Source organism: Paraburkholderia sp. GAS206C (assembly GCF_050435645.1).
GTDB classification, from domain to species: domain Bacteria; phylum Pseudomonadota; class Gammaproteobacteria; order Burkholderiales; family Burkholderiaceae; genus Paraburkholderia; species Paraburkholderia phenazinium_B.
The window spans coordinates 1-57,671 of record NZ_JBNDKR010000007.1; the positions used below are offsets into that span (position 1 = coordinate 1).

Genomic DNA, 57,671 nt, shown 5'->3' on the forward strand with positions numbered 1-57,671 from the left:
CCCTGCTCGTTGCCGAGCAGGTCAGTGTTCTACGTGGGTCAATATTCGATGCAAATTACTGCGCGGGGTGGGTCAGGATTCCGTGCAAATCAACAAAATCAGCGCAAACTTGCCGTAGGGGCCGGTGTTCGTCCAGCCTGTGGCGACTAGATAATCCTGCACCTGTTTCCAAGTCACATCTTGGAGATGTTGGACGAGGGGTTCGCGGATCATACCGGTTTCCGTTCGCTTGCCAACGTGATGAGGTGTAACAAAGCCGCGGTGTCTAGGCGCTGAGAGAGCGGTATATCAACCGTCACCGTTTTCTTTTTTCCGATGTTCGCGACCGGTTTGATGTCCGTCCAGTAGCACGTATTGTGCAAGCGCATGTGTTGATCGTGATGCTCAATCCAGTCCGTCGGATCGTCCGGGACAAGAAGAACGATCAAGTATCGCGGAATGGTCAGACGATCATCCCGCAGGTCCTCGTAGTTCTTGCGGGGAAGCGGAAATTTGATGACGCCGTTCAATACCACCTTCCGCGATGTGCATTTCAACTGCAAACGGATCTTCGGAAACCGGTTGACGGTCGCCGTTGGGCACGAGCCATCGACGTCAAGGTCGATGCTTTGGTTATCGACCCGCATAATCCCCGTGTTTAAGCCCGCCTGCGTTGCGATCGCGTGGACGTAGGCTACGTTGAACTGCTCTTTTTGATTGGTGATAAACATCCGGCACCGGCCCCCGCCTCAATCGGGCGCTGCAGTTCCGCCCCTTTTTGATTTTCAATGATTGTAGCGAAGAAACATCGAGCCGTGCGCAGGCCGCCGATCAATTGTCTGGCGCGGTCGTCGACTTGCCGGATCGCATGGCCCAACGAAGGGCCGCTGCCAGTGGTCAAGCCGACGTTCAGATGTTTGCGCAAGGGTGTGGCTGAGCGTCAGCAGTTGGCCGACTAGCGCCTGATTCAGTCGCCCGAAATCGACGGCGGATTCAACCGGTCGATGCAACAGATCGTCGAATCGCTGTAAACCATACTGTACCGTAATCGTGACATGCCCTGTCCGGGCACCCCATGTTTAAGGTAGGCTGAGATTCGAAAGCATTGGTGGAAAGCGCAGCAAGTATCTGATTAATAAAGAATTTAAATCAACCAGTCCCAGTCTCTTAATCCGTATCCGAGTGTTCCAGTATTCACGCCCACCAAGAATTCAGAAGGTTTCCGCGCGATCAGAACCCTTTTTCAGCTTGGCTGATGCCGGCAAGGTTGACTCGTACGGTCGCTGCGGTCTCGGTAACGTCGAGAAGGGATTTCTACCAATCACCAACGCGACGTCGAAAGTTGGATTAGCGCCACAAATTTGCCACACGCGACGTGCAAAAATCTGCGCCAGAATGCAAAACAACGCACTACATCGCAAGACGTAGTGCGTTGCTTTCAAAGCGATTCTTGGTGGAGAGGAAGGGGATCGAACCCTCGACCTTCGCATTGCGAAAGCGAACAAGTCGACATTTATTCGAATTTATTCAAGTTGATCGATTTACTCAACCCACTGTTTTTAAATGAATTTCTCAAAAACCACCTTTGCTCGATATTGATCGACATACCTTAATTACCCCATAATCGGGTTACATGGCGGTTACATGGAATCGCCAGCCTACGAATAAGGGGGTTAGGTGGCTAAGGTGAACTTCACTGCGGCTCGCGTAGAGGCGCATCGCTGCGAGCAGGGTAAGTCTCAGTCGTTTCTCTGGGATAGCAAGACTCCAGGACTCGGTTTGCGAGCTACAACCGGCGGAGCCAAGTCTTACATTTTCCAAGGGAAGATCCACGGTTCGAGCGTGCGGATCACGATCGGCGATCCAAAGAGTTGGACCATCGATAAGGCTCAGGAGCGCGCGCGTAGTCTCCAGACGCTCATTGACGGCGGCGTCGATCCTCGCGAACAAGAAGCGGAGAAGAAAGCCGCGCACGAAGCTCGGCAGGCAGCGAAGCGTCGTCAGGATGTGATGGTCAGCGAAGCCTGGGAGCATTACCTAGAGCATTTGCGGACAAAGATCTCGCCCAAAACGAAAAAGCCGCGCTCAGACAGATACATCCTCGACCATGTCAACCTTTCATCTCTTGGCGGAGGTATTGCCAAACGCGGCGGCAAAGAAAAAGTTCGCGGCCCATTGGCTCCGCTCATGTCGCGCAAGTTGACCGAGATCACGGCAACATCCATGTCCGAGTGGCTTGAGGCCGAGATACCCCGGGGACCGACGAATGCCGGTCATGCCTTCGGTCTTTTTAAGGCATTCATTCGGTGGTGCGACACTCATGAGACTTACGCGGGCATCATCCCACCGGACGCCTACGCTTCGCCGAAGGTAAAAGGCATTCTTCCCCGAAGCGTCGCGAAGGATGATTGCCTGCAACGCGAGCAACTGTCTGTATGGTTCAGCGCTGTGCGTGGTATCGCCAATCCGGTCATCAGCGCATACCTGCAAGGCCTGCTGATCACGGGAGCCCGTCGGGAAGAACTGGCCGCTTTGCGCTGGGAGGATGTGGACTTCCGGTGGCGGAGCCTGACGATGAACGACAAAGTTGAAGGCACTGGCGGCCGCACTATTCCGCTCACTCCGTACCTAGCCAGCCTTTTGATAAACCTTCAACGCGCGAACGAAACACCGCCCGCCAGGCGCCATATCGCGCGACTCGCGGAAAGAGGTGAGAAGTGGGAACCGTCCGAGTGGGTTTTCGCCAGCAAGACTGCGGCAGACGGAAAAATTGCGGAGCCGCGTCACGCGCATAACCGGGCGCTGGCGCCGACAGGTTTGCCGCATATCTCCCTCCACGGTCTGCGCCGATCATTTGGCACCCTCTCCGAGTGGGTTGAGGTTCCTGTCGGCGTCGTTGCTCAAATCCAGGGGCATAAGCCGTCGGCAATCGCCGAGAAGCATTATCGACGCCGCCCTCTCGATCTGCTCCGGATGTGGCACGACAAAATCGAAGCGTGGATGTTGGAGCAGGCGAAGATCAATCAAGTTTGAGCCCTGATGCGTGCAACCGCTCGCCTGTTCGCCTCGCGGCCGACAGCATAGGAAACCGATCGCGCCGTCAGATGGAATCTGGGACGCGCGCAAGTGTCGTCACCTATCACGCCACGTTGAGCGTCTCTACGGCGAACCCGCCCCCTATGCCGCGGTTTCGACGATCAAGCGAATAGGAATGCGCATCCGCAAATGGGATGCGTTTTTTGCACCGCACCAACTGCGGGATCGAACTCCCGACCACGATACAGATAACCGTCATCCGAACGGGAAGACCGAGATGCCCCCAAATGTGCCCCCACGCTTGGCCCCCTGCAAGGCATACGCGTTCCGCCCTATCCGCTGCCCCAAGCATTACCTTTTCGATGTCGCGCATGTACGACGCACGTCATCGGCCCTGCCCGCTGCGCGCGATCTCGAAAAAATGGACTCGGCGAGCTACGATTGGCAATTATCGTCATACGGAAGACTGCCCCCCGGACGCTCTTACTCGGGAGGGTAGCTACCGGTCACGCTCGGGGATCTGACAGCAGTGCATCGACTGTACGGGTTTTTTTCGTGGTCCCGATTGTACAGAGGCAGGCCCGCCAACGTAGGAACGAGGTTTCTAACATGAAAGGAAATGGTCCGCAACGCGGCACTTGGAGTCAACCGTCCCCGAGGGCGGAAATGTTCGCCGAGCTCGAAGCCCTTGATACAGCGGCCCGGGCCCAGCGATTATCGATCGGCCACGACAAAAAGGGACATATCGATGACGAAGTCGTTGTCACGGCAATGCTCAAGACGTGGTATGCGGGTCGCCAGGACGCAAATACCTACGCAAGCGAAGTCCTGCGCCGCGTGACCAAGCAGGTCAGAGCACATGTGCGGAAGAATCCGGGCTGGCAAAGCCTAGGGGGCGGCTCGAAAGCGGCGACCGAAGATTTTTGCCAGTCTATCGTGTTGCACATACTGGGAGATACCGCAGTGCCGTGCCATGCGGAGCAGGCTTTCGGCAACTACGTGTATCGCCGGTGTCTTGACGAGGCGGCAAAGCTATACGCAAAAAAACATAGCGCGGGCGTGTCACTCGATGACGAAGACGAAACCATCGAGGTGGTGACGCAGGATACTGATCCTGATGACTTGCCCGCGATGCAGAAGTCGCCCGAACAGGTTCTGATCGACATCGAGGAATACTTGGCTGATCAGCAAGCGCTGGAGAACATCCGCCGCATCGTGCAGGACGACCTGCCGGAAAAGCCCAAGCTGGCTTTTACTTTCCGCTTCTTTGGGGACATGAAGATTGAATCCAAGAAGAGCGATGAGGTAACCGTCACCAGCCTGATGGGGGTCACGGAAAAGACCGCGACTAAATACATCAATGAAGCCATCAAAATCATCAAGCAGAGGTTGAGCAATGACTAACACCAAACGCACTGCAAGTCTGGACGAGGTTCTCGCCGACTACGCGAACGCATCGCCGGAATTCGATGCAAAGGTGCTGCGGACGTTCGTTGAGCAGTACCCGGAGCATGCTGGGGCACTGCAGCGCTACGCGCAGGTCCAGCTTACCTCCGTGCCCGCAACTGCCGACGAAGTGGAAAACGAACCGTTATCGGACGAAGAAATGTTGCCCCTACAAAGCAAGTTGTTGCAGCGTATGCAGCAGTTACGGGGCGCTCCGTCCGCGTCGGACCTCCAGCAAGCTTCGAGCAAGCTAGCCTCCATTTCTGGAGAAAAGGCTACGCAAGCCGCCGCGGCTGCCGTCTTTGGATCGTCTGAGCACGGTGAGGATTTGCTGCTTCTGTCAATCACGGAGTCAGCATCCGGGGCACAGCACGTCCCCGATTGGTTCTATGAGGAGCTGGGATCACATCTAAGTCTGTCGGCAACGGTTATCCAAGCAAGCCTTGGCTCTCGACTACAACCTACAGGCTTACAGCGATTCAGCACAAGAGGAAAGCCAGCCGAATCTCCTCCCGTTACATGGGAGCAGGCGGTTGAGGACTGCATTACCGATGATGCAGTTAAGAGAGCAATATTAGAGCGATTCAGTCGATCATAAGCTCTTGCTACGGAGCCTACGAAGTGAATCCATTCGAATCGTCGCGTATCGAGGCGACCAAGCTTCGAGATGAATTGAAAGCTAAGGGCGTCGACCTCCACCAAAGCGGATATCAGCTTGTTGAGGCGACCTGCAAAGCGCTGGACGTAACTCTTAAAAAAGTCAAACCATCGATCTCGCTCTTGAAGGGTGCTGATGCAACGATCAATGTCGCAAGGAAGTGGGCACTCGTGCGAAATGACGTGTCCGACGAGGTCAAGGCCTTTCTGGTCGCACATGAGCTCGGACATCTTCGCCTACATCCAACGACAGCCGGCACGGTGGAGGTCACGCAAAGCGCATTGACCGGCGACGCCGAGACGAACGGTGCCAAAGAAGTGGAAAGCTATGGCGCGCGCGAACGGGAAGAGCTACAGGCAAACGTATTCGCCCGCGAGTTCCTGTTGCCACGAGATTTCGCTCGATCTTCATTCCTAGATGATAGACAAGGCGCGACGGCCTTGGCCCAACAGCGCGGTCTTCCCGTAGAACTCGTTCGACTCCAGCTCTACGACGCAGTTTTGTTGCCGCGTGTATCAGTATCGGCAAAAACGTTCAAGCTGCCCGATAGACCTACCAAGGCGCAGGAACCAGCAGTTAATAGCGATGCCACGACGACTTTAGTGGAAGCCGGCCCCGGTACAGGCAAGACAACGACACTTCTGCTACGTTTGCGCCGCTTGATCAAACAAGGCGTATCGCCCGACAACATTGTCATTCTGACGTTCTCGAACAAAGCGGCTCGAGAGCTCGTCGAGCGCGCTCGCGCCGGCAACATTCCTGGGGCCGACCGCGTCTGGATCGGCACTTTTCACGCGTTCGGGTTGGAGTTCCTCCGCAAATTTGGCAACCTGCATGGGCTGGAATCTCGCTTTCCGGTGTTGGATAAGCTCGCGACCCTGGCGATGTTGGAGACCGACGTCCCAAGCGTCGACCTTGAAACGTTCGATCCACTCTCCAATCCGTCCCCATGGCTAGAAAATATCGTAGACACCATCCGGCGAGCCAAGGATGAGGTCTTCGACGCAGAGCAGTTTGCCGCCGCAGCGAATCTGTCCTCAAGCGGCGACGCAGAAGTTGACGGCAAACGTCGCGATGTGGCGACGATATTTTCAAGATACGAGCTACTGCTATCGCGCCGCAAGGCTGTCGACCTGACGGACCTGTTGTGTGTCTCAATCCGGCTCATGCAATCAGATGATCCGAACGTCACTCGGTTTCTCACGGGCATCCGCCACGTCATGGTCGATGAATATCAAGACGTCAACCGAGCGAGTGCTTTACTAGTCAAGGTCCTAAGTCGTGCCGCACAAACGCTTTGGGTTGTGGGTGACGCCAATCAAGCCATCTATGCATTCATGGGTGCGTCGTCGAGCAACCTCGAAAATTTTCAGGTGGATTTTCATGGTGCGGTAAGCATTCCCCTGTTGCTGAATCACCGCAGTTCTCAGGAAATTGTAGATGTCTTCGGCAAGGTTGCGAGTCGAAACCCGGCAGGCCGCCTGACAATTTCGCTCGAAGCTGAACGAGGCTACGTTGGGCACGGTCCAAGTATCGTGAGCACGACCGGCGAACGCGAACAAATAAGCGCGCTGGCTTGGCGAATCCGTGAGCTGCAAGCCCAAGATATCCCATTGGCTGAACAAGCGATCATTGTCTATAAGAACGCCACGGCGGCCGATATTGCCATGGGCCTCGAGCAGCTCGGCATCCCCGTGCTGTATCTCGGCAACATTTTTGAGCGCCAAGAGGTCAAAGATCTGATATGCCTTCTGCAGCTAGCCATAGATCCGTACGGAGTGAATCTTGTACGCGAGTGGCATTCGCCGCTGCTGGCGCTCACTAGAAGTGGCGCCGACACGATATTCGCGCAGACACGGCAACAACAGATGGGGTGGCGTGATTTTACCGGCGAAGGGCTGACCAAGCACGATGACCTTTGTTGGCAAAATCTGCGACGGCTCTGCGCTTTGCTCAAAGAAAACATGTCGCCGTGGGATGCCCTAGCCGCGGTGTTACTTGATGACGGCGAGTGGCTTAGGGAACTGGCCGGCCACTCAGGGCAAGCAGCTGCCAATGCACTAATGGCAGTCTGGCAATTCGTGCATTTCTGCCGATCGCCGGACGGTACGGGACGATGGTCCACCGTGAAAAATCTATCGCAGCGCATTCGCGATCGTATTCGGCTCGGGGAAGATCGTAGTATGCGCGCCGTTCCTCCCGAAGCTGAAGGAATGGATGCGATACGGATACTCACAGCACACGGGAGCAAAGGGCTCGAGTTTGACGCCGTTCATTTCCTATCCGTCACCAAGAGCATCTACGAAGCGCCGAAAGCTACATCAAATAAGCTCCTGCCCGACGCGGTCCTGGACAGCAACAGGACCTTAGACATCTTAAAGAATGAACGTCACAACCTGCTGTACGTAGCCGTCTCCCGCCCGAGGCTCTATCTGACGATATACGCAACGGCTGTTGAAGAGCTTCCCGAGGCGCTTAGTGGCCTGCTGCAGCCGCTAGATGGGGGATGGGAAAAACAAGTGAGCGAAAAAGTGGCTCCGCGACCCGGCCCGTCCGGGCAGGCCCTGGTGTCGCAGGAGGATTATCTACAGTTCGTCAAGTGTCCCCAACGCCATGAGATGTCGACCAGAGCGGGCCGGGCGCAGCATGGCGACCTAAAGCTGTACCAGGCCGTCGATCTAGCAACCCGCCGTGCCATGGCGGCCTTGTCGGCCGATGCTTCACTGCTGATAGAGGACAAGTGGCAGGGGGAGGTAAAAGCCGCCCTCACCCACTTCAGCCTTCATGAGCATGTCTCGGCCCAAGCCATCCGGGAGAAGGTGGAGCAGCGGGTCAAATGTGGGCGAGACCGATTGCTGGAAGGTGGTGCCACTAATGCGAAGGTGCCGATGGAGCTCGGACCGCTGCGGGTTGAACTCGCGCCCGACCAGATCTTTCAGGCGAACGGCACGCAACGTCTGCGCTTCATCAGGTCACACGAAAGCAGTTTGAAGTCCATGAAGCAACCTTTGGCTGCTTTGCTGGATGCCCACCATCAGGCGGGCGGAACGAAAATGAGCATTGAGGTGACAACGCTGTCGAACGGGGAAACCACTTCCGTCGGCACTATCAAGGCGCCGACACGCGCCAAGTACCAGACGATCGCGATAGGCTTGTGCTCGAAGCACTTCCCTGCCTCTCCGGAAAGCGAACGAACCTGTGACAACTGCGCCTACATGTTCCCCTGCAACAGACGCGTGTCAGATTGAGCTCGGGTGTTTTACGGCTTTTTTTTTTGACCCCGATTGACCTAGTGAGGCCGGCATTCGCTGGCCGACGAGAGGTCAATCATGCAAAAGCGCATCATCGTCCAGTCGGTCTTCCTCAAGGATGGCCTGGTTATTACGGTTCAAGAGAGTCTGCAGCCCGATGAGCTGAAGACGGCCATCATCGCCGCAATCCCTGCGGAACACATATCGGCGGAGCTGCAGATTTTTGACGAAGCCGACGACGACGTCGAAAGCCGCCCGTTCGCGGACAACGAAGATTTGCGACACGGGCGCGTTATGCACGTCGGCTGCTGCCGCCACGTTAATGTCGCCGTTCGGTATGCCGGTCGTGTCGCCGAACGCCACTTCCCGCCGGGCACCCGGATCGGGCGCATTAAGCGCTGGGCTGTTAACAAGTTAGGCATCAATCCGTCGGACGCCAACGAGCTGGTCTTGCAGGTGGCGGGCACGAGCATCCAGCCGACCCGCGATCAGCACGTCGGCAATTTCATCGAGCACGGGACCTGCAACGTCGTGCTCGATCTCGTGCGCTCCTACACAGTCAACGGCGACGGAAGCCTCGCGCCCGACCACGCGAGGCTGCTTGAACATCTCGAGCAAGGCCCCTTCGTGATGGGTGAGATGGGCGGCCGGTGGCGACTTATCGACATCACGTGGCCGTTCATATTCGTTGACGTCATCGCGCGGGACAAGCGGCAGTTCACGCTGCGGTTGCAGTGCGCCGGCTATCCCGGCTTGCCGACGGGCGCTTTCTGGGACGTGGCCAACGGCAGTTGGCTGCCCGCACATCGTTGGCCACGCACCGGAGCGCGTTTCGGAGCAGCCCTTCGCACCGACTGGCAAGGCGGCACGGCGCTATACATCCCTTGCGATCGCAATAGCATAACCGGGCACGAGCAATGGTTGCAGTTGCATCCAGCTTGGGCATGGGACCCCGCAGTGGGTATCGCGCGCTACCTCGAAGTCGTCTGGACCATGCTCAACGGGGATGACTATGTCGCACCCGCTGCTTGAGCTGCCGAACACGCTCTACGCTGCGCTTGTAGCTGATCTGGCGCGGTCTGGTCGCGGTGTCAAGGAGTCTGGCGCTTTCTTGCTTGGCCACGCGAACGGCACCGACCGCCGCGTGTCCTCGTACCTCATGTACGACGGCGTCGCGCCCGAAAGCAGTCGCAGGCATGCGTACGTCGCGTTCACCGCGCAGGAAATGGCGCGAGCGTGGGACCACTGCTACGCGACAGGGCTCCAAGTTGTTGCCGACGTGCACACGCACCCGAAGGGACCGGCGCAGAGCATCTCGGACCGAGCCCATCCGATCGTATCGGTAGCTGGGCATGTCGCCCTTATCGTGCCGTACTTCTCGATGCAAGACCCACGCCCAATTGACCTCGGCGTACATATCTTCGAGGGAAACAGGCGCTGGCGTTCGTTGTTTGGCAAAGAGGCGCACGACGCCATCCTTCTAACGTGAGGCAGGTATGGATTTGATCGAAACGCTCAACCGCACGATGAAGCTTGCGATGGATGATGGCCGGGTCGGCTCTTACGAAGAAGCGAAGGCGCTTTTCGAATCGTTCAAACTGCGCATTCACGTGCAGCCAGGATTTTCAGCTGTGCCGGCAGCGCAGGCGGCAGTACTCACGTTGTTGAACGCTGCTCCTAAGACGTTCCTTGGCGGCGTAGAGCTGATGGGCGCGGTGCAGGAGCAATGCACCATGGCTTGGTTCGCCGGCCAAACTCTCGGCAAGGTCGCGCAGAGTTTTGGCGCTATCGTTGCCGAAGGTTTCGATGAACGGGAAGTTTCCACTATCTATGTCGGCGATTACGAGGTGCTGCCCGCACGTAAGTTTTCGCTCGGGCTGAACTTGGAAGCTGCCGGTTTCACCCTCTCGCCCGACGGAGCTTCACTCGGCACTGCACTGGCTGCGGCACACGTCGGCGTCGCCGCCGCCGGAGCGGCGCTATCAGAGGCGTTCTTGCACGTGTATCGGAAGGCTCCACTCGCTGGCCAGCGAGACGTTCGCTGGCGCTTTCCACACGGGACATCTCATAAAACGCTTGGCAGCCTCTGGTTGGCTGGCTTGGGTCATCTTGGGCAAGCATTTCTCTGGACAGCAACGTTAGCCGGTGATCCATATCTGCCAAAGGCAGTGAAGTTATCGGATTTCGACAGCGTTTCAAATTCGAGCTTGAGTACATGCCTGCTTGTAAACCATCAGGACGTAGGACACAAGAAGGTCGACGTAATTGCCGAACGGCTTGAAGCACTCGGGGTTCAGGTCGAGCGCAACTACGAGCGCCTAGATCCAGGCGCGCGCGTCGTTCACGTGAGTCACGAACTCTTCGTTGTCGCCGTGGACAACGTTGCCTTACGACGTTCATTGGACCGCTTTATCGGAACGCGAATCCTGGAGGCAGGGATCGGGAATGGGGTTGATGCATTCACACGGATACAAGCACATGCGTTTCCAGGACCACGAAAAGCGCGCGACATCTGGGCCGACGACGATGCGGAATCGAGCCGTGCTATCGATATCTCGAAACCAGCCTACCAGTCGTTGCTTGCGCAAAACGGCGATACGTGCGGCACAACACTTTTGGCAGGCAGATCGGTGGCAACCCCGTTCGTTGGCGCATTTGCTGGAGCAATTTTGTTCCATCTCGCGCAGTATCCGAGCGCCGTCGGGCATGCATGGAGCTTCGACATCAAGAACCTTTAACGATATCGCCGCGCGCTAGCGCCACAAATCAATTTCACTGTCCATACCCTCGTCATCCGTGCAGCAAGGTAAAACATGAAAAGACCAACAAAAGAACAGCTCGAATATGTAAAAGCATTCCTCGGCGTAGTATGGATCGGCATACTCACGATCGGGGGGCTCGTCGTCGTAAGCTACTGCTGGTCGGAGGGATTCCTTCCCGATGGCATCTCATTCGGTGATGCCTTTCTTTTAGGATACGCGAGCTTCTCGTTCGCTGTGATCCTTGCAATTGGTGCGTTTTTTGGCAGCACGTGCGCGTTCTGGCTCGTCGCAGCCATTCTGTGGATTGGCAACAGGTATCGCAAGAAGCGTGGTTTGGCTGAGGCGGAGTTTCGCGATCAATTCAAAGGCAAGTTCAATCTATGCATGTCGGTGGTCGTAACGATCCCCCTAGCAGCGGTCGTTATCATGCTACCAGGGCCAATCGATATGCACTTACAAGGAACGGCAGCTTTTTTCTTCCTCCTCGGTTTCGCAGGGCTATGTTTCTTTGGCGTAAAGGCGCCGCAGCGTCAGCCGATCGGGCTTAAAGTCGCTAGTTGGATCGGCTTCTTGCTGGTGGTTGTCGCGATGATTGGGACCCGCCCTGCCTTGCTGAATATAAGCATGGGAATGGTGGGTATCAGATCTCTTCCGTCGAACCTCGTGGCGATCGGCGATCCTGAGTACGGCCAGCTTTCGCAGGTCGCAAAAATCAACAACTTGAACATCAAGTTCTGCAGGCTGCAGGAGACCCGGCAGTGGGGCACATTCGATGCTCGCGCCGTATGGAACGGCGTCGGAACCACGTCCTATGTCCGACTAATGGATGAAAATTCTAAAGGCGGCCGCACGGTACTGGTGCCGGTAAAGAAGGATGGCGTCGAGGTGCTCCGCGGTGACAACATGCGTTTTGTCTGCCGATGAGCGCGTCCGCAAAAGGCAGTGTAGGGCGCGAAACATTGTACACATACCAAGGATACGGCATGGGGCGGCGAACGCATCGCCGACGGGTAGCGACAGCAATGGTCGCGCGCTAATATGCCCAATCCTCATGCCGGACCGGCAAGCGATTCAACTCATCCCTCACCGGCCGCCACCTCGGCATGAAGCGATCCATCAACGACTGGAACCGCGCGTTGTGGGTCGGCTCGATCAGGTGCAGCAACTCATGTACGAGGATGTATTCCAGGCAATCTGACGGCTTGCGAGCCAAATCCGTATTCAGGCGGATGTTGCCCGACACCGGGTTGCAGCTTCCCCACTGCGTTTTCATGTGCTGCACGAGGACACGATGGGCTTTGACGCCCAGGAGCGGCTCCCACTTTTCCAGGAACGCCGGCACGACTGCACGAACCTGGTCCCGGTACCAAGCGTCAAGCGCTTCACGGCGGCGGCTCGCATCACTGCCAGGGCGTATGCTGAGTTCGAGCGTCGAATGGTTCAGCCGCACGGCCGGTGCCGAGTCGGCTTCCACAATCCGCAACAGGTAACGCTTTCCCCAGACATAGTGGCTCTCCCGGTCCAGATATTCACGGGCCGTCTCCCGTTCCTGCGAAAGCAGCTTGCGCTGCTGTCGCCTGATCCAATCGAGCCGTGTAATGGCATACACGCGGATGATTTCGGGTGTCATGTGCAGCGGCGCAGAAATCCGGACGCGCCCGTCCGGCGGGTACACGCTCAGATGGACGTGCTTAATGTCCTTCCTGATCAGATCGACATGAATATCCCCGAGATCGATGACCTCACCCACTTCCACGTTCAATACTCCTGCTTCTGCTCGAAGACGATAAGGAACAGCCGTTCGACCTCCCGCTCGTCCTTCAGGATTTCCCACATCGCGTGCTTGATGACGTTCTCACGCGGCACCACACCGCGCCAGTCAGCCGGACGGACACGCCTGATGGCGGCGTCCAGTTCGAGCGACAGGGCCAACGCCTGTTCCTGCGTACAGCTATTGCCAACTTTCACGTTATTGAACAACGCACGCTTGCCCGCAGTATCGAGCGTAACAGGGGTATCGTCCGACTTGCCTGCCTGCACCGCGGCCGCAAGATCGGCCATCTGTTTCAGGTATTCCTCGTACTCGATCGCTTTCTCTTTGCGCTTTTTGATGAGCTCATCGAGTAGCGCCGACATTTTTGCAAAATACGCTGGATCAGTCAGATGGTCTTTGACGATCTTGCTGCGCACGTTGTTCTCGATAGCTTCAGCGACTGACTGTCGATCCTTCATGCTGCCAAGTTTCTTCGCGATCGCATCGGCAATGCCGGTCTTCACGATGAGGTCAAGCAAACCGACGTTCTCGAAGTCGGAAATCTTGCGCGGTTCGCTGGCCGTGATGTACGTGTCCATCAGATGGCGCATGTCGGCTTCGTACGGCTTGAGATCAAGCGTCTCGCCGCTCGCCAGGCGAATCAACTCGCGCAGCTTCACATACTGATCGAGATCCTGGCGGATGATGACTTGTTGAGAAGCGCTGTAGCCTGCCTCATCCAGTTCATCAGCAATGAGCGCATAGGCACGGAGCGAGCCGACGACGCCCGTATAGAAGGCAACACGCAGCGGCTCGCGGGCCTTGAGGTCGTCGCCTATCTCAGTATTGCCGCAAAAATAATGGATGTGTTCCAGCTCGCCCTTGGGCGGCTCAACCTTCTCCACCAGCAGCGCCATCGCTTCCAGCGCCGCATCCAGACGCTCCTTACCCTTCTGGACCCGGCTCTCGAGCAGGATTTCGGGATCTGCACCACTGGCACTGTGGTCCAGCTCGGACGCATATACCGCGATGGCGTTCTCGACTTTCTTGAACAGGTCCTTGTAATCGACGATGTAGCCGAAATCCTTATCAGCGGTATCCAGCCTGTTCGTACGGCAGATGGCCTGGAACAGTCCATGATCCTGCATGGACTTGTCGATATACATATAAGTGCAGGGCGGTGCATCGAACCCGGTCAGCAGCTTGTCCACGACGATCAGCAGCTTCATGCCGGCCGGCTCGTTGATGAACCGGGCCTTGGCCTGCTCTTCGTACGTTTCGGTCTTCGACATCCCCGCCTTGGCCTGCACCTCCTTTAGCAATTCGGTGTAGGTGTTGTAGATGAACTGTTTGTCGGTCTCGGTATTTGCGCCGGTTTCTTCTAGCGTCACGTCCTTGGCTAGCGGGTTGTACGACGTAACAACCGCGCACTTTCCCTTGAACTGCGTCTTCTGGAATAGCGTGAAATACTTGCATGCCTCGTAGATGCTTGACGCCACCAGCATGGCATTGCCGCGTTCGTTGGAGAGTCGTTGCTTGGTGCTAAAATCAAAGATGATGTCCTCGACAACGCGATCCATGCGGGAGCGCGAACTGAGCACCTGCTGCATCGTGCCCCATTGCTTTTTCAGTTCGTTTTTCTGCCAGTCGTTCAGCGGTTTGGTTCTCGATTCGAACCATTTGTCGATCTTGTCCTGGGAGCCGAGCTGCTGATCAATGTCGCGCGCCTCGTAGACGAGATCAAGTACGACCCCGTCTTCCACTGCCTCGCTGAACTTGTAGGTATGAATGTAGCTGCCGAACACTTCGAGGCTGGTAGCGGCGTCGCGCTTGAGCAGCGGTGTGCCGGTGAAACCGACGAACACAGCCGACGGCATCATCGCCTTCATCACGCGGTTCAGACGCCCGCCTTGCGTGCGGTGGCATTCATCGACAAACACGAACAGATCGCCTACGGCACTCCCGGGCTGCGACTCGAGTTCCTTGATGAAGGCATCGAAGTCACCATCACCAAGTCCCTTACCGGCACCGAACTTATGCACCAACGAGCACAGTAGGCGCGGTGTCGGCTGACCTAACCGCGTCATCAGGTCACGGCCGCTATTGGTACGGTGAATCGTCTCTCCGCTGTCCTCGAATACGCGCTTGATCTGCTTGTCGAGTTCATCGCGGTCGGTAATGACGACGACACGGGCATGCGGATTGTCCTCCAGGATCCATCGAGCCAGCAGCACCATCAGGATGCTCTTGCCCGCGCCCTGGGTGTGCCAGATGATCCCGCCCTGACGTTTGCGCACGTGTTCTTGCGCGGCCTTCATGCCGAAGTACTGGTGCACGCGCGGAAGCTTCTTGACGCCGCCATCGAAAAGGACGAAGTCGTGCATCAGCTCGATGAGCCGGGCCTTGCTGCACATCCTGAACAGATACTTGTCGAGCTTGTAACCGCTGTTATCCGTCTCGTCTTCTTTCCACCGGAGAAAGAATTTTTCCGGCGTGCCGGTCGTGCCGTATTGCAGCCCTTCCGAATCGTTACCTGCAAAGATAAATTGCACGGTGCTGAAGAACCAGGCATTGAACTCGGGCTTCTGGTTGGACAGATTCTGCCGGATGCCATTACCAATGCTCACGCGGCTGTTTTTTAGCTCCAGCACACCGATGGCGATCCCGTTCACATAGAGCACAACGTCCGGGCGACGCTCGTATCCGCCCTTCAGGGTGACTTCCTCGGCAATCGCGAAATGATTGCGGGTTGGCTGCGACCAGTTGATGAGCCACACGGTCTGCGCGACCTTGTCGCCTTCAACCTTGACGGGAATACCGTAGCGAAGAAGTTGATAGACGGCTTCGTTGTTGGCGTTCAGGTCGCGCTGCGGATGGTTGGTTTCGGTCTTGAGCCGATAGATGGCCTGACTGATCTGTGCGGGCCGATAGCCGGCTTCGGTCAGGTAGGCCGTCAACGGACCTTCTTCGACGTTGTTGTTGCCGACGCGATCGGTCCAGTCGTCCAAATAGTCGTACTTCAACTGCTCGGTGAACAGCTTGATCACGCGGTTCTGCGTGGCTCTTTCTGACTTGCCGATTTCGTCGATCATGTGGGTCCCCTACACCAGTCTTGTTTTGCCCGTCATCAGTTCCTGCATCATGCCTTGCTTCAGCAGACGAGTTTTATCGCGTCGCGCTTCCAGTGCAGCCAGTTCGCCGTCCATGTCGCAGAGCACCTCGGCGATGGCCGTTTGCTCCGCAATACTTGGAAAAGGGATATCTAATCCCTTTATTAGGGTGAGATTCAATCCTCCGCGCCCACCACCGCCCGATGAAAGCCCTCTTAACTCTTCGTAGCGAGAATCCAGATTTTGATAAAGATACTCTGTCGAGAACGAAGGATTAGGGAAGATAGCCGCAATCGATTGATTTGTGCATAGCTCAACGTAGTTCATCGCTACCGTTCCACGCGTTCTGCCTTGTCCTGCCAAGCCGATCAGCACGCAACCGGGCGGGATTAACTTTGTACTGGAGTTTATGAGCCCAGCCTCTGTGATGCGTCCTTCGACTTCATGCACCCGCCTAAAATTTAGTTCACCTGAATTCATCCAACGAATATCACCACCCCAAAAATCATCCATGAGGGTGCTAGGCGTTCCACCTGCTGTGCAATCGGTGAACTCACCGACCTTCCTCACCTCCCACTCGCCTTCAAACCCCGGCAGCCGCGTCTTGCCCGTGAGCAACTGCTGCATGGCCGCCTGCTTGATGTCGCGCTTCTTGATGATCAGGGCGTCCAGGCTGGAGAGCAACGCATCGACGTCGCTCAGGGCGGTGGCGATGGCAGATTGTTCGGAAAGCGGTGGTAGCAATACAGGAATCGAGCGAACCAATGCACCGTTAAGGTTCTCTTGATTTCCAGTGTTGCTAAGCTTGCGTATTTCGTCGTACTGACTCGCAAGGTAGTGAAAAGCATACTCGCGAGAGTAGCCCTTCTTCAGGATTATTGCTGCACATGCTTGATTGGTTGCAGCCTCAAAACCTAGAACGCCAACCTTTCCACGCGTCTTTCCTTGCCCATAAAGCGCCATCAAGAGCGCACCAGCAGGCATTAATTTCGCTGCAGAGTTTTTTAGCCCTATCGAAGTAATGAATTGCTCGGATTCCGTTATTAAACGGAAATCAATTTCCGTTGTCGTGATCCATGGAATATCACCGCCCCAATAATTCGCGTTGGATCGGCTTGGTGTTCCACCCGCCGAGACAGACGACAACTCGCCCAGCTGCTTCACATCCCAATCGTCAGGAATCACACCTGCATCCGTCTGCTTGTACCCCGGCGTCATCTCCACGTCGCCCCCATCCGCAGCAAGTGGCCCGTCACCTTCTCCGACAGCGCGGTAACATCATTCACCAGCACGGGCAGCGGACTTTCATAACGCATTGCCAGTTCACGCACCCGCTGGGTCAGGGACTGCGACGCACGTTCGACCTCGGCCGAGACCGTGGCATACAGCGCAGCCAGCCACTTGCCATCGACCACCAGCGACTTGATTTCGGGCACCGTGAGCCTCGGATATTGCGCATAGGCCTTGGCATCCAGCTCGGCTTCCAGCTCACGCAGGGCCTTCTTAAGCTTCGTCTCCTTCTCCGACAGAGCCTGCCACTGCTTTAACACGGCCAGCTCATCCGCCGCATCGACGTCGTGGCCGATCTCCTTGATGCGCTCCTTCACCGCCGCCGCATTGATCTTTTCATATCCAGCAAATGCCTGATCGTCGCCACTGTGCTCTTCTTCCAGCTCGGCAAGCGCGCTACTGGCCGTCTCCAGGCCGGCGGTGGTTTCTTCGATGGCCTTCTGCTCGGCTGCGAAATATCGCGCCACGATGAGAGACTTCGGCAGCAGGTCGCACGTCCAGCCCCTGTCCTTTTCCTTACCCTTTTTGTCCGTCTCGATGATGCGATAGGTCTTGGCCACCCAGCCGTCGCTCGCCAGCAGGTAGGCATCGTCCTGCATCGTTTCCGCCCAATAGTCCATCAGGTGCTGGTACACGTCGTAGGCGTCGATCAACGGCTTGCCTTCGTAGTGGTTCAGCAGCCCATCGGCCAGCTCCACGATCAACTGCTTCGGATGGAAGCCGGGTTCCAGTGCTTTCAGCGTTTGCGCAGTGCGGACGCGCCATTGCTCGAAGTGAGCACCCATGTCTTCGATGAAGCCCGCAAACTGCGGATGCTGAAGAATCGTTGACTTGATCGCCGCCTTTTCCACCGCGAGATCGTAATAGCCCGGCGTTCTCGGCTTGAACAGGGTCTTTTTCAGTGCCGGACAGATCGCCCAATAGTCATCGAGCGCAGTCACGTCGGCATCAGGAATGCCGCCATGCAGATGGCCCTTCAGGTCCTGAATATCTTCGGCCACGCTGCTGTCGATATAGCGCGGCAGGTTCAGGTTGAAATCGTTCTTCTCGATCTCGGCCACGCTCACCATGCGCGCATAGCTCGGATCGCCTTCGTCCTGGCGGTTGAATACGTCCACGATGCGGTGGATGTCCTGCTCGCGCAGGCGATTCTTCGGGCCATCCTTGATGAAGCCCTGGCTCGCATCGATCATGAAGATGCCCTTGCGTGCCTGCGCGTCTTCCTTATCGATGACGATGATGCACGCCGGAATGCCCGTGCCGTAGAACAGGTTAGCCGGCAAGCCGATGATGCCCTTGATGTATCCGTAGCGGATGAGGTTCCTGCGGATTTCGGCCTCCGCGTTACCGCGAAACAGCACGCCGTGCGGCAGGATGCATGCCCCCTTCCCGGTGGATTTCAGGCTGCGGACAATGTGCAGCAGGTAGGCGTAGTCGCCTTGCTTGGCCGGTGGCACGCCGAACGTATCGAATCGACCGTAGGGGTCGTTAAACGGGTCGAGGCCCGTGCTCCAGCGCTTGTCAGAGAATGGCGGATTGGCCACCACGAAATCGAACGTCTTGAGCCTGTCGCCACCCCTGAACTTCGGATCGGTCAGCGTGTTACCCTGGCCGATCAGCGCCGTGGGATTGTCGTGCAGGATCATGTTCATGCGCGCGAGGCCACTGGTCGCGGAATCCTTTTCCTGACCGTACAGTGTGACTGACGTGGGCGCGGCGTCGCCGACTTTCAGCAGCAGTGAGCCCGAGCCGCACGTCGGATCGTACACAGTCGTCTCGCTGCTCGTGCGCGTGCTGCTGATCCCGATAATCTGCGCCATGATGCGGCTAACTTCCGCTGGCGTATAGAACTGGCCTTTGCTTTTGCCACTTTCGGTGGCGAAGTGGCGCATCAGGTATTCGTACGCGTCCCCAAGAATGTCATCGCCGTCAGCGCGGTTCTTCGAGAAATCGAGATCAGGGTTCTCGAACACGGCGATCAGGTCGGTTAAGCGTCTGACCATCTCCGCGCCGGTGCCGAGCTTGCCACTATCGTTGAAATCGGGCATGTCCGACAGCTTGTTGGCTGCCGCCAGCGGCCCGACGATTTTCTTGTTGATCTGGTCGCCAATATCCGGCTTGCCTTTCAAGGCCACCATGTCTGCGAAGCTGGCGCCTTCCGGGATAGTGATCGGAGCATAGCGCTGGCCGGCGTATTTATCACTGACGTACTTGATGAACAGCAGGACCAGCACGTAGTCCTTGTACTGGCTCGCGTCCATCCCTCCGCGCAACAGATCGCAGGACTCCCAGAGGGACGAGTAAAGGTCGGATTTCTTGATTGCCATAGGCTTATGTTGGAACTGGGGCGGCATCTGCCTCATGAAGCAGGCAGCGGATGGTCCGGAATTTTAAGGCATGCGGACACCGCAGCGATTGAAAACTGGCTTAGACATATATCACGCCCCCGAGTACAGCAGCTATCTGCCGCTCCGCCCGCGCAATCCCGTGCGGGCGAACCTCTGCGGGAGCCGTGATGCCTTCATACCCTTCCCCATTTGAATTTTTGATCGCCTTCACCATTGTCTTCAGCGCTGGTGCGCTCACGTCGGTCGGCCTGCGCCGATACATCGACAAGATCCGGCGGGAGGCTGCGACCGCCCATGCCTGATTTGCGCTTTTATCCCCATCCCCCCGATCCGCATAACCCGGACGACGCGTACCTGCGCGAGCACGACGCCGACGAACCGTTCGAGCAAGGTTTCGTTTCTCCGCACGGGCAGCAGAACCATGCCGGGCCCAGCGCCCAAATGGGTGCGATCCCGTCGTGCCCGAAGTGCCGGTCCGATCGTATCGAAACGCGCCATCGCGCCCGCAGGACCGGCGGAGCCGTTGGTGCATTCGCCGGCACGGCTAGCGGTATCGCATTAGCCCTGTCCGGTGCAGAAACTGGCGCAGCAGCCGGTGTACTTGCCGGACCTGCCGGTGCCGTGTGCGGTGCCATCGCAGGTGCCGTGATCGCAGGTTTGATCGGCGGCACGGCAGGCTGCGCAACCGGTTCGGTGTTCGGCGACGTGATCGATGATAAGGTGCTCGATAACTGCCGTTGCCACGCCTGCGGGCACACATTCAGCCGCCACAAAGCATCTACCTGATCCGTAGTTTTCCCCTTCAGCATTATCCCCTTCATTTTTCTCGCATCTGCTCGGCCGCGCGCCGGGCTTTATGCCGTTTACAAGGAGCTTTTCATGCATCTCGTCAACACGATGGCCTATCGAGGCGAAATCCCTTGGCATGGGCTGGGGAATCCACTCTCCCCACGCCAGCCGATCGAGGTATGGCAAAAACAAGCCGGCATGGACTGGCAGATCGAATCAGCCGATGTCCGCTTCGTCGCTGGCGGCAGCAATCTCGGCTCGATCCACGCATTTCCCGAACAGCGCGTACTGTATCGCTCGGACACCAAGGTTCCGTTGTCGGTCGTATCGTCGCGCTATCAAGTCGTCCAGCCAATGGACATACTGAATTTTTACCGCGACCTCACAGAAATTGGCGGCTTCGAGCTGGAAACTGCTGTACAGGTACCGGCTCTCGTAGTCCCTCGCATTCGGATCGTCAGAGCCCTCGCCCTCCCTCAACACGGCGTAGGTGGTGCCACCCGACTTCAGCCGGTCTATGTTTGCGCGGCGTTCGTTACGGGCCGCCTTCGCCGGCTTTTTCCAGGGCGGCGGCGCCCACACCTCGATCCGTTCGGTTCCGTCCGGATCCTTGAAGTATCGCCGCTTCCAGAGCTTCATGACGACCACGTCGTCGCCGTATGCGTCCCACGCCCACGTGCGGTTGGTCACCCGAATCCCGAGCGTGTATAGCAGGAACTCGTTGATCGTCTGTTTGCTCGCCATGCTCCTCCCGTAGGGTCCGGCAGTTATGCAGGCTTGACGGACGTCCAGAATTCACGCTGTTCTGTTGCGTCCAGATCAGTTATCGGCTGACAACGCCTGGACTTGATTCGCTCCAACCGGAGGCCCTGGTCCTGCTCGGATTGCCCGCAGGATTTACAGGGAATTTGCCGTCCTTTGTCCTGCCCTTCCCGGATTCCATTTCCGGTCAGTCACATATCACCTCCCTGAGCACGGCCGGCATAGGCCGCTCCGCCGATGCAATGACGCATCTGCGCATTCCGCCCAGGAGCATTCATGAATCCTCTTACCGTGTCCGTCATCGCAGTCGCCCTCGTACTTCTCGTGACGGTGATTGCCGTGTTGATCTTCCGGTTTCGCCGCCCTTCGACTGTGCCGCCTGCGACGCCACCGGCAGCGATGCCGGCTTCTGCTTTTGAGCCACAGCCCGCGTATCCATTCGAAGATGAGTGGGAGGCGCAGGCCCCCTATCCAGAGTACGCGCCGCATCTGCGCAGTTCGCCATCATCGACCTATCGTTCAGCGCCCGACACCCGAAGCGCCAACGACACCCATTTCCGGCAACGCGACACGTTCGCCTTCGACGATGTCGGGTCCATTGAGTCACGCGAGGCGTCACCACGCCATCAGGCAAGGGTTGCTGCCCAGCCGGACGCCGGCTATCCAGCAATCAGATCGTCCCTCACGCCTCTCCCCTCGCCATCTCCGTCAGGCGATGCTCCCATGCGTTGCCCACATTGCGGCTCCATGCATCTCGAGACACTCAACGTCGCGCGCATGGCAGGCGGCACGATTGGCAGCGTCGCGGGCGCGACGAGCGGCTTCGCGCTGGCACTCTCCGGGGCCGAGGCTGGCGCGGCAGTCGGCGCAATCGGTGGCCCCATTGGCGCGGTGTTCGGAGGGCTCACCGGCGCAGTGCTTGCCGGACTGCTCGGCAGCGCCGCCGGCAACGCGGCCGGCTCCGCAGTCGGTGCAGCCATCGACGAAAACATGCTCGACAACTACCGGTGCCTCTCATGTGGTCATGCCTTCGGCGCGCAACACGGCTGATCACCGCATTCGCTGCCATTGCCCAGTCGTTACACCGCTTTCACGTTCTTTTCACTGAGCTCAATCTGCCCGGCTGGTGCCGGGCGTTATGCCTTTTCCATCTCAAGGGAGTACCCCATGCATCTCGTTCAGTCGATGGCTTACGTCAACGAAACGCCATGGCACGGCCTAGGCAATCAGCTTGCCAGCAACCAGCCGCTCGAAGTCTGGGCACAACAGGCCGGTATGGCCTGGAAGATCGAGGAATCCGAAGTGCGCTTCGTCGCAGGTCCGACGGGCCTCGGCTCCATTCACGCGTTCCCAGAACAGAAGGTGCTGTACCGGTCGGATACCAAAGCGCCGCTGTCCGTTGTGTCGAGCCGCTATCAGGTGGTCCAGCCCGCCGAGATTCTCGAGTTCTATCGGGATCTCACCGAAGTCGGCGGATTCGAACTGGAAACGGCAGGCGTGCTCAAGGACGGCAGGAAGCTGTGGGCACTCGCCCGCACGGGACAAAGCGTGTCCCTCAAGGGTCGCGACAAGGTCAACGGCTATCTGCTGCTCGCCACGGCCTGTGATGGCACGCTCGCGACAACAGCGCAGTTCACCTCGGTGCGTGTGGTCTGCAACAACACGCTTGCCATCGCACTCGGTGACAGCACGGGTGCCGTGAAAGTGCCCCATCGTAGCCAGTTCGATGCACAGGCTGTCAAGCGCCAGCTCGGTATCGCGATCTCGTCGTGGGACGGCTTCATGGTGCGCATGAAGGCACTGTCGGAACGCAAGGTGACGGCCGAATCCGCCGACGCGTTCTTCCGGCGCGTACTGACTTACCCAACAGCCAATGCTTCGGACCGCGCGGCGGCCACAACCAACGACAGCGCGATCAGGGCCGTGCAGGCGCTGTTTTCCGGGCACGGTAAGGGAGCACATCTGCCCTCTGCAGACGGTACCGCGTGGGGGCTGCTCAACAGCGTGACCGAATTCGTTGATCACCAGCGTCGTGCCCGCAGCGATGATCACCGTCGCGATGCCGCGTGGTTCGGCCACGGCGCGACTCTCAAACAGAAGGCATGGGACGAAGCGCTGAAGCTCGTCGTCTGAATCGTCCCTGCCCTCTTCACCCAACGTCATAAGACGCCCGGTCGAGCCTGCGCTCACCGGGTGTTTTGCCGTCAGGAGGATCTCACATGACACACCTTACTGCAGACGGGCCAGGCGGCAGGCGACCTCCCGCGCTTCGGCTGGTCCCCACACAGGGCTTAAGCCGTGACGACTGGCTGGCGGTGCGCAGGACCGGCATCGGCGGCTCGGATGCGGCTGCCGCCGTAGGACTCAATCCGTACATGAGCACGCTTGAACTGTGGCTCGACAAGACCGGGCGCGATGCCGGGCTGGCGAAGCCCGACCCGCATGACACCACGGAACCCGTGTACTGGGGCACGCTGCTCGAACCCATTGTTGCTGCGGCCTACACGCAGCAGACCGGCAACCGGGTACGCAAGGTCAACGCCGTCCTCCAGCATCCCACGATTCCCTTCATGCTGGCGAATCTCGATCGCGAGATCGTCGGTGTACCGGGCGTGCAGATTCTGGAATGCAAGACCGCCGGCGAGTTCGGCGCACGGTTATGGCGCGACGGCGTGCCGGAATACGTGCAGCTTCAGGTCCAGCATCAGTTAGCTGTCACGGGCAAGCGCGCTGCCGACGTCGCCGTGCTGCTATGCGGCCAGCAACTGGCAGTGCACCGTATCGAGCGTGACGACGAACTGATCGCCCGGCTCATTCCGCTCGAAGCACAGTTCTGGCAGTACGTGACCAGCGACACGCCACCTCCTGCGGACGGTTCCGAATCTGCCGACCGCGCACTACGGCACCTGTATCCGGGCAGCGCGGGCGTGTCGGTGGACTTTACGGGCGACCCGCGCCTGTCGGCGGTCTTCTCCGATCTGGTTTCGGTCCGGGCCGAGATCGAAACGCGCACGGAGCTGGAGTCAAGGCTGAAGCAGACCATCCAGCAGGCCATGGGCGACGCATCCCGCGCGCTCTTCGAGACCGGCGAAGTCTCGTTCAAACGCAGCAAGGACTCGGACGGCGTCGATCTGAAACGGTTGCTTTCCGAACACCCCGATCTGCAGCAGCAATACGCCATCACGAAACCCGGCTCACGCCGGTTTCTCGTTTCCATCTGATTTCCATCTGACACCTGGAGAAAACAGTCATGCTCAAAGGTCTCGCCATTACGCCGCCTGTTATCGGGCGGATTTCGATTGGCCGTCTGGTCGAGAAGAACGGCAAGCGACTGCCGGAGAAGGACGACCAGTTCACTATCACCACGCAGATCCAGAATCGCGACGGCTGGATGCTGCATCCGCTCAACGAATCGTTGCGCAAGATGACCAGTGGCAAGCTGCGCTCGATTCCCGTCCGGTTCCTGTTCAACGATCCCGACCTGAACCTGCGGGCCGAGTATTCGCTGTTTGATCGTGACACGGGGCGCCCTGTCTGTGTTGGCAACGGCGAAACGTGCAAGCGCGCCGGTGAGAGCAGCATCGAGAATCAGCCGTGTCCGTCGCCGGACGGATGTGCGTTCGGGCAGGCCGGAAACTGCAAGCCCTATGGGCGGCTGAATATGGTGATCGGTGAAGACGACGAACTCGGTTCGTTCATCTTCCGCACGACCTCCTACAACTCTATCCGTACGCTCGCCGCGCGACTGCGTTATTTCAGCGCGGTGTCGGGCAATCTGCTCGCGTGTCTGCCACTGGAACTGAAACTGCGCGGCAAATCCACCACACAGAGCTACCGGTCGGCGATCTACTACGTTGATCTGGCGGTAAGAAGCGGCAGCACGCTGGAAGACGCGATCGGACAGGCGCACGAACTGGACGCGCGTCGCCGCGCGGCAGGCTTCGACCAGTCTGCGCTGGATACGGCGGCGCGCAACGGATTCGGCAACGGCGCCTTCGAAGAGAGTATCGAGGACGGGTCGGCGGTCGTCGAGGAGTTCTATCCGGATGCCGGTAGCGCAGAGGCGGGCAGCCAGGCCGAAGGTGCCGGGCCTGCAATCCAGACCCCGCAGCCGACCCTGCGCCAGAAGCTGGATCGCCGCGCTGCACGGGTTGGCGGTGCCGCGGCATGAGGCCGGTCCGATACGGTGTACTGGCACTGGCAGCCGGAGCAACCGGCACGGCCATCTGCATGTCGGTGATCGCCGGCTGGCAGCGCGGCGGGTGGCTTGCCGAGCGGCTGGTGTGGATCGCAACCGGAGTCGTGCTGGTTATCGGCGCACACCTGTTGCCGTCACTCTGCCGTTCGACGCCATTCGCCGTTCGCTGTATTGGTGGATTACTCTGGTTCGCGTGCATGGCCGGGGCATCCTATGGTCACGCGACGTTTTTCCTGCTTTCGCAGTTGCACGCAGGCGACGCACGGGCAGGACCGACCGTGGTCACGGTTCGCCCGCAGCGCAATCTCGCCGCAGTCATGGCGGAACGGGCGGTCGTGACCCGACAACTGGCAGTCGCAGACGCGCAGCGCTGTCCGCACGACTGTCCGGCGTTGCGGGTCCGGCAGGTCTCGCTCGCCGCGAAGCTCGATGCGCTCGATGCCGAAGCCAGCGAACTACGCCGGCAGGAAGCCAGCGCTGACCGGGAGGCCGCGCGAAATGAAGCATTGCGTGACGATCCGGTCATCGCGCGACTCGCCACGGTCCTGCCATTGCCGGCGACCCACCTTGACCTGTTTACCGGACTTTCCTTTGCCGCCGTACTCGAGGGCATGGCCTGCCTGCTCTGGTATCTGGTGCCTCAATCGAATGTGCCGGACGCAGCAGATCACCCCGTCGTGATGGAGCCAGTCACCGCCGATACTCCCGCGCCCGGCACCAGCCCGCCAGCAGTCACCACGGTCACGCCCGTCGATGCCGAAGTCGCGAGGCTGGTCCGCGACATCGAAGCCGGACATCTGCGTCCGACGGTTTCCGGCATCCGTCGTCACCTTCGCTGCTCCCAGGCCAGAGCCACGGTCCTGCGTCGGCAAGTCCTTGAGTCAGCCACGCAGCTGTAACGGGGCGCGTCTGCGTCCTTCCTGATTTTTTCTTCCGACGTGAGATGCATCCGGCTCTTCCGGAGGCATACCCACGTCCGCTTTCTGGAGACCCTCTACTTGAACCATCCATCTTTCTTTCCGCTCCAGCCGCGTATCAGGCCGGGGCGCATTGTCGCGACGCCAGGCGCACTCGCTTCACTGAACCACAACGGCATCCCGCCGATGGCCTTGCTGCTTCGCCACATCTGCGGCGACTGGGGCGACGTGTGCCCTGAGGACTGGCAGCAGAACGACCTGTCCGTCGCCTCTGGCCTGCGTGTCCTGTCTGTCTACACGATGCCTGACCGCACGAAGGTCTGGGTCATCACGGAATGGGACCGCTCGGTCACGACCGTGCTTTTGCCCGACGACTACTGACGCAGTCCGATCAGCTTTTTACTCATCGTCTTATCCAAACCAATTCCTCTTTCGCTCGCCGGCATTTCGTCCCGGCAAACCGTAACCTTACTGGAAACATCATGCAGACAAACGATACCCATGGCAGCGTCCGGTTCAAAACGGGCAGACCCACCGTCACCCCCGCAGCCACAGCGGCACTGGAACTCGCGAAAGTGCCAGACATCCTCTTGCTCGCGCGCCACATTCACGGTGACTGGGGCGACCTGGATGAGCGTGACTGCCTTCAGAATGAACTCGCGGTGCTCTTAGAGCTGCGAATCCTGTCGCGCTATGTCTTGCCGACGGGCTCGGTCATCTGGGTTGTGACCGAGGCAGACCGCTCCTCGACGACGATCCTGCTGTGCGACGGTTGTTGAATGCAAGCGTTCGTCCGAAGACGGTCGGTTCGGCCGAAGCTGTTCAGTCGGACCAGTTCGCAAAAGCCGCATGCCTAGTTGATTGCGGCTTTCAAAGCTTCACAGCCTTTAACCGATGCCGCGAAGTCCTTCGTCGCCGATGACTGTCCCGGATCGACCCGCTAGGGACGGTCGGCGTTCTCCACAGCGGACGCTCGCAGACGATGACATCGGCACATTTTTACGTCGAATATCGCCATAATGTCGGTTGCCTCGATATCCGGCGCCTCTCGACTGAGGTGTCATTTCTGAAAATGCCAGCCAGAAAAAAGACATCGAACCCGCCCATGGCGACTCGCCGACTTCTGGCGGCGGAAATGCTTTTGGCCGGGAAGCCGGTTTCCTACGTCGCAGACCTATTTGGCCTGAGCGAAATTTCGGTGCGTAAGTACAAATCGCTTCTCGAGTCCGGCGGCATGGAAGCAATCCGGAAACTCCGCGAGGCCGGCCCACGCCCGCGAATGAGTGACGAAGCCCGGCTCTGGCTTGCCAACGCAATCAAGCATTCACCAAAGCTGCTTGGATTCGATAGCGCGGGTTGGACTATCGATCAGCTCCGCATTGTCATCGAGCGTCACTTGGGCATCAGGTATTCACACTCACATACATCCAGGCTCGTACGTGATCTAGGTTTGACCACTCACCTATTGTCCCGGCAGCACTCGACACGCCCCTGAAAGGGCCGAGAACGAAGCAGCAAAGTGAGTACGATAATGCTCACGAGCGCAGGACTCTTGCCACCTCCGCGAGCCGATAAGGTTTGGTGACAAACGAAAAATCACCTAAATCGCTGTGCTGCTGTCGAAGTACTGTAAGCGGATAGCCGCACGCGAGCACGATTTTAATGGCCGGGTACAGCTCACGGACACGATGTGCAAGCTCGATACCGCTTACGCCTCCCGGCATCGTCACGTCGCTGAAAACAATATCGATTCCCGGGCGATTGGTTAGGACATCAATGGCACCCGCTGCGTCGCTAGCCGTCACGACCTCGTAGCCGATGCTTCGGAATAGAGCGGCTGCGGCAGTCAGCGCGTCCGGCTCGTCGTCCACGATCAGCACAGTTTCCACCGCCAACCTGCTGGAAAAATCTTTCACGGATTCGGCATCGCCCATCAAGGCGGGTAAATAGATGTCGATTGTCGTGCCTTTTTCGTTGGAGCTTCTGATCAGCACTTCACCACCCGACTGCTTGATAAACCCGTAAACCTGACTCAGCCCCAGGCCAGTGCCTTTCCCCACCTCCTTTGTGGTGAAAAACGGCTCGAATGCCCGTGCAGCGACTTCCGGTGGCATACCGGTCCCGGAATCCCTGACGGATACCTTGATAAACGACCCAACGTTCAGACCACCGACTGCACCTGCTCCGAGCTCGACGTCCATCGTGTCGATAACGATTACCCCGCCGTCAGGCATAGCGTCGCGCGCATTGACCACGAGATTTAACATGGCCGCCTCAAATCTCGCGGCGTCGATGAGCACGGTGGGCCGCTGAGAGTTCAGGGTGAATTCCATCCGGACCGACTCGGCACCCGCACGAAGCATGGGCTCAAAGTCCCTGATGAGATTGTTAATATTGGATCTTTCGGTCTTGAGCGGTTGCTGTCGTGCAAAGGCAAGTAGTTGCTGCGTGAGCGACGCGCCCCGATCAACGGTCCGTTGCATCATGTCAAGGACCTTCGCGTCGAGATGGGTTCGCGACTGTGTGGTCAATACCTGCAAACCATTCGATAACACCGATAGCAGATTGTTGAAGTCGTGCGCAACGCCCCCCGTGAGCTGTCCGACAGCTTCCATTTTCTGGGATTGAAAGAGCGCGGTGTTGGCGCGCTCCAGCTTTTCTGCCGCCAGCTTGCGCTCGGTAATGTCTCGCGTGATTTTCGCAAATCCGACCAGCTCTCCGGACGGGTCCCGAATCGGGTCGATGACCACGGACGCCCAGAAATGCGTGCCGTCCTTCCGCACGCGCCAACCCTCGCCCTCGAATTTTCCCTGTTCGAGCGCGGTATTCAGCGCTTTGCCAGGAAACCCGGTCGCGCGGTCTTCGTCCGTGTAAAACTGTGAAAAGTGCTTTCCGAGGATCTCTTGAGCGGTATAACCCTTGAACCTCTCAGCGCCGGTGTTCCAGCTCACGACATACCCACGGGTATCCAGCATATAGATCGCGTAGTCCCTCACACCGTTCACAAGCAGCTCGAAACGCTGCGCATCGGTAAGTGTGGCTAATGGATCAGGCCGCTCAGTTTTCATCGTCAATATGTGGCGAGGTCGCGGGGCGCGTTGAATATGGAGATAGTAACCCGCGGCGGCCAGCTCTTTCAAAGAAGACGGGTCCGAAGGGCACCGTTGCCAGTGATTGTTAGCGATGTCGGTTCGATGCGGAATGGCTCAAAACGGCCGAACCCGGGCCGACGGCGAACGCACCAAGTCGCCCCATTGGGGTCACCCACAAGCACCGAAAACGGATGTTCAAGAAGGGCGTCCCGAGCAAATGCGCCAGGAATATCGGCTCAACTGGTTGCGAGAAATTGGGCAATTTCGGCGGCTAATGCAGCGGGCTCCTCCAGCATCATCATATGGCTGCTTTCCCGGACAGATAGCGTGAGCCGACCCGATTGCACTAACTCTTCGGTTTGGTGCTGAACACCGAGAAAGTACGCCTGAAGCATCTCCTTATGCCATTCTGGCAGTCCGGGCGGGAGGATTAGCCGATTTGCACGAAAAATCAGGCTTGGCGCGTCAATCGTGCGGACCAGATCGAAGAAGCTGTGGTCACTGAGGAAAGCTGCGTACAGGGCTCGAATTCCTAGTGTCGTTGCCGCGTCCGTACGAAACGCATATCGATCGTTGTTAAGCGGATTCAGCCGGCGCCTCACAATCTCCGAGCTATCGGCCGGGCAAAGGCCGTAGATCTCGGCAACACGTCGTTCGAGGTTAGCTACCGCTTTGCCGGTCAGGGTTGGCTGCGGTCGCACCCATTCGGCTCGCGCTCGCTCCTGAGATGCCGCTGCTTCTTCGCACGAAAGGCCGACATACTCACCGGCGCGCAGCGCAAATCCGTCCAGGTCGATGACGTGGCTAACGCCGCCATACCTCGATGCGTAAAGGAATGCCAGGACTCCCCCGAGCGAATGGCCAACCATCGAAATGTCGGATGTCGAATAGCTCTGGAGAACGGTCTGGATGTCTCTTAAGACAAGATCGACATTCCATTCCCCCGACTCAGACAGTCCGTGGCCGCGCAGGTCCAATGCGATTACACGCCGATGCGATACCAACAGACGCGCCATGGGCAACCAATCGGCCGCGGATCTCCCGGCTCCATGCAACAAGAGCATAACCGGTCCTGTTCCCCCGTGGTTCTGCACGGCAAGTCTTACGGGACCGGACTGTATAAGTACTTCAGACCTACTGGCATTCATGACCTTGCTTCTGGCTAGGCAACTGCTTCGGCCGGCTGCCGCGTCAGCAGTGCCAACAGCCTGGCAACTTCCTCCCGCATCTGCCGCCGATCCACAATCATGTCGATTGCACCTCGCGTTATCAAAAACTCTGGACGCTGATACCCCTCAGGTAACTTCTCATGTACCAACTGTTCGATTACGCGGGCACCGGTGAACGCAATCAATGCCTTTGGTTCTGCGATCACGACGTCGCCCAGGAACGCAAAGCTTGCCGACACGCCGCCGGTTGTCGGATCGGTGAGTATGGATATGAAAGGAAGCCCGGCCTCGGCCAATCGTGTCAGGATGGCCGTCGTCTTGGCCATCTGCATCAACGAGTACACGCTTTCCTGCATCCGTGCGCCGCCAGAGGCGGTAATGCAAATAAAAGGCGTGCGCTGCTCAAGCGCATTTCTTACGCCGCGAACAAAACGTTCGCCGACGGCCGAGCCCATTGAACCGGCCATAAATGCGAAATCGAAGCATGCCACCACGACGGGAACGGAGTGGACGGTGCCGCCCATAACCACCAGGGCATCTGTCTCGCCTGTTTCTTCCATTGCATTACTCAAGCGATCGGGGTACGTGCGGCTGTCCCTGAACTTCAGCGGGTCGATCGGCAGTACTTCGCGGCCAATCTCATAGCGCCCTTCCACGTCGAGAAAGTGGTCAAGGCGTTTGCGAGCGCCGATGGGCATGTGATGAGCGCATTTCGGACAGACATGAAGATTTGCTTCGAAGTCACTGCGATAGAGCACTGCTTCGCATGCCGGGCACTTAAGCCACAGGCCTTCCGGAATAGCCTTGCGGCGCTTCGGGACGGACTGTTTGATCTGTGGTGGCAATAGCTTGTCGAGCCAATTCATACTTTCTCCGGTAATCGCATGTCCGCTGCGTAAGTGATCGGGAAAATGAGGCTGTATTTACTCTCGTCGGGGCACTCACGCGGCAATTGAGCTATCCGATCCGGCATATTACAGCACGCGATTTCATAGCTCATCACCGATCGGGATCGCCGGATTGTTCTCGATTTGGACGGGCATGGCGAACGTCAGATATTGGCCGATCACGGCCGCCGTAGCTCAGTCCGATGCAATGGTCTTAGCCATATACGCCGAATATGTGCTCGCCGAAAATTTTTGAGCGAGTCAATTTGACAAACTATAATCGCGCTCCATTTTCCCGGAGCGATCCATGGCAGATACGGACTTATCATCGACCTCCTTGGGCCTGGCTGCGTATGCAGAATTTGCAGATCGCTATGCTTCGGTGGCACCAACGAAAGCGCACAACGCGCTTTACGAACGCCCCGCGACGATTGCTTTAGTCGGAGATGTCTCCGGTTTGCGCATTTTGGATGCGGGATGCGGACCGGGAATTTTCAGCGAAATCTTCGCCCGCAATGGAGCGACGGTCCACGCATTTGACATCACGCCACGGATGGTCGAGCTTGCCCGCATACGTTGCGCTGGACTTCCGGTCACGTTGGCTGAAGGCAATCTAGCTGAACCACTGGACTGGCTGCAAGATGCGTCATTCGACAAGATCGTGTGTGCCTTGGCGCTCGACTACGTTGCAGACCTGGCTCCAGTGTTTAAAGAATTCAGAAGGGTCGCCAGTCCTGGCGCAACATTGATGTTCTCGATGTCTCATCCCATGCGCGACTGGATGGACGAGCGGACGCACGGAGCCTGGACATACTTCGATACGTCCCGCTTCGGCATGTACTGGGGCGGCTTCGGCGAACCAAAGCCGTTCGTTCAGTCGTATCGACGCCCGCTTGCAGCCATACTCAACGATTTGGTCGAAAGTGGCTGGAATCTGGAGTCGCTCGTCGAGCCAAAACCGCTTGAAGAGATGAAGACCGTCGACCCGGAGCATTACGCAGAACTCTCTATGACCCCTGCGTTTATCTGTGTTCGGGCACGCTGCTAGGCATCTCGGTATTCATAGCGAGAAATAGCTCCGAATGTCGTCAATCTGAGAGGATGCGTCCACTGGCCGTTCCTGGCCGCACAGCGTCTATCGAGTCCGACAAACGTTGTCCCATCCGGGCGCTTTTGCTAAAGCCCAGGTTCGCAGCTCGAATCCAGCGCGCGGTTGCGTGAGCACGTCAGATAGAGAAAAGCCCAGCAAACAAGCCCGGCGACCATTCCGACGGGCAAAGCAAATCGGATCAATCCGAGGTAAGGAGAATAGTGGTTGACGCCACGAGACTGCGGTAGGACTGCCGCGATCCATAGGCCCGAGGCAAGCAAAATGCCCAAAGCTGCAAAGTACAGCCAATGCGAGGTCTGGAGCCTTTTTGCGACGAAGACGCCGCAAACGTAGAAAGGGAAGATTGGTAGACCAAAAATAGCCAGACCCAAAAGCGCAATACCTAGCTCGGTCGCAGAAAAACGCAAAAGGTTGGACACTATTCCGTGGCCCACAAAGACACTTGGAACCTGCGGGACACATTCTGCCATGATTGCAGGAAGAAACGTCATCGCACCTGCGGCCAGTGAAATTGGAAAAGCGATGATTGCACGCAACGGCGTTACGAACTGTGGTCGCTGTTTCATTTTGTTTTCCGATGTGCCGACCTCACGACCGGCAAGGAATATGGCATTGCTCGGCCGCGTTCCCAATGAGCAAATTCACCATCGATTGTCGGCGATCTGAGTGCCCGCGTCGAGTGACCGGAACTGGCCGGGTTGAGGCGATGCCACCGGCAATTTGCTCGCCGGAAACCGGCCATTGAGCGCGGACGGACTAGACCTTCGCTATTCAAATCGAATGGCGACCTCGAACGGCGGCTCGTGGTCGACCGTGGTCTGACACGGACCTCGATCAATCGCGCGTCGCGGGGATATGCAAAAGGCGTAATGCGGCCCGAAAGGGATGTTCAGTATCTCCGTGAGCAGTCATTCGCGTCGCTGAATGGGCGTAAGCGTGTAAAGGACCTCGAAGCCCTCGCATATGAGAGGCATCGAACTGTCAGGCACCCGACCAATTCGGCTGCACTCGTCTGTGAAGAAGCGCCAGTGCTCCGTCCGCCAATGCGCTAGTGAAAGATCGCCTTCTCCTTCGATAGCCGCGAATTCAGCATCGACGCGATCGAAAGACACGGTATGCACTTCAGTGACTCGTAGAACGAGCGCCGGTCGACCATGCCAGTCAAGCACAATTTCAATGTCTCCAGCCTCAGGAATTGACTCGCCGTCGAAGTCCCACGACCAGGCCAGACTGCAGGTACCACGTTTTACGCCGGCACGAATGAGTGCGATCAGCGACTCTGATAGTGCTTCCGAATCCCCAAATCCACCAACTCGAACGCACCCTTTAGGCAGATGTATGTCTTGTTCGGCCAAGTCGGTGACCAGCTCGTCTACACTTTTGCCCATCTATTTCGGCATCCTTTCGATTGCATTTATCGGTATCGGAATCTCGCGCGGTGATTGTCGGCGATTGATGGGGTGTTGTCGAATATCTCAAAATGGCCGCACCGAACCCTACGACGATCGGCTCAGGTCGACCCGCTACCTAAAAGATTACCGCAACCGGCCGTTCAAGATGGCGGTGCGTTGTCGCTTATACTTGGTCGCTCGCCATAGCAAAAAATCACCAGCATGAGCCCGGTTCCCAATGATCCGCAAACAGCATTTATACTGAAATTGCAGTCTCGCTACGATCAGAGGCCCACAGGATGGTTGCTTTCGGCCCCCGACATTGAACTCTGGACCCAGATTGTCGGATCGACGAGGCGGGAGGCGTATAACGCGATGGCTCGGCAAATCGCGGTCGGGTTTCACGAGGGGCGACTTCCCTTCTGGTTTTGCGACGCTGTGGTAAACGCGATTATCGGTTTCGTGTATGACGACTGGACCGCGAAGGGGGAAGACTTCCCCGCCTTGTTTTACGAAACCTACTTAGCCTTTGACGCGGGTGAAGTTAGTCGACCAGGAGTCGATCCGATTGAGACCTACACGCGTCCTATGATTGCGAAAATTGTTTTCGATTTAGGCAACGAAGCTGGATGACTCTTCCTGGCCGCGCCGAGCCCTACGACGGTCGGCTCAGGTCGACCCTGAGCCATCGCTCGACCCGCTGAGATGTAGTCGACGGCTTTCATTCAAGAGCGGCCATTTCTGCGCCTCAGCGGACGTCATACTTTTCGACTGCGCTTAAGCTTGGTGGGCATCCAGTCTCGCTCCTATATACGTCTCCTAGGAGCCTCTCTGCCCCTATAGCTTTCGACCTGAGGCAGTCCGGGCAGTCTATGATGACGGGCGAAGTCGACAAATACCTATCGCGCGGCCTAACCACTCATGCGAGGTAGAAGATGAACACCCTGATGCGCGAAGCGCTCAACTCGTACCTTGAGCGGATCAAGTCCGTCTTCCCGAACTTTCAGCGCTTCGGCGTGGGAAGCGACGCGTTTGACGCGGACGAGCTCGATTACAAGTGGGAATTAATCCGCCTGTTTCAATCGACCGTAGCAGGCAGACTCGTCGCTGCACATACGACCCGGTCTATGCCCGACGATGTCGCTGACAGCCTGATAAAAATGTTCGCTGCACCCAGCCACGGATCGCGACAGAACCTCGTCGACTGGCGTTACACAGAGGCAATCGAAAAACGCCTAACCGCCGTTGGAAAAACGCAATTTGCCACACTAGCCGCGAAGCTCCTTTATGGTAACGACGACACGGAATCACGAGTGGATGACTTTGTCCATGACCTGTGGTTGCTGCTTGACGGTGCTGGACAAAAAATCGACTCGTGGCCGGCCGCAACTCGGAGCATCACGTCGTACCTCTTGATGTTGTCTAATCCATCAGACCATGTCATTTTGAAAACTCGCGAATTTCAGCGTGCCTTCAGGGCATTTCTTGGCGAACCTCTCCCCGATGGTCCCCTTACTGGCCTCGACTACAAAGGTATCCAACGCTTCGTATTCGATCTGCGCGACACACTAGCGGACGCGGGCCTCGAACCTCGCGACCTGATCGACGTGCAGTCGTTTATTTGGGTCGGTGACCCTGAGTACAAACCAGGTCTTGGCAACGCTGCGGCTGGACAGCGTCGCGCCTCAACGGGCAACCTGGGTGGGACGACTGCCACAGCGGACTCCAGCACTGCGGTCTGGCAAAGCGACCTTGTCGCCGATCTCTTGGATCTCGAACGGAGGATTCCCGATCGGACGGAGCGCCAGACGATCATCATGGCTCGCGTAGGCCAAGGGCTGTTTCGGGCGAATGTCATCGCCCTGTGGGGACTAGGGGAAACATGCGCGCTTACGGGCATTTCAGCCCCGGCGCTGCTGACGGCGTCCCACATCAAGCCATGGCGGGACTCAACTGACGAGCAACGACTGGACGGGGTGAACGGCATCATGCTGGCCGCTCATGTCGATCGTCTGTTCGACCGGCATCTGCTCAGCTTCCGCGAAGACAGGGGCGTCTTCCGGTGCGTGATTCATCCTTCAGTGCGTCGGGACGCTGAAAAGCTTCAGCTAACCGAAAAGCTTTCTATCCGGTCGACTACTAATCTACGTATGGCCGAGCACAACCGGTTTTCCGCCTACATGGTAGAGCACCTGAAACAATTTAGCTCCAGGTGATTGCGCGAACCGTGCGCTGCATCATCACGACTACCCGTGCGTTGCGGCCCCTGCGTGTGCTGCCTCATCCGTTGATTGGAGGACAATTGCTTACAGTGGCCGAAAAGGCAACGCCGCTTCGCGAATCGAATGGCAGCTTGTTGAAGCGGTGGCGCCGTCCGGACGTCCGGACGCCGACGCGGGCGAATGACGCCTCCTGGCCGCACCCAGCCGGACGATGCCTGTTTGCATCGGACCCGAATGGGATCTCAGCTTATCGAGATTGTCGCTGCAGAGATTTTCAGTCTCGCCAACGGTCGTCGCTTCCGAAGCGGGACATCAGGTAACCGCCGAGCATAAGGGCGGAGCCTATCGCCATTGCCGTGCCACAAACTCTTTCGAATCCGTCGCCGCGGATCGCCACGATCGCTGCGCATATCACGACGAAACCCGCTGTGACCGGCAGTAACCTAGCTGCCTGCGATACACCAGTTTTTCCAGCCATATATGCCCCACATTTGTCCATCGATTGTTGATGATCTGAGCCCCTGTGTCGAAGGTCCATTCTTGGGCTGACAGCGACCCACCGTCGCCGGCCACGTACTACTCACACCTCGCGGTCTGTTCCGCCATCTCTGGGGCATCCTCACAGTTGCTCCGAAAGAACGGGACGACCTCAGTCCTCAAGAGGAGCCGGCCGGATCGCTCCTGACTCGTATCGATGGACCTGTCCGAATAGCTCGACTTCGTTGCCGTCAATGACAATCCCCGAACCGTCGGGACACGCGTAGAGGTCAGGGATAGTTGAGGACAATTTCGACTGCTTTTGGGTAACGCTTTCAGAATCGAAGTGCGGCCAAAAGTGGAAGTCGACAAGACGTAGCCCTGCATCATCCTCCAGCTGTTCGTCCCGAACGTCGCCACACAGTAATGCCGAGTCCACGTTCGGTGTCATCAAAATAGCTCCCGCGCTTACACCGATCAGCACCCCTCCTTCGGATACGTACCGAGTCAGGACCGGTAGAGCGCTGCGTCGCTGCAGCCACGACAAAAATGAGAACGTATTCCCGCCTGAGAGGTGGATCGCATCACACGACAGCAGAGTCGACCATTCCGCTTCCGATGTGTCTTGACCAGGGTCTACATACACGACCAAATTCGCGCCAATCCCCGCGTAGTAGTCAGCCTTACGCCGGAAGTAAATGCGCTCGGGATCGCTTGTCGCGGCGATATATCCAATCTTCGGCCGTGATCCTCCGATCAACCGCAGGAGACGCGCATCCATTTCTTCATTAGCCGGAAAGTCTTGATCACTATATAACGCCAGTTTTCGATAAAAGGACATGCGGCTCTCAAATGCGGTTCGAACTGGTTGGATTTTTCTGCTGGATGCGCGATAGGCCGGTATGACCGTGAATTTTCGCCCATTCTAAGCGTCAGTCGAACAATCTCTTCATGGCCCGACGAAGCCCGATGCCATTCGCATATGCGCAGCGGCCCTTCGGCCTCCCCTACGGCGGAGGGGCATGGTTGGGCTGAATGGATCGTATCCGAAGTTTTGTTTTGCTAAGCTGCAGGGACCGCACTCCTACAAAAATTCCAAATGCTCCGCGCATCAGTCTCGATCCGTATCCTGTTCGCAATCTGCCTTCTCGTCGCAACTTTCAATCACGCCCGATCCATTTTTCAATACGGCTTACTTTGGGATTACGGTTTTGGAAGCCGCATCACTTTAGCCAGCAAGATTTATTGGGATGCACTGACAATTCTGGACCCGCTTGCCGTTGTGCTGTTGTTCTCACGACCGAGGAAGGGGCTTTGGTTGACCGTCGCAATCATTGTCAGTGACGTGCTTCACAATACCTACTACGTAGCAATTAGCGACCATTGGCTATCCCTGTTCTACGTCGCTCAAGTTGGATTCCTGGTTGTTGTTGTCGCGCTAACACCTGTCGCAGCTCGGGGGCTCAGGCCCCGGCACCACACACTCGTTTGAATGGCCGGTCAACGATATTGGCGGATCTCCCCACCGTTCAAAGGCGGCCGTTGACTGCCCGACGGCGATTGGCAGTATGTCCCCGTAAGAGTCCTGCGATCCAGCGCCTTCCCGCTGACCGCTTCCAGGATGGAGAGACACGTTCGTTTTGTATCGACTTTGGTTAACGCTCGCCATGTCGGCTGGGTATATTGACCCCTTGGTCATTTGACGTATCGTGCAGGCGGTATTGTTCGAAGCATAAGGAAAAACGACATGCGGAAAGCCGCTGAAGCCTGTCTGCAGTTGCACCCGTCACTCGATGGGCTAGAGTGCGAGCGATTCCGAAAAGTCGCGACCCACCGAATCCACGCTCGCCAGCGAACGGCGCACTGCAGACCTTAGTCAAGGTCCTTGGGTCGACTCGGAGCCACATCATGACCAGTTATGTTTACCGATACCCTACAATATAGCGATGCTGCCGGTCACTCGGACGACGTTTTCGCGTCGTCCAAGCCATCCAGCGTCAGCCGGTCTTCAGAGTTGCCAATTACGTGCACACGTTTGCTTATGCGCACACTGATGGCCAAATATTGTTGGATGTGTTAGAAGCGGACAAGATCTAGCGATCCAGCTTGGCACGGGGTGGCACGCTACTTATGCCGCGTAATTGGAACACAATCAAAGTAATCGAAATGGCCATTCGAAAAGAGCTTTTTGTCAATGCACTCCAACTCGTCGATGTCGACTCCCGAACCAATGTTCCATCGGTTGTGGCCTATAGTAGCGGGAAGACCCTCTTCGGCTACGAGGCACTGGAAAGCGATGTAGATCCGACTCTAATCAACGAGAATTTTAAACTTGACCTTGGCCGGGTCACCCCGGCGCGCGTAAATCCCCCTCTGTTTGATTGTGCGGATGGCAAACCACGCTCGGCTAACGAGATTACGCAAGACTTTGTCGAGGCACTTATGAAGCGTGCGTCTGAATGGATTTCAGCGCGCGAACATAAAGCAGCCGATCGAATAATTGTCGCGGAGCCCCTTAGCCTGGAACGTGAGGGGACCTGGCTCGCAAACTATCGGAATCGTATGCGAGCAATTCTGCTAAAGCGGTTCAAGGAAGTCGACTTTTTACCCGAGCCTTTTGCCGTTTTCCAATTTTATCGATATGGGGTCAAGCATCCCGTCGTCGCGGCGAACAGAAAGCACGTCGCACTGGTGATCGACTTTGGGGGCGGAACTTTTGATATATCCGTGGTGGAAACCACGGCAACAGGCGACGTAAGTCAGAGTGGACGACACGCCCGTCCCTTGGCTGGTGCCTCCATCCCGGTAGGCGGGCACTTTATCAACCGATCCATCGCAAAGAAGCTCATCTCCGACAATCTCGCACGAGGTGTAGACAGAGGCACTCTTTCGAAAGCATGGAACTCATACGAGAGCGTTACTGAAGAAGACGGTAGGGGCTTTCAATCTCTACGTGACGATTTAAAGAACTTCATTCGTAATGTCCGGAGACTTACGAACGAGATCGAGAAGGCCAAAATATCGTTGTGTGGGATGATCCGGGATTGGAGGCTGGATGCCGAGTTCACGACACCACCATCGCATCAAATGCAGGTGCCTACCAATCCGTTCTCTGCGGCGCCAGAACTGAAGAGCGTCAGGCTTGACGCTGTCTGGTTGCGGGAAACGTTCATCGACCGGGTATGGAAGGAAAAACTCAAGCCAGAGGTCATATCCTGTCTTTTGCGCGGACAGTCTGAACTCGAAGGCAAGCCTATAACCGTTGTGCTTCTGTCAGGTGGTTCGGCGAACATACGATGGCTCGAGCAACTACTAGAAAGCCAGTTAGGTGACCGATTGCCCCAAGCGACATTCCTGTCGCTCGAGGCTAACTTCCAAGAAATTGTGTCTAAGGGTCTTGCGATCGAGTGTGCTCGAAAGACGTTTACCGAGGGCACAGGCGATTTCCAGTCTGTTACATACAATCGCCTTTGCCTGCTGCTGGCGGCCGACGGCGGGCATCCGAGTATCTATCGCTTTAAGCCGCAGTTCAACGGTGGAATGTCGGACCTGCTGGACGATGGTGTACTTCTGCGTTCGGCGAGTGCGTTGAAGGAAAAGATCGACACGCCGTTGAGATGGAAGGTTCGACTTCAGTCTCCGCCACGTCGGCAGCTTAACTACTATTTCCTCCGTTCTTCGCTCGACGTTGATGACATCAACAGCCTTCACAACGTCGATCACCGGGTTACAACCCCGGCTGGCACAAGATTTGATGCGTCGATTCACATCGAGCTAACTGTCGCAGAGGACGGGACCGCGTCGCCCCGATTCATATACCGGCAGAGACATGAGGACATTCCCGAGATCGCGGTTGATGGGGATCCCTTCTATATCGACATGACAGTTGGAGGACGCACTACATTGGGCGAAGCGTATTTCGGACTTGACTTCGGTAGTAGCAATTCGTCCATCTCATACGTTGAGCAAAGTGCGGTAAAGGTTTATTCGCAACGTGCCGGTGAAAAAGGCTGGATGGAGCTAAACGAGATGGTGCACGAGCTTCCGCTCAGTATCGCTCGGCCGCTTGCGAAGTACATCTCGTCGACTAACGTAGGCCCTCGCAACATTGAATATGTGGCTGCTCTAGAGGCGATGCTTGAATTCGCAGCGGCTATTGCGTATGCAGAGCACTGTGTCATGCTCGGGCGTGCGAAGGGGAAACTACTTAAGACGTTCCAGAAAGCGTCGGCTGGACCCATTTGGGCTTTGCTTCAGCAATCTCTGGGATCTGTGGGAAACAGGGGTAAGTTTTCTACCGCACTTCGCGATTTGGTAACTGATACCCATCGTCACTGGATTGAGGAAGCAATTTCAGCCGCAAACCATATTAAGCATGGTCGGGACCCCGGCGAGGCCGATCTCCATCGCGCGCTGAATTTGTTAGGCAACAAGGTTCTCTCGTGCCTATCAGGTAGAAGGTTCGGGTACTTCGAGAAAGTCACGCGCACCGGATTTGGCAAGAAATATGCAGGCCTATTCAAGGTCGCGCACGGCACGGAAAGCCACTTTCTCCACGCGCTTGATTATGCAGGGCCGGAAGACTTTTCCTCAGCGGAAGCCTTTGTTGTGGACCTCGAAGCAGGCCAGGCGCTTTCCCTTACACCGTTTATGTTCTGGCACGCTGTGGACGGGAAGATCGACCCGACCATCGCGGTGCTCGACATGATGAAGAAGGATGAGACAGGATTCAAGCTTATCGAAAGCGGCAAGGAGATCACTTTGAATGCAGATCACGAATTGTCCGAACTTCACGAGACGTGCGTCAAGGCGTTGGACGAAGACTCAGCTGGAAAAATCTTTATAGACCTAATGTTCACCGATACTGGAACGGCTTAGGTCGTGTGATCGCTCGGACGTTGAAGAGAGGCAATTGACTTCAGCGTCTCATGCCGCGACGAATGATCATACTGAGCGGCGGCTTGATACCAGATATCAGCTGCTGCGTCCCTGACGGCTCGACCGGCAGAAACGGGTCGGCTACGGTCTGACGCGCGATGCGCGGCCAGATACCCAGAACACGTATCCCGGATTGCGCTGGCGGGGGTGGCAAACGACATGCCGGCGCTCATGGACAGTCAGTGTAGGCGATTGGCAAGTTCTGATCCTGCCGCTTATACACGCGCCGTCAAGGCCATCGCCGGGCAGACATTTCCGCGTTGCAACCCTTTCGAGGCTTACCAGGACCAGCGCGAACAGGCCTATATAAATCGCAATATGTTTCCGGATGCGCGAGTCGCGCGCGTGGTCGAACAGGCGGACATGGTCGATGGGCTTGGCAATACCGGAGAGAGCTTTCAGGCGTTACTCAGCAAGGGCCTCACTCCCTACCGCTTTGCGAAGTTCGCCAAAATCAGCATGCCGGTACTCATCATCGCAGGACAACTCGATTTCCAGACTCCCGTTGAAGTTCACCGCTCACTTGCAAAAAAATTGCCACACGCGACACTGTTGGTCTACCCGGGCAGTGGTCACTTCATGTTCGTCGAGCAACCTGCGCGTTTCGGTCGCGACGTGGGCGATTTCCTTGCGGAGCAGTAGCCACGGCAATCAATTGTCGGCGATTCGTCTCGTGGCGTCGACTGTCTGGAAGTGGCCGCGTGTCCGATGCATTTGGCATGCGCTGCCCGAAACTTACGTGCCGATGATCGACAGCACGCGACGCTGAACGGTCGGACGCCTCTCCCAAAGAGCGGCCGCTTGTGTGCTGCAACACGCCTTTCGCTAAAGGTTAAGCGTGCGGCGAGTACGACTTATTCAGAAGGCGATTTGACTCTGGCAGTCGCGCGTCGAACCGCTGGCTTCGTGGTCAATTCACGTAGTCCGATCAAAAACTCGAACGCTTTTTCGTTCTCACGCGTCACTTGAAATCCGAGCTTGCGATGGAAAGCGATAGACAATCGGTTCGTCTTGTAGACATGACTTTTAAGCTCACCGATCCCTCGTTCTCTCGCCAGCGTCGCCATCTCCGCGAGCAACTCGATTACAACGGCATACGTTCGATGCAAGGGATGTGTGCCAAATGCGCCAACGAACCAGCAGGTCCCTGAATCCGGCCTAAGCATTGCGTAGGCGACGAGTTTGCCTTCTCGTCGCACTGAACACACCTCGCTGATCTCCAAGGACTTTCGCAGTCGTACCCGGTGCTCGTCTACGTTAAAGGCGTCACCCGCCCGCTCCGTGTGTTCGCGTAAGGTCAGCGCATCAAGCGCGAGGAGTTCGTCGACAGACGGCAGCATATCGGGGGACCAGAACGAAATAGATACAATCAGCAAGCGTACTTCGAATGGGAATTTTTGCCAATTCACATCGCCGCACTGGCCTCGTTCCTGGCCGGCGCGCTTTGGATGCGGATGACATGTTTGCCCCACCATCCCCTATACAGCCAACCGAGAGCGATTTGCGCAGACTACTTTTTTTCTTTCAGCGGGAGAGATATGAAGTACGTGAGTGTCGTGTCAGGTCTGATCATCCACGGTGACTATATCCTTGTTGGCGAGAAAGTAGATCACGATCACGCCCCGCCCGTTAGGGTAACCTTTCGCTCATCGCTGGCCGAATGGTTTCAGGATTAAGGTGCTGCCGCGAACGTACCTCGCAGAAGCGCGCGGAACGCAGCAGACATCGCTTACTCTTCATGCTTCGCAACGGTCGTGAAAAGCTATCCACGCCGCGCACGTCGCAAGGCGTCCGCAGTCAGTTGTTCGGCAGTGTAATCACCCATCGCAGCATTCCAGAGTGCTGCTCCGGCTTCGACCAACGACTCCCAGTCTTCAGCAGGAATCTTTCCGTTAAGGTCCGCAAGAACCCGTGCCAGCTTGACCATGGCCCGAAGCGCATCTGTTTCGTTTTCTGTTGAGAATGCACACATTATTGCAAGCGCCATTGCTGGTTCCATGTGCGTCTCAATATCCAAGGTGATGCGCGTCCGCTGCGCATTGAAAAATGCCCAAAGGAGTTACCCGCAGGGGTACCCGGAGAGACAGCCGGTTTGATAGCTGCTTGAAGATTCAGGATAGGGCGTTGGAAACGATTTTCCAAACTTTGCATTGAGTGGTTGTGCAATCCACGATTGGGAGTGGTCTGGTCGACCTTGGTTTGCAAACTCTTGTACGTGCACCAGAGAGGCGGACATCCTTCACGTATCTTCCGACCTACTGCATCGACGCCAGACTTTCGCAACAAGAGGGTCTGCATAGTTGACCGTCATCGCGTCGGTGAAGAGCCGGGCAGGCTGGATGTCGTCGCCACTCTTCACATCAGCTTCGAGCACGGTTTTGGCAACAGTCTGCGCTTCTATTGCAATTGTGAGTCTCTCGAACCAGCTGGCGTGACACGCATTGCGCGCAAGCCATATGCGCGCGGATTCAACAAGTGATTCGGGTGACAGCTGTTTCCCGTCCAATGCATAGGCAGCAAGGTCACTGACGGCAAGATAGCAGCGCAGGGATGCAGCCTGTTCGCGGGTCAAGGAATGCGCACCGGACATCATCTTCCTGATAACTCTGTTTGTCTATTCGCTCACGCAGCACGTTCGGCGTGGTTGCGCCGCGAAGTTCGGGTTCTCCGGGGGCTGCCCGCTCGGGAGTATCCACCGCTTAGTACACTAGATACCTACCATGAGGCCTCTCTCAGAGAGATTTTCGTGGCTGTCGTGACCGCGTTATGGAGCCGTGTATTCCGGTGAAGGAATAGTCAGCAATTCAGATGAAAGTGTGTAAATCCAGGCGTGTGCGCCCTGCGTCGCGCCCAGCGCCGAATAGCCATTGCAATTGCATGACACGGCCTTGGGCGTTCACACATTTGGAGTAGCAAGTGAGTGCCACTGGTTGACTAGCTCAAAGTTCTTGCGGAACCATGGTCCGCGAAACACGCCAAGACCCATCCGGTGGAGACGGCTGGCGTACTCGCCCATCAGCCAGAAATGACGGATTGAAACGAACGCCATGATTGCTTCGAAATCAGCCGGGGCTATCGGCGCAACGGTGCGATAGCCGGTCACGAAATGTCTCCACTTGGTCTCAACCTTTTCGTCCGGTCGTTCAAGCTGCCAGCCTAGCAAGTTGTTCCAGAGATAAACAGCCAGGTCATAGGCCAGATATCCGGGGCCACCATCGTCGAAGTCAAAAAATGACGCAACTCGCGCTCCCTCGGGCCCATCGTTCATGTGGGTGTTCCAGCCATGGCAATCGCCGTGGCATGCGACGGGTTGCAGGTCGTTGAGCGTAGCAATGCGCTCTTCAAGGCTAAGCGCAATCGAGTTCAGCACCCCGCGAACCTCTTCGTCGATGTCTTTGATAGCTAACAGACGCGCGAGGGGACGGCGCAGAAGATGGTCGAAGTCGAGTTGGTAGTTGCTCGGCGGCCCCTCGTAGTCTCTCGAAAGGACATGAATGCGTGCAAGCTCCGCCCCCATCACTGCGATGTCTGTAAGGTCATCGCCAGGCGGCTTACCTACGAGAAAATCAAAGACCACAAGCGAACGTGGTCCTTCAGGCGCGGCAACCTCGACGCTGAGCGCGCCGCCATTTGCTACCCAAGGCGCCGCGACCGCTGCTCCAGCGCGTTTCAGGTGTTGAAGTAGCGCAGTCTCGTAGTCGACGTTCGGCGCACCTCTTTCTAGCCGAGAGCTCAGGCGCGCGATGCAGCGTCGCCTGTCAGCCAGAGCGACCTCGTAGATGTCGTTAAAACCCGACTGCAACAACGTGCAATCATCGATTGGCCCGATTTCGAAAGTCTGCTCAAGCACTCTGCGAATCTCGTCGCCCCCGATGGTCGAGTAGACTGCCCGTATCGGGCTTGAACCATCCGTCTGAGTGGCCAGCATCATCGATATCCCTCGCGAAAGAGCACCCACGTGAGATTATGCTCCTCCTGTTCGGCCGAAAAAATCGCTGATTCATATCGGAACGGCGCTCTTAATCGCGACTTAATGCATCTCGCATCGCCATGCCAGTCATGGGTACGCACACGCACGTATTTAATATGCGCCAATAGAGCCACTCTTCACTTTTTCTTCCGAGCTTGACACGGCTGCTGTCTCTTCCTATCTTTACGGCGTGGGCTAGTTGCCGCCCGTCAGCGTGTGCGCTCCCATCACGGGGGTACGGCAAAGGCAGATTCCGCAGCTCCTCAAAACCGAGTTTCCGTCAACGAGCCCGGCAAAGCACACCGTCGAAATGGCTCTGTCGACTGGAGACTGGTATGTCCTCCCTTGGCCGATTGCCCGTGGAAGCGCAAGCTTCTTCTCTTGTGTCGTTCCTTGCTCAAGCACAGCACATCCTTCCCCTTCCCATTGCTCTTGAAATCAGCGCAGCAATGCGTTCGACTGACGAGCCGCCGCCGCGCTTTTTGCAAGTCGCGTTAGCTGGTTACGGTATCCGAATCAAATACTCGTCCTGCCTGAAGGCTGTCGCATTGATGGATGGCTTTCAAGGACACGTTTCGAGACCGAGACCCGTGTGGCTGACGGCCCATTACATGTTCGACACACCGGCCTTTACGCCTCGGGTAAAGCGTCACAGCAAAATCCAGGACGCAACTGCCGACCTATGCTTGCAACTCGCGGGAATCCTCTCCAGGGCCGGAGAAAGGCCATACGGTTATGTGAATCGCGCTGATGACTATGTCGAATTCATATTCGTAGGAAAGCCGCTGGTTGGAGCGCGATATATTCTTGCCCGTAAAGAGCCTGACGACTCTCCGTCAAAGATAGATGAACAAAGTACCCTGAGGGCAATAGAGCGCGTTAGACGACTTATAGAGGGGCAGTTCGGTGGCTGGCTCGATGGCGCCGCGCAAGTTCCGGGTACGAACTCCGCCAGGCTCTGCCTCATTAAGGATGGCGTCCAGCTAATGACGGGCGCTGAGTCAAGCATTCTGGCGATTTATGAGCGCGATGAAGGTTACGAGCGTCAGGTAATGTCGTCAATGATGCGGCGTTCGGGTGAAAGCGTGCGCTATCAGGTATGTAGCGTCTCGGGCGATGGCAAACCAATACCTATCGACGACAAACTCGCCGAGCGCATGGGGCAAAGGCTGGCTACGTTCCACCGGGTCAACCGGACCGAACTTGCAGCCTTCATAGATGAAAAACATAAAGAGCAGTTTCAAGGTGGCTTCGGGGTCGACGCTATTAACGTAGGTCGCCTGAACGAACTGCTTGCTGCACGCAACATCTCAACCGAACAGGTGGCTGGGATGGTTCAAATGGACGCAGCTTCGTGGTCGTCAGCTCTGGCCAGACTGCAGTTGTCGCGTGAGACGCTCTTTAAATTGACAGAAGGTCTCGGCCTGCCTTCGGCTAACGACCTTTACTTTGACTCTCGCCGACCCATTAGCCAGTTCGTCGATGGCAAACAGATGGACGAATGGATGCGAAGTTTCGAACACTTACGTCTCGTCGTATCGGAAACCGCAAGGCTCTCTCCGCTCGCGCAGCGGCTAATCGAAAGGCTCCAGCGGCTGGACCGACGTGCAGATAACTCTGTTGTCTTAAAGGAAGTCTACTCACAAGCGAAGGCCGGCGGCCTGCAGTTTACGGTAAAGGTTGAGAGGAGATTTGTTCGGGACCTGCCGATTACCCGTGAACGACTTGCGCTAGTGGGTGAGCTTTCGCTCTGGGACATGAAGTTTTTCGACGCTCTACCTAAAGGTAAGGACCGTGCCGACGCAGACCCAGCCGCCACTCAGGCCTGGATCGAAATGAAGGACGCAAATCTTTCAAGCTTAAATTCCGTGGAAATTACAGCAAACGACTTGATAGCCCTTCAAACGGAGATTACCCAGAGATGTCGCGAAGGTAAAAAGCAGGGATGGGAAACAGCAACCCTGGCGTCAGCCAAGGTGTTTAAACAGACAACGAACCCAGCTCACACAGCACAAGCAGCAACACTGCGGGTGACTGCTCTCGGGCGGCTCATCCGGAGAGGGACTGTCAGAGAGTGGGTTGGCTTTCCGGATAAATCTGCCGACATGGAGTCCATCCCTCTAAATCTGTTGGAAGCTGCTGCACGGTGCCCCTTGATTCGGACGGGTGAGTTGGCCGAGGGTAACATCGAGTTCTCGTTCGACATACCATCGTTCCGCCGTTTGGCAGTTGAATTCGCTAAGCGAGGTTGAGGCGGAAAGCCGTGGCTGGCCGTCTCGGGAGGCCAGTCATTAGCCGAGACATGCGGAGCGCGACGGTGTCGGTCGTGGGGTGAGGGGATTGCGACACTCGAGAGTGGAGTATTGACGGACTTCGTCGGGACAGGAATGCTGTACAAATACTCAGTATCTTGTATTGAAGCTGTGAGTTACTGCAAACTGCCGGAGGAGCTGCGCTGGCGCACTGCTGCATGATTAAAGCTGGCCGCTGTCGCGGTCATCGCTCAGGCGGTCTGGTCCAAGGGACCAACTCTTCGCTCCGACACGAGCCGGGCGACGAAAGTTGTGGTAGCGCGGGTACTCGTGACGGTCCTCGGCGCAGTAGTCGGGCAAATTGTTGCGACTGGCCGTCTCGTGCACCGACAAGGACATGTCGGAAGCTGTTGCATCCCCCGCTTATAGAGCCAATCTGTCCTCCAGCGACGGCTCTGTTCGGAGCTTGCAGCGTTGTTGCTAAAGCGCGCACTCACTTTCGTGATTCTTCGACAGTCGAGTCGCTGTGATCACTGGCGAAGAGAATGGTTCCGGTTGCATGCGAGGATTTCGCCTTGTCGAGTCGCTGATGTTATTGACGGCGCCTTCGGCAAGCCCCGATTCTGGGTCGCGCGACCCATTCGAGTTCCCGGCATCCACGATACCTCTCCTTAAACGCGCCATCATCGGCGCCGAATTTTCACGAAGGTACGAAAACCGCGTCGGACAGTTACCACCTCGACATCAGTGCGGAAGCTGGCGGCTACAAAGCGCCGACGACTGGTCGGACATCGGGAACTTGCGACGCATTCTGACGAATCTGGGCTTTACTGTCGGACACGTCGAAGACCCGATACAGGCTGCGTATTTTCGGTTCGAATATTTCACAGACTCCCGCTTGCCCGGGAGCCTATTTATGAATGGCTGAGTTATCCGAAATATTTGCTATTTGCGAACAGGCTGACATTCCTCAAATGGGGGATGGCCTTAATCCAGGCCCCGATTATAATTCCTGCGCCCCTGAGAGATCGTTGCGCTGCATAGTTCGCTCGCCAACTCCGGGCAACACACCGACCGCAGGTTTCGACTCCGGAGCTGCAATGAACCAGACGCGTAATCCCCGACGTGCCCGCTATGTTGCCTTTGCGTTGACGGCCGGGCTGTTGCTTTCCCTAGCGCAACGTGGGTATGGCGAATCCGCACTTTCTGAGAAGCCGCCCGAATCGTCGCAGCCTTATCAGGGCAGCACGGCCGACAGTTGGGTTTTTATCAAGGCTGAGATGCCGCTTGCCGACCTGAGCGCAGTTGTCAACTCCGCTGCACCGACAACGTTCTCGGGAAATGGGAACGGCCACGGGTGCAAAAATTTCACCCTGTTTAGAATCTGGCACAAAGGAACTGGTGGAGCATGGTGTGGCGACGTCCACTACGATTACACGGTAACCCGTGGCACCATCGCCATATCGCCTGCACCGAACAGGACCGATGCCGTGCTTGCCCAACTAACTGTTTCACTCGACGGACATCTAACAGCGAGAGGCGACCTAGGCAAACACGCCGTGAAGGACAAGCATATCGTAGCGACCACCGCGCTCCGTTTGACGGGGAGCATGAAGCTGGACGACAAGGGGTGTCCTGCTGTCGATATCGAAACGGACTACAACTGGACGAGCCATCCGAGGCTTGAACTGGCTGGGGGCGTGTGGGTTGATGTGGACGACGCGGGCAACAAGGGAATCAAGCAGGTTTTTGACGACGCGCGTGAGAAGGTTCAGCAGGCGTTATCGTGCGACAAGTTCCAAAAAATGGTCGCTGAGCACTGGAAGGCATACACGTTTACTCTCCAGATAGCTCCGCAGCAGCCCAAGATGACAGTGGTCATGGTTCCAACGCTTCTGGGCGTGGATGGAACGCATGTCATCGGTAACAACGTCACCCTTGCCGCTTATGCGAAGGCCCAGACGCTCGCAACGACAAGCCCTGAAGCAAGCTACCCAGCTTCTGCTCCGAACGTCGTTCCGTTGGCGTCAGTTCCCGACGTGCCTACCATCGCCGTACAAGCGCCGCTGCTTCACGACGTGAAGTTACCAACGAGCTCCCTCAGCGTCGTACTTCCCGTCTTCCTCGGCTACCCGGAGCTCGCTGCCGCGTTAAAAAACTACGCTGTCGGGAAGACCTTCGGGCTGGCTATTGCCGGACACGATGTCGACGTGGCCGTTCTCGACGGTGAGATTTACCCGTCTGGCGAGTCCTTGGCGGTGGGACTTAAAATTAAGACAAAATTTCCTGGCAGGCTGTTCAATACGACTGGATGGGTGTATCTCACCGGGCGGCCAGTGGTATCAGCGGACGGCAACGCGCTGACACTCGAGAACGTGACTTTCTCGCGGCAACTCGACAACGACTTCTGGACGGCAGGGACCTTCGTATTTCAGGACCTGATACGGTCGAAGGTGCAAGAGGCCATTGCCAGCTCAATCAACCTGCCACAACGCAAAGACCAGGCGCTAAAGACACTCGTGAACACAGTCAGCTCCAAGGGGAAAGGCAACGGATATTCAATTGAACTTTACAATCCGCAAATTCGGCTAAATCGGGTCGTTGTGGCCGATTCGCTTGTAGTCGAGCCGCAGGTCGATTCAGCCCTGGTCATCAATACGGACCTTAAGGAGATTTACGCGTCGATGCAGGCAAAGCCAAAGTAACAGGCGCGCCGGTGCGTGTGGTTCGTTCAGACTTGCTTTTCGCGCCTTCGTTCGCGATGAGCACATGTCGCTAGTATCGATGTTGGCGGCGGTTGCATGTCGGACCGGAGGGCGACTGGTGAAGTTGTGACCACTCGCGTTCAATCTGGCCCAACCAGCTGGAATCTATCGTTCGGTCGAACCTATGTTGTTCTTGAGCGTCCCACCTTTTCCGAACCAGACGGCGGCAAAATGTGAGAAATCAGGAAAGGGACCCGGGTGCGACGCAGCGACGAGCGGCTCGGTGAACTGGACAACCGGTCTGCGACCTTGTACCTAGGTAGGGTCGGCGAGGTTGCGCCATCCTCGAAGGCCACCGGTCTTCTCACCGTGGAATTTCCTCAGGATGATGAGCGGCGGCCGACGATGCTGACCGATGTTCCCCCTCAATTTCTCGTGGAGACCAATCCTTAGGTTCTTGCTTCGTGAAAGGACGATGTTGCTTGTAGGCTTTGATATTAGGCATTGCACCTGTCTTGGATAAATTTGTGCACCTCTGGGTCTGTACGAAGACGCTCGGTATACCACGCGAATTCGTCGGCGAAGGGCGACTGTTCAACGAGGGTCGCCATTGCATTCGCGTCCCAGACATAGAGGAAGAACGCTTGAGGCTGAAGCTCCTTAAGAGGGCGTGCCCTATCTAAAAAGTGCTTTAGCCCGCTTGCCACCTGGAGACATAACGCTCGGAATGCATTGATTGCATCAATGTTGCGGGCGTTGCGGCCGATATGAGACAGACCATAGAGAATGGCGAACAGGTCGTCCCTTCCAATTACGCTGCCAGACACAACTGCTGTCTCCGCCCGCCTGCGCCAAGAGTCGATGCAGGTTGACACGATTTGCGCGTTATCAATATAAATGGGGGCATTCGCAATCTTGTACTGGTCAAGTAGTCGAATTTCCCCGTGGCACGTGCCTATGGTCACCAGAAAGTCCAAACCGTAGGTAAGAGGAATTCCGTCGAGAAATTCGACAGTGATAGAGGATGTCTGAGCACCGGTCCGTTGAATGCAGTTCGCAGCCAGTACGGCAACGGACCGACTATATTCGCGCGGAGACGATGCGTGAAATTCTTCTTTTGTGCATGACCGAATGAGCTCTCGAACGACCCCTGTGCAATCGATGGATTTCGCAGTGTCGATATATGCGGTCATATGATTGACCATCTCGGTAGCCCCTGCGTAGTCGAGGTCATTCAGCATGTTCCCAAGCTGGCTTGGTTCCGCTAGCATTTTGTGGACATCCGCGACTTCTTGGACCCCGGTAACCGAGGTCAAAGTGAAGAATCGAATAAGCCGTGACAACTCGGATAACCGAAGGTGGCTGCGGGGCGGGGAATTCGAGCCAGAGCCGTTTGTAATTGGGAACAGGAACTTGAGTGCAGCTGCAGCCGCCGCTTTGTCCGGTTGGTTTTCCGGCAAATGCGCCTGCCACGCTGTTCGCCTCTCTTCTTTCGTGCCCGAAAAATACATTGACCAATCAGCAGAGCTGGCCTCTTCTGCCACCGACCAGAAGAACCCCGTAAACTGCTCGGGGTTCTGGACCACCGCATCGCGGATTTTTGGAAACCTTTGAAACAGCGCTTCGGCCACGATGACGTCTGATGCGTTGACTTCGTGGATTGTGCTAGCCAAGCTGAGCATAAGACGATTCATGAGTCTCACGATATCCCGTGGATATCGGCAGAGGGTGCAAGTCAGCGTCGTTGCTTTCCCGAGAACCTCGGATTCGAAGGGTTCGAGTTTGCGATGAATAGACTCGAGCAGGTTGGAAATCTCACCGGAAATGTGAGATTGCAACTGCCAAGGAAAAGCCGGTGAGATGGGGTACGCAACCTGCACAATTTTTTCGATGTAGGCGTTTCCCCCTGCAGCGGGTCCACCGCCAAGACTTTCGCTAACCACGTTTCGGTCATACGCGAGCAAATAGGAGACGCGTGGGAAGTCCGCCACAGCCTTGATTGTTCGGAACACTGCCTTGATTTCATCGGGTGTCAAGCGGTCAAGGTCGTCGACGATGACGACAATGCTGCGGTCAAGCTTGGCGAGTGCTTTGATGACCTCTTTCTTTCGCTCACTTAGTCCTGCTTTGATGGATACGAGCTTTTCAGCTTCTTCAACCACCTTCTTGGCGTTGTCCACCGCCTCACCGGCCTTGGTCGCCAGTTTGCTGGCGTCGTGAAACGCGTTGCCAACCGTATCTGCAGCGACTCCAACGAGACTTACACCGGGCACATACTTGAGATATTTCAGGTGACGTAGTAATCCAGCGTATCCCAGTATTTTTCCTGCCGCCTCCAACGATTTTTTCGCACGCTTTTTGCCTGCGTCCATTCCAATGCCGGAGGCGAGTTCGGTCAGCAGGGCTTCGACCAGAGCATCCGCTCCAGCGAGCATCCATGGGTTGAACTCGACAACGATTGGAACGTCGTCAGTCGATGACTTAAGCGACTCGACGATATAGCGCACCACGGTTGTCTTGCCCGAGCCCCATGCCCCTTCGATACCTATGACCACTCCGGGGCTCTTTGGCGGTAGCACCAATAAGCGAGCGAGCTGCTCTGCAAACGGCTTTCGACTGTAGAGGTCATTTGCAATTTGCGGCTGGTCATGCTGGAACGCGGCAGATTGAGCAGAGGGCATTTGCGCAACTTCTGAGGAAAAGTTCCGTGTGAGGAAAGCACGATGCTAACCGTGAATGTCTATCCATGCACGCGCCCAGGCGAGTCCGGCCTGCTGCGCCTCGCCCTCTGTATCGAAATGACCCAGCACGCCGGATGCCTCAACAAGCTTGCCATTCTGAAAGATGGTCCCGCTTGCGGCATAGCGTTCCTGCATCAGGATGTCTTCCTGCTGCAGGATGGCATGTCCCCAGACCTTATAGCCGTTGTACCTCTCTGGCTCCATCAGCGCGTGACCTCAGCAGCCGTATTGCGGGAATCAACCCGAAGCACATTTCCCTCGGGCGTTATCTGGCGCGGAATGTCAGAGAAGTGAGGCGCGCTGCCGGGCTTCATTGCGAGCTTTGGCGCCGGCGCCCGGTGAGCCCGCGCCTTCGCGATGTGTCGTACGCCACCTGAATGCTTCGCGGACCTGTGCGCGGTCGCCGGGTGCTCAAGCGAAGCGCCCCTTGCTTCCGGCGGATTCCAGATTTCCTTGTACTCCTGAGTTGCAAATGCAGAGGACGTGAAGCCGAGCAGCAACAAAACACATCCAGAAAATCTCACCGTTCCTTCTCCCTGTTGCCTCGCTTTAACCAGTCACTGCACCGGACGCCTAGACCGACGCATTCGCCGTCGCAACCATGACAGTAATGTCGGTCGCGAACAGCGTCATCGACCTGCCAGGCTTTGTCGCTCGCGGACATTGCTGTCCCAACGGCGTGGCCATTTTCGCATGCGAAAAAGACAGGCTCACCGTTTTTCCCACGCCTCACCGCGTCGTCAATGGCCTCGTCGCCGAAGGCTGAGCGTAGTTTTGCCACGAAGGCGGCCAGCTCGGGCATCGGATGGCCGGCCTGCCGAACGCGTGCATCCATGAGTCAGACCTCGATTAAAAGTGCCAGTTCGCTGCCGCAAGATTGCGTGTACGATGCTGTATAAATATACAGGTTTTTTTACCTCCCCATGTCCACCGCTACCGTTCCCGCTGAGGAGATTCACCCGTCCCTGTGGCGAGCGTCCCAGCTCGCGCGCGGGCGTGGGCGGTTTCTGGAAACCGGGTATCCCGCGCTGTCGGCGGAGCTGCCTGGCGGCGGATGGCCCGTAGGGGCGCTGGTCGACCTGCTGGTCCAGCAAGCCGGTACGGGTGAATTGCGGTTGCTGCAGCCAGGGCTCTGCAAGGCCGGTATCCGTCCGGTCGCATTTGTGCAGCCACCCCATGCCCTCAACGGACTGGGGCTGCGCCACATCGGCCTTCCTGTCGAGCGGGTGTTTCGCGTGGATGCGGCGAAGACGGGAGACGCGTTGTGGTCGGTTGAGCAGATTCTCCGCGCAGGCAGTTGCGCCGCGATGGTTTTCTGGACGGAGTACGCGAAAGCGTCGTCGCTCCGACGACTGCACCTGGCCGCGCAGTCGTCTGAAACGCTTTTCGTGATGGTCAGGCCGCTCGCCACCGCGCAGGATTCGTCGCCAGCGCTCCTGCGATTGACATTGAGACCATCAGCCGACGGCCTGAGCGTCGATATTGTGAAACGACGAGGGCCGACCAGCGCAGCGCCTCTATCGATTTCCCTTCAACCCAGTCCAGTTCTGTTTTCCTCACATGCGCGCCTTCCTCGCCGTTCACTTGCCGACGTTGCCTCTCGCGATATCGCGACCGATACGCTCGTGTGAACTGGCAGATGGCAGCGGTGTACCGGGGGAAGAGAAATGGAGCGGGTTCCTTCATGGCCTGTCGGGATGACACGCCATGGACGCAACCTTCACCGCTCTGCCGGCGTATGCCGAGCTGTTTTGCCTCTCCAATTTCTCATTCCTGCATGGTGCTTCGCATGCGGAGGAGCTGGCCCAGCGTGCAGCGCAACTGGGCTACTCGGGTCTGGCGATAACTGACGAGTGCTCGCTTGCGGGAATCGTGCGGGCGCATGTAGCGGCGAAGGAGGCGAACCTTCCCTTCGTCGTCGGCTCGTACTTCCGGCTCGTCAATGCCGACGGCTCGCCGGCGTTCGGTCTCATCCTCCTCGCCCAGAACCGTGAGGGATACGGAAACCTTTCCGAACTCATTACGCTTGCCCGCACGCGCGGACCGAAAGGCACGTACCGGCTCACACCTCATGACCTGTCGCGTCCAGACCCGGAGAGCAGCCACCTTCGCGGTGTGCCGGACTGTCTCGCGATACTGATACCGCATTTCCCGGCGAAGGAGGACGTGCTCGACGTCCAGCTCGAGTGGCTCGAACAGACATTTCCCGGTCGCGCATGGTGCGGCCTTGTGCTGCATCAACGCGCGATGGACGATATTCACCGGGGAGCGGTCGAATACATCGCCGACTGCCGTGGCATTCCGGTCGTCGCCCTCGGCCAGGTGGTGATGCACGTGCGCTCGCGCAAACCGTTACAGGACACGATGACCGCCATCCGTGTGGGCAGGCCGGTGCAGGAATGTGGCTACGACCTCTCTCCCAACGCGGAGCAGCACCTGCGTCCCCGCCTGCGTCTCGCGAACCTGTATCCGGAATACGCGCTCGCAGAGACGACGAACATCCTGTCGCGTTGCACGTTCTCACTCGACGAGCTGCGCTATGAGTACCCGGACGAACTCGTGCCCAAGGGCATCACGCCGACCGCCTACCTGCGGCAGGAGACCTACATTGGGGCCCGCCGCCGGTTTCCATCCGGCATCCCATACGACGTGCTGGAACAGATTGAACACGAGCTCGAACTCATCAGGGAGCTCGAATACGAGCCGTACTTCCTGACGGTCTATGACATCGTCCGCTTCGCCCGTAGCCAGCACATCCTGTGTCAGGGCCGGGGCTCGGCCGCGAACTCGGCGGTCTGTTACTGCCTGGGCGTGACAGAAGTCGACCCGGCGCGAGGCAACATGCTCTTCGAGCGTTTTATATCGAAGGAGCGCGGCGAACCGCCCGACATCGATGTCGACTTTGAACACCAGCGACGGGAAGAGGTGATTCAATACATCTACAGGAAATACGGCCGTGACCGCGCCGCGATAGCGGCAGCCGTGTCGACTTATCGTCCGCGTGGTGCCCTTCGCGAAACCGGCAAGGCGCTGGGCGTCGACCCGCAGATTGTCGATGCCGTGGCCAGGAGCCATCAATGGTTTGATGGCAAGGAGGACCTCCTCAACCGCTTTTCCGAGTCCGGTCTGAACCCGGAGACGCCACTGATTCAGCTGTGGGCATCGCTTGCGTCGCAACTGCTCGGTTTCCCTCGCCATCTGTCCCAACACTCTGGTGGCTTTGTTATCAGCCGTGGAAAGCTCACGCGCCTGGTGCCCGTTGAAAATGCTGCGATGGTCGACCGGAGTGTGATTCAGTGGGACAAGGATGACCTCGAGTCGCTGGGGTTGCTGAAAATCGACGTGCTTGCGCTCGGCATGCTCTCGGCAATCCGCCGAGCGCTCGACCTCGTATCGGACCAGCGGGGTGAACAATTCGAGATGCAGGACATACCGGCTGAAGACCCGGAAACGTACGAGATGATTTCGCGCGCCGACACCGTGGGCGTTTTCCAGATTGAATCGCGGGCGCAGATGAGCATGCTGCCGAGACTCCAGCCCCGTACGTTTTATGACCTCGTCATTGAGGTGGCGATTGTCCGCCCGGGTCCCATCCAGGGTGGCGCCGTTCACCCGTATCTTCAGCGTCGCCAGGGATTCGAACCTGTGAGCTACCCCAGCAAGGCACTTGAAACGGCACTTGGCCGCACGCTCGGTGTGCCGATTTTCCAGGAACAGGTGATGCAGGTGGCGATGCTGGCCGCGGGCTTCACTGCGGGCGAAGCGGACCAGTTGCGGCGTGCGATGGCGGCCTGGAAACGCAAGGGTGGTCTTGACAGATACTACGACCGAATCGTCAATGGGATGACCGAGCGCGGGTATGACAAGGCCTTCGCGGACGGCATCTTCCAGCAGATTCTCGGCTTCGGCGAGTACGGGTTTCCGGAGAGTCACGCGGCCAGCTTTGCACTGCTGGTGTACGCGAGCAGCTGGTTGAAACGCCACGAGCCGGAAGCCTTTCTTGCGGCGATGCTGAACAGCCAGCCAATGGGGTTTTATTCGCCGTCGCAACTCGTTCAGGATGCGACGCGGCATGGTGTTCAGGTATTCCCCGTCGATGTCACCATAAGTGGCTGGGACTCTTCCCTTGAGCCGATAGCCGGTGCCACGCGCCCAGCGGTCCGACTGGGCCTGTCCCTGCTCAAAGGGATGCGTGACGGTGCCGCAGAGCGTATCGAGAATTCACGCGCGATACGTCAGTTCACGACCGTATCTGACCTTGCCCGGCGTGCCCAACTGGACCGTCATGACCTGCAGGTGCTCGCCGCGGCGAACGCACTATCGTCGCTTGCTGGCAACCGGCGCGAGGCACTGTGGCAGTCGGTCGCCGCAGTGCCGGACAAGGACATGCTGGCGGTAGCAAAGGTCGAGGACGAAA

General features: G+C 57.3%; 43 protein-coding genes and 1 pseudogene (1 of these 44 running past the window's edge). 26 read left to right on the forward strand and 18 right to left on the reverse strand.

Annotation, left to right across the window (positions count from 1 at the left end; genetic code table 11):
* Nucleotides 1–72 precede the first annotated feature (72 nt).
* Together P3T20_RS19735 and P3T20_RS19740 are read right to left on the reverse strand one after the other, a co-directional pair.
* A complete protein-coding gene (locus P3T20_RS19735; RefSeq protein ID WP_429287592.1) occupies nt 73–213 on the reverse strand; it encodes a hypothetical protein in 141 nt (46 codons plus the stop codon).
* On the reverse strand, nt 210–710 hold the full coding sequence (locus P3T20_RS19740; RefSeq protein ID WP_429287593.1) for a DUF4365 domain-containing protein: 501 nt from the start codon (nt 708–710) through the stop codon (nt 210–212). Before P3T20_RS19740 ends, P3T20_RS19735 begins: the two co-directional genes overlap by 4 nt.
* Nucleotides 711–1,656: 946 nt before the next feature.
* Here P3T20_RS19740 and P3T20_RS19745 point away from each other — a divergent pair.
* The 8 genes from P3T20_RS19745 (at nt 1,657) to P3T20_RS19780 (ending at nt 12,056) form a co-directional block, all read left to right on the forward strand.
* Entirely contained in the window at nt 1,657–3,012 is a 1,356-nt protein-coding gene (locus tag P3T20_RS19745) for a tyrosine-type recombinase/integrase (RefSeq protein ID WP_429287594.1), read from the forward strand.
* Nucleotides 3,013–3,681: 669 nt separating this feature from the next.
* Complete coding sequence (locus tag P3T20_RS19750; RefSeq protein WP_429287595.1) at nt 3,682–4,419, forward strand: hypothetical protein; 738 nt, start codon at nt 3,682–3,684, stop codon at nt 4,417–4,419.
* Nucleotides 4,412–5,059, forward strand: a complete 648-nt coding sequence (locus tag P3T20_RS19755; protein WP_429287596.1) for a hypothetical protein — start codon at nt 4,412–4,414, stop codon at nt 5,057–5,059. The genes P3T20_RS19750 and P3T20_RS19755 overlap by 8 nt, the downstream gene beginning before the upstream one ends.
* Before the next feature lie 23 nt (nt 5,060–5,082).
* Nucleotides 5,083–8,367 carry a UvrD-helicase domain-containing protein gene (locus P3T20_RS19760; protein ID WP_429287597.1) on the forward strand — a complete coding sequence of 1,095 codons (3,285 nt, stop codon included), beginning with the start codon at nt 5,083–5,085 and terminating at the stop codon, nt 8,365–8,367.
* An 81-nt stretch (nt 8,368–8,448) separates the two neighbouring features.
* Nucleotides 8,449–9,402, forward strand: coding sequence for a DUF7665 family protein (locus P3T20_RS19765; protein ID WP_429287598.1), 954 nt, complete (start codon nt 8,449–8,451; stop codon nt 9,400–9,402).
* Nucleotides 9,383–9,859, forward strand: coding sequence for a Mov34/MPN/PAD-1 family protein (locus P3T20_RS19770; RefSeq protein WP_429287599.1), 477 nt, complete (start codon nt 9,383–9,385; stop codon nt 9,857–9,859). The genes P3T20_RS19765 and P3T20_RS19770 overlap by 20 nt, the downstream gene beginning before the upstream one ends.
* 7 nt (nt 9,860–9,866) lie before the next feature.
* A complete protein-coding gene (locus tag P3T20_RS19775) occupies nt 9,867–11,108 on the forward strand; it encodes a ThiF family adenylyltransferase (protein ID WP_429287600.1) in 1,242 nt (413 codons plus the stop codon).
* 75 nt (nt 11,109–11,183) lie between these two features.
* Nucleotides 11,184–12,056 (forward strand): hypothetical protein, encoded by an 873-nt coding sequence (locus P3T20_RS19780; protein WP_429287601.1) that lies wholly within the window; start codon nt 11,184–11,186, stop codon nt 12,054–12,056.
* A 109-nt stretch (nt 12,057–12,165) separates the two neighbouring features.
* Here P3T20_RS19780 and P3T20_RS19785 read toward each other — a convergent pair whose 3' ends face one another.
* Genes P3T20_RS19785 through P3T20_RS19800 form a run of 4 tightly spaced genes read right to left on the reverse strand, consistent with a single transcriptional unit; the run spans nt 12,166 to nt 19,648 of the window.
* Nucleotides 12,166–12,894: a M48 family metallopeptidase gene (locus P3T20_RS19785; RefSeq protein WP_429287602.1), complete on the reverse strand. Its 729-nt coding sequence runs from the start codon at nt 12,892–12,894 to the stop codon at nt 12,166–12,168.
* Nucleotides 12,891–15,977 (reverse strand): type I restriction endonuclease subunit R, encoded by a 3,087-nt coding sequence (locus P3T20_RS19790; protein WP_429287603.1) that lies wholly within the window; start codon nt 15,975–15,977, stop codon nt 12,891–12,893. Before P3T20_RS19790 ends, P3T20_RS19785 begins: the two co-directional genes overlap by 4 nt.
* A gap of 9 nt (nt 15,978–15,986) precedes the next feature.
* Nucleotides 15,987–17,213: a restriction endonuclease subunit S gene (locus P3T20_RS19795; RefSeq protein ID WP_429287810.1), complete on the reverse strand. Its 1,227-nt coding sequence runs from the start codon at nt 17,211–17,213 to the stop codon at nt 15,987–15,989.
* A complete protein-coding gene (locus P3T20_RS19800) occupies nt 17,210–19,648 on the reverse strand; it encodes an N-6 DNA methylase (protein WP_429287604.1) in 2,439 nt (812 codons plus the stop codon). The genes P3T20_RS19795 and P3T20_RS19800 overlap by 4 nt, the downstream gene beginning before the upstream one ends.
* Before the next feature lie 279 nt (nt 19,649–19,927).
* On the opposite strand from P3T20_RS19800, the gene P3T20_RS19805 reads away from it, so the two are divergent.
* From P3T20_RS19805 to P3T20_RS19845, 9 genes and pseudogenes are all read left to right on the forward strand, one after another.
* On the forward strand, nt 19,928–20,419 hold the full coding sequence (locus P3T20_RS19805) for a hypothetical protein (RefSeq protein WP_429287605.1): 492 nt from the start codon (nt 19,928–19,930) through the stop codon (nt 20,417–20,419).
* Nucleotides 20,420–20,512: 93 nt separating this feature from the next.
* Nucleotides 20,513–20,839 (forward strand): annotated as a pseudogene (locus tag P3T20_RS19810) (DUF932 domain-containing protein); the annotation flags it as partial.
* A gap of 621 nt (nt 20,840–21,460) precedes the next feature.
* A complete protein-coding gene (locus tag P3T20_RS19815) occupies nt 21,461–22,234 on the forward strand; it encodes a hypothetical protein (RefSeq protein ID WP_429287606.1) in 774 nt (257 codons plus the stop codon).
* A 117-nt stretch (nt 22,235–22,351) separates the two neighbouring features.
* Nucleotides 22,352–23,317 carry a DUF932 domain-containing protein gene (locus P3T20_RS19820; protein WP_429287607.1) on the forward strand — a complete coding sequence of 322 codons (966 nt, stop codon included), beginning with the start codon at nt 22,352–22,354 and terminating at the stop codon, nt 23,315–23,317.
* 86 nt (nt 23,318–23,403) lie between these two features.
* Nucleotides 23,404–24,405, forward strand: coding sequence for a YqaJ viral recombinase family protein (locus tag P3T20_RS19825; protein ID WP_429287608.1), 1,002 nt, complete (start codon nt 23,404–23,406; stop codon nt 24,403–24,405).
* A 29-nt stretch (nt 24,406–24,434) separates the two neighbouring features.
* Complete coding sequence (locus P3T20_RS19830) at nt 24,435–25,355, forward strand: phage capsid protein (protein WP_429287609.1); 921 nt, start codon at nt 24,435–24,437, stop codon at nt 25,353–25,355.
* Entirely contained in the window at nt 25,352–26,281 is a 930-nt protein-coding gene (locus tag P3T20_RS19835; protein WP_429287610.1) for a hypothetical protein, read from the forward strand. The genes P3T20_RS19830 and P3T20_RS19835 overlap by 4 nt, the downstream gene beginning before the upstream one ends.
* 99 nt (nt 26,282–26,380) lie before the next feature.
* Complete coding sequence (locus P3T20_RS19840; RefSeq protein WP_429287611.1) at nt 26,381–26,680, forward strand: hypothetical protein; 300 nt, start codon at nt 26,381–26,383, stop codon at nt 26,678–26,680.
* A 101-nt stretch (nt 26,681–26,781) separates the two neighbouring features.
* Nucleotides 26,782–27,078, forward strand: coding sequence for a hypothetical protein (locus tag P3T20_RS19845; protein WP_429287612.1), 297 nt, complete (start codon nt 26,782–26,784; stop codon nt 27,076–27,078).
* Between the two features lie 756 nt (nt 27,079–27,834).
* Here the strand turns inward: P3T20_RS19845 and P3T20_RS19850 are convergent.
* The 3 genes from P3T20_RS19850 to accD form a co-directional block, all read right to left on the reverse strand.
* Nucleotides 27,835–29,439, reverse strand: coding sequence for a PAS domain S-box protein (locus tag P3T20_RS19850; protein ID WP_429287613.1), 1,605 nt, complete (start codon nt 29,437–29,439; stop codon nt 27,835–27,837).
* Nucleotides 29,440–29,627: 188 nt separating this feature from the next.
* Complete coding sequence (locus tag P3T20_RS19855) at nt 29,628–30,539, reverse strand: alpha/beta fold hydrolase (protein ID WP_429287614.1); 912 nt, start codon at nt 30,537–30,539, stop codon at nt 29,628–29,630.
* 14 nt (nt 30,540–30,553) lie between these two features.
* Complete coding sequence (gene accD, locus P3T20_RS19860; protein WP_429287615.1) at nt 30,554–31,426, reverse strand: acetyl-CoA carboxylase, carboxyltransferase subunit beta; 873 nt, start codon at nt 31,424–31,426, stop codon at nt 30,554–30,556.
* Between the two features lie 328 nt (nt 31,427–31,754).
* Between accD and P3T20_RS19865 the strand changes: the two genes are divergently transcribed.
* Entirely contained in the window at nt 31,755–32,495 is a 741-nt protein-coding gene (locus P3T20_RS19865) for a class I SAM-dependent methyltransferase (protein WP_429287616.1), read from the forward strand.
* A 128-nt stretch (nt 32,496–32,623) separates the two neighbouring features.
* On the opposite strand, the gene P3T20_RS19870 is transcribed toward P3T20_RS19865, so the two are convergent.
* Both P3T20_RS19870 and P3T20_RS19875 read right to left on the reverse strand, forming a co-directional pair.
* A complete protein-coding gene (locus P3T20_RS19870) occupies nt 32,624–33,124 on the reverse strand; it encodes a hypothetical protein (RefSeq protein ID WP_429287617.1) in 501 nt (166 codons plus the stop codon).
* A gap of 342 nt (nt 33,125–33,466) precedes the next feature.
* Nucleotides 33,467–33,946, reverse strand: a complete 480-nt coding sequence (locus P3T20_RS19875; protein WP_429287618.1) for an ASCH domain-containing protein — start codon at nt 33,944–33,946, stop codon at nt 33,467–33,469.
* A 225-nt stretch (nt 33,947–34,171) separates the two neighbouring features.
* Between P3T20_RS19875 and P3T20_RS19880 the strand changes: the two genes are divergently transcribed.
* Both P3T20_RS19880 and P3T20_RS19885 read left to right on the forward strand, forming a co-directional pair.
* A complete protein-coding gene (locus P3T20_RS19880) occupies nt 34,172–34,582 on the forward strand; it encodes a hypothetical protein (protein WP_429287619.1) in 411 nt (136 codons plus the stop codon).
* Between the two features lie 302 nt (nt 34,583–34,884).
* Complete coding sequence (locus P3T20_RS19885; protein ID WP_429287620.1) at nt 34,885–36,165, forward strand: HNH endonuclease; 1,281 nt, start codon at nt 34,885–34,887, stop codon at nt 36,163–36,165.
* Between the two features lie 655 nt (nt 36,166–36,820).
* On the opposite strand, the gene P3T20_RS19890 is transcribed toward P3T20_RS19885, so the two are convergent.
* The gene (locus P3T20_RS19890) at nt 36,821–37,489 is read right to left on the reverse strand and encodes a Type 1 glutamine amidotransferase-like domain-containing protein (protein ID WP_429287621.1); all 669 of its coding nucleotides are present in this window, start codon (nt 37,487–37,489) and stop codon (nt 36,821–36,823) included.
* A 1,325-nt stretch (nt 37,490–38,814) separates the two neighbouring features.
* Here P3T20_RS19890 and P3T20_RS19895 point away from each other — a divergent pair.
* Nucleotides 38,815–41,526 carry an Hsp70 family protein gene (locus P3T20_RS19895; protein WP_429287622.1) on the forward strand — a complete coding sequence of 904 codons (2,712 nt, stop codon included), beginning with the start codon at nt 38,815–38,817 and terminating at the stop codon, nt 41,524–41,526.
* 111 nt (nt 41,527–41,637) lie between these two features.
* Nucleotides 41,638–42,228: an alpha/beta fold hydrolase gene (locus tag P3T20_RS19900; RefSeq protein WP_429287811.1), complete on the forward strand. Its 591-nt coding sequence runs from the start codon at nt 41,638–41,640 to the stop codon at nt 42,226–42,228.
* 212 nt (nt 42,229–42,440) lie between these two features.
* On the opposite strand, the gene P3T20_RS19905 is transcribed toward P3T20_RS19900, so the two are convergent.
* The 4 genes from P3T20_RS19905 to P3T20_RS19920 form a co-directional block, all read right to left on the reverse strand.
* Nucleotides 42,441–42,995 carry a GNAT family N-acetyltransferase gene (locus tag P3T20_RS19905; RefSeq protein WP_429287623.1) on the reverse strand — a complete coding sequence of 185 codons (555 nt, stop codon included), beginning with the start codon at nt 42,993–42,995 and terminating at the stop codon, nt 42,441–42,443.
* A 353-nt stretch (nt 42,996–43,348) separates the two neighbouring features.
* Entirely contained in the window at nt 43,349–43,585 is a 237-nt protein-coding gene (locus tag P3T20_RS19910) for a hypothetical protein (protein WP_429287624.1), read from the reverse strand.
* Between the two features lie 240 nt (nt 43,586–43,825).
* The gene (locus P3T20_RS19915; protein ID WP_429287625.1) at nt 43,826–44,158 is read right to left on the reverse strand and encodes a hypothetical protein; all 333 of its coding nucleotides are present in this window, start codon (nt 44,156–44,158) and stop codon (nt 43,826–43,828) included.
* A 324-nt stretch (nt 44,159–44,482) separates the two neighbouring features.
* Nucleotides 44,483–45,517, reverse strand: coding sequence for a phosphotransferase enzyme family protein (locus P3T20_RS19920; protein WP_429287626.1), 1,035 nt, complete (start codon nt 45,515–45,517; stop codon nt 44,483–44,485).
* Nucleotides 45,518–45,891: 374 nt separating this feature from the next.
* Between P3T20_RS19920 and P3T20_RS19925 the strand changes: the two genes are divergently transcribed.
* Both P3T20_RS19925 and P3T20_RS19930 read left to right on the forward strand, forming a co-directional pair.
* Nucleotides 45,892–47,808 carry a hypothetical protein gene (locus tag P3T20_RS19925; RefSeq protein WP_429287627.1) on the forward strand — a complete coding sequence of 639 codons (1,917 nt, stop codon included), beginning with the start codon at nt 45,892–45,894 and terminating at the stop codon, nt 47,806–47,808.
* Between the two features lie 1,100 nt (nt 47,809–48,908).
* Complete coding sequence (locus P3T20_RS19930; protein WP_429287628.1) at nt 48,909–50,513, forward strand: DUF4403 family protein; 1,605 nt, start codon at nt 48,909–48,911, stop codon at nt 50,511–50,513.
* Nucleotides 50,514–51,010: 497 nt separating this feature from the next.
* On the opposite strand, the gene P3T20_RS19935 is transcribed toward P3T20_RS19930, so the two are convergent.
* Nucleotides 51,011–53,194: a KAP family P-loop NTPase fold protein gene (locus P3T20_RS19935; RefSeq protein ID WP_429287629.1), complete on the reverse strand. Its 2,184-nt coding sequence runs from the start codon at nt 53,192–53,194 to the stop codon at nt 51,011–51,013.
* A 45-nt stretch (nt 53,195–53,239) separates the two neighbouring features.
* Nucleotides 53,240–53,458: a hypothetical protein gene (locus tag P3T20_RS19940; protein ID WP_074263772.1), complete on the reverse strand. Its 219-nt coding sequence runs from the start codon at nt 53,456–53,458 to the stop codon at nt 53,240–53,242.
* Nucleotides 53,459–54,177: 719 nt separating this feature from the next.
* On the opposite strand from P3T20_RS19940, the gene imuA reads away from it, so the two are divergent.
* Nucleotides 54,178–54,885 (forward strand): translesion DNA synthesis-associated protein ImuA, encoded by a 708-nt coding sequence (gene imuA, locus P3T20_RS19945; RefSeq protein WP_429287630.1) that lies wholly within the window; start codon nt 54,178–54,180, stop codon nt 54,883–54,885.
* Nucleotides 54,886–54,961: 76 nt separating this feature from the next.
* Nucleotides 54,962–57,671, forward strand: partial view of an error-prone DNA polymerase gene (locus tag P3T20_RS19950; RefSeq protein ID WP_429287631.1) — the 5' portion only. The gene runs 440 nt beyond the window's last position; only the first 2,710 of its 3,150 coding nucleotides appear in the window; it begins with the start codon at nt 54,962–54,964; the stop codon falls past the right edge of the window.

Coding starts and splice junctions, on each gene's coding strand:
- P3T20_RS19930 (WP_429287628.1), top strand. CDS start 48,909: ATGAACCAGACGCGTAATCCCCGACGTGCCCGCTATGTTGCCTTTGCG.
- accD (WP_429287615.1), bottom strand. CDS start 31,426: ATGAATTGGCTCGACAAGCTATTGCCACCACAGATCAAACAGTCCGTC.
- P3T20_RS19855 (WP_429287614.1), bottom strand. CDS start 30,539: ATGAATGCCAGTAGGTCTGAAGTACTTATACAGTCCGGTCCCGTAAGA.
- imuA (WP_429287630.1), top strand. CDS start 54,178: ATGTCCACCGCTACCGTTCCCGCTGAGGAGATTCACCCGTCCCTGTGG.
- P3T20_RS19795 (WP_429287810.1), bottom strand. CDS start 17,213: ATGACGCCGGGGTACAAGCAGACGGATGCAGGTGTGATTCCTGACGAT.
- P3T20_RS19870 (WP_429287617.1), bottom strand. CDS start 33,124: ATGAAACAGCGACCACAGTTCGTAACGCCGTTGCGTGCAATCATCGCT.
- P3T20_RS19865 (WP_429287616.1), top strand. CDS start 31,755: ATGGCAGATACGGACTTATCATCGACCTCCTTGGGCCTGGCTGCGTAT.
- P3T20_RS19750 (WP_429287595.1), top strand. CDS start 3,682: ATGTTCGCCGAGCTCGAAGCCCTTGATACAGCGGCCCGGGCCCAGCGA.
- P3T20_RS19805 (WP_429287605.1), top strand. CDS start 19,928: ATGCCTGATTTGCGCTTTTATCCCCATCCCCCCGATCCGCATAACCCG.
- P3T20_RS19825 (WP_429287608.1), top strand. CDS start 23,404: ATGACACACCTTACTGCAGACGGGCCAGGCGGCAGGCGACCTCCCGCG.
- P3T20_RS19755 (WP_429287596.1), top strand. CDS start 4,412: ATGACTAACACCAAACGCACTGCAAGTCTGGACGAGGTTCTCGCCGAC.
- P3T20_RS19910 (WP_429287624.1), bottom strand. CDS start 43,585: ATGGAACCAGCAATGGCGCTTGCAATAATGTGTGCATTCTCAACAGAA.
- P3T20_RS19740 (WP_429287593.1), bottom strand. CDS start 710: ATGTTTATCACCAATCAAAAAGAGCAGTTCAACGTAGCCTACGTCCAC.
- P3T20_RS19820 (WP_429287607.1), top strand. CDS start 22,352: ATGCATCTCGTTCAGTCGATGGCTTACGTCAACGAAACGCCATGGCAC.
- P3T20_RS19845 (WP_429287612.1), top strand. CDS start 26,782: ATGCAGACAAACGATACCCATGGCAGCGTCCGGTTCAAAACGGGCAGA.
- P3T20_RS19815 (WP_429287606.1), top strand. CDS start 21,461: ATGAATCCTCTTACCGTGTCCGTCATCGCAGTCGCCCTCGTACTTCTC.
- P3T20_RS19780 (WP_429287601.1), top strand. CDS start 11,184: ATGAAAAGACCAACAAAAGAACAGCTCGAATATGTAAAAGCATTCCTC.
- P3T20_RS19895 (WP_429287622.1), top strand. CDS start 38,815: ATGGCCATTCGAAAAGAGCTTTTTGTCAATGCACTCCAACTCGTCGAT.
- P3T20_RS19875 (WP_429287618.1), bottom strand. CDS start 33,946: ATGGGCAAAAGTGTAGACGAGCTGGTCACCGACTTGGCCGAACAAGAC.
- P3T20_RS19790 (WP_429287603.1), bottom strand. CDS start 15,977: ATGATCGACGAAATCGGCAAGTCAGAAAGAGCCACGCAGAACCGCGTG.
- P3T20_RS19765 (WP_429287598.1), top strand. CDS start 8,449: ATGCAAAAGCGCATCATCGTCCAGTCGGTCTTCCTCAAGGATGGCCTG.
- P3T20_RS19770 (WP_429287599.1), top strand. CDS start 9,383: ATGTCGCACCCGCTGCTTGAGCTGCCGAACACGCTCTACGCTGCGCTT.
- P3T20_RS19880 (WP_429287619.1), top strand. CDS start 34,172: ATGAGCCCGGTTCCCAATGATCCGCAAACAGCATTTATACTGAAATTG.
- P3T20_RS19885 (WP_429287620.1), top strand. CDS start 34,885: ATGAACACCCTGATGCGCGAAGCGCTCAACTCGTACCTTGAGCGGATC.
- P3T20_RS19940 (WP_074263772.1), bottom strand. CDS start 53,458: ATGGAGCCAGAGAGGTACAACGGCTATAAGGTCTGGGGACATGCCATC.
- P3T20_RS19735 (WP_429287592.1), bottom strand. CDS start 213: ATGATCCGCGAACCCCTCGTCCAACATCTCCAAGATGTGACTTGGAAA.
- P3T20_RS19775 (WP_429287600.1), top strand. CDS start 9,867: ATGGATTTGATCGAAACGCTCAACCGCACGATGAAGCTTGCGATGGAT.
- P3T20_RS19890 (WP_429287621.1), bottom strand. CDS start 37,489: ATGTCCTTTTATCGAAAACTGGCGTTATATAGTGATCAAGACTTTCCG.
- P3T20_RS19925 (WP_429287627.1), top strand. CDS start 45,892: ATGTCCTCCCTTGGCCGATTGCCCGTGGAAGCGCAAGCTTCTTCTCTT.
- P3T20_RS19920 (WP_429287626.1), bottom strand. CDS start 45,517: ATGATGCTGGCCACTCAGACGGATGGTTCAAGCCCGATACGGGCAGTC.
- P3T20_RS19830 (WP_429287609.1), top strand. CDS start 24,435: ATGCTCAAAGGTCTCGCCATTACGCCGCCTGTTATCGGGCGGATTTCG.
- P3T20_RS19800 (WP_429287604.1), bottom strand. CDS start 19,648: ATGAGGCAGATGCCGCCCCAGTTCCAACATAAGCCTATGGCAATCAAG.
- P3T20_RS19935 (WP_429287629.1), bottom strand. CDS start 53,194: ATGCCCTCTGCTCAATCTGCCGCGTTCCAGCATGACCAGCCGCAAATT.
- P3T20_RS19835 (WP_429287610.1), top strand. CDS start 25,352: ATGAGGCCGGTCCGATACGGTGTACTGGCACTGGCAGCCGGAGCAACC.